At 63.3% G+C, this 55,341-nt stretch carries 53 protein-coding genes, 2 pseudogenes and 1 riboswitch; of the genes and pseudogenes, 30 read left to right on the top strand and 25 right to left on the bottom strand.

Annotation, left to right across the window (positions count from 1 at the left end; translation table 11 throughout):
- Positions 1 to 10 precede the first annotated feature (10 nt).
- The 3 genes from AC1DXM_RS18990 to AC1DXM_RS18980 all read left to right on the top strand — a co-directional run bounded on the left by AC1DXM_RS18990 (position 11) and on the right by AC1DXM_RS18980 (position 1,965).
- Positions 11 to 760, top strand: a complete 750-nt coding sequence (locus AC1DXM_RS18990; protein ID WP_477235139.1) for a YebC/PmpR family DNA-binding transcriptional regulator — start codon at positions 11 to 13, stop codon at positions 758 to 760.
- A gap of 93 nt (positions 761 to 853) precedes the next feature.
- A complete protein-coding gene (locus AC1DXM_RS18985; RefSeq protein ID WP_477235137.1) occupies positions 854 to 1,642 on the top strand; it encodes an RDD family protein in 789 nt (262 codons plus the stop codon).
- Entirely contained in the window at positions 1,639 to 1,965 is a 327-nt protein-coding gene (locus AC1DXM_RS18980; RefSeq protein WP_477235135.1) for an Rdx family protein, read from the top strand. The genes AC1DXM_RS18985 and AC1DXM_RS18980 overlap by 4 nt, the downstream gene beginning before the upstream one ends.
- Positions 1,966 to 1,997: 32 nt before the next feature.
- On the opposite strand, the gene AC1DXM_RS18975 is transcribed toward AC1DXM_RS18980, so the two are convergent.
- Together AC1DXM_RS18975 and AC1DXM_RS18970 are read right to left on the bottom strand one after the other, a co-directional pair.
- Positions 1,998 to 2,474: an anthrone oxygenase family protein gene (locus AC1DXM_RS18975; RefSeq protein ID WP_192258733.1), complete on the bottom strand. Its 477-nt coding sequence runs from the start codon at positions 2,472 to 2,474 to the stop codon at positions 1,998 to 2,000.
- A 1-nt stretch (position 2,475) separates the two neighbouring features.
- Complete coding sequence (locus AC1DXM_RS18970; RefSeq protein ID WP_477235133.1) at positions 2,476 to 3,303, bottom strand: NAD(P)H-binding protein; 828 nt, start codon at positions 3,301 to 3,303, stop codon at positions 2,476 to 2,478.
- Positions 3,304 to 3,421: 118 nt separating this feature from the next.
- Between AC1DXM_RS18970 and AC1DXM_RS18965 the strand changes: the two genes are divergently transcribed.
- On the top strand, positions 3,422 to 4,063 hold the full coding sequence (locus AC1DXM_RS18965; RefSeq protein WP_477235131.1) for a TetR/AcrR family transcriptional regulator: 642 nt from the start codon (positions 3,422 to 3,424) through the stop codon (positions 4,061 to 4,063).
- Between the two features lie 330 nt (positions 4,064 to 4,393).
- On the opposite strand, the gene rpmE is transcribed toward AC1DXM_RS18965, so the two are convergent.
- Positions 4,394 to 4,615 (bottom strand): 50S ribosomal protein L31, encoded by a 222-nt coding sequence (gene rpmE, locus AC1DXM_RS18960; RefSeq protein ID WP_112559687.1) that lies wholly within the window; start codon positions 4,613 to 4,615, stop codon positions 4,394 to 4,396.
- A 205-nt stretch (positions 4,616 to 4,820) separates the two neighbouring features.
- Between rpmE and AC1DXM_RS18955 the strand changes: the two genes are divergently transcribed.
- A complete protein-coding gene (locus tag AC1DXM_RS18955; RefSeq protein WP_477235129.1) occupies positions 4,821 to 6,623 on the top strand; it encodes an ABC transporter transmembrane domain-containing protein in 1,803 nt (600 codons plus the stop codon).
- Positions 6,624 to 6,644: 21 nt separating this feature from the next.
- On the opposite strand, the gene AC1DXM_RS18950 is transcribed toward AC1DXM_RS18955, so the two are convergent.
- Together AC1DXM_RS18950 and AC1DXM_RS18945 are read right to left on the bottom strand one after the other, a co-directional pair.
- Positions 6,645 to 8,762: a DUF3857 domain-containing protein gene (locus AC1DXM_RS18950; RefSeq protein WP_477235127.1), complete on the bottom strand. Its 2,118-nt coding sequence runs from the start codon at positions 8,760 to 8,762 to the stop codon at positions 6,645 to 6,647.
- Between the two features lie 103 nt (positions 8,763 to 8,865).
- Positions 8,866 to 10,350 carry a carboxypeptidase M32 gene (locus AC1DXM_RS18945; protein ID WP_477235125.1) on the bottom strand — a complete coding sequence of 495 codons (1,485 nt, stop codon included), beginning with the start codon at positions 10,348 to 10,350 and terminating at the stop codon, positions 8,866 to 8,868.
- A 162-nt stretch (positions 10,351 to 10,512) separates the two neighbouring features.
- On the opposite strand from AC1DXM_RS18945, the gene AC1DXM_RS18940 reads away from it, so the two are divergent.
- Positions 10,513 to 10,866 (top strand): DUF1304 domain-containing protein, encoded by a 354-nt coding sequence (locus tag AC1DXM_RS18940; protein ID WP_477235123.1) that lies wholly within the window; start codon positions 10,513 to 10,515, stop codon positions 10,864 to 10,866.
- Positions 10,867 to 10,950: 84 nt separating this feature from the next.
- On the opposite strand, the gene AC1DXM_RS18935 is transcribed toward AC1DXM_RS18940, so the two are convergent.
- From AC1DXM_RS18935 to AC1DXM_RS18895, 9 genes are all read right to left on the bottom strand, one after another.
- Positions 10,951 to 11,376, bottom strand: coding sequence for a hypothetical protein (locus AC1DXM_RS18935; RefSeq protein WP_477235121.1), 426 nt, complete (start codon positions 11,374 to 11,376; stop codon positions 10,951 to 10,953).
- Positions 11,377 to 11,615: 239 nt separating this feature from the next.
- Positions 11,616 to 12,647 (bottom strand): peptidoglycan -binding protein, encoded by a 1,032-nt coding sequence (locus AC1DXM_RS18930; protein WP_477235119.1) that lies wholly within the window; start codon positions 12,645 to 12,647, stop codon positions 11,616 to 11,618.
- Position 12,648: 1 nt separating this feature from the next.
- On the bottom strand, positions 12,649 to 13,674 hold the full coding sequence (locus tag AC1DXM_RS18925; protein WP_477235117.1) for a MotA/TolQ/ExbB proton channel family protein: 1,026 nt from the start codon (positions 13,672 to 13,674) through the stop codon (positions 12,649 to 12,651).
- Between the two features lie 182 nt (positions 13,675 to 13,856).
- Positions 13,857 to 14,552, bottom strand: coding sequence for a PAQR family membrane homeostasis protein TrhA (gene trhA, locus AC1DXM_RS18920; protein WP_477235115.1), 696 nt, complete (start codon positions 14,550 to 14,552; stop codon positions 13,857 to 13,859).
- An 84-nt stretch (positions 14,553 to 14,636) separates the two neighbouring features.
- Complete coding sequence (locus AC1DXM_RS18915; protein ID WP_477235113.1) at positions 14,637 to 15,437, bottom strand: inositol monophosphatase family protein; 801 nt, start codon at positions 15,435 to 15,437, stop codon at positions 14,637 to 14,639.
- Positions 15,438 to 15,468: 31 nt separating this feature from the next.
- A complete protein-coding gene (gene efp, locus AC1DXM_RS18910) occupies positions 15,469 to 16,035 on the bottom strand; it encodes an elongation factor P (RefSeq protein WP_112559678.1) in 567 nt (188 codons plus the stop codon).
- 106 nt (positions 16,036 to 16,141) lie between these two features.
- The gene (locus AC1DXM_RS18905) at positions 16,142 to 17,206 is read right to left on the bottom strand and encodes a tetratricopeptide repeat protein (RefSeq protein WP_477235111.1); all 1,065 of its coding nucleotides are present in this window, start codon (positions 17,204 to 17,206) and stop codon (positions 16,142 to 16,144) included.
- A gap of 61 nt (positions 17,207 to 17,267) precedes the next feature.
- On the bottom strand, positions 17,268 to 17,915 hold the full coding sequence (locus tag AC1DXM_RS18900; protein WP_477235109.1) for a thiamine phosphate synthase: 648 nt from the start codon (positions 17,913 to 17,915) through the stop codon (positions 17,268 to 17,270).
- A gap of 142 nt (positions 17,916 to 18,057) precedes the next feature.
- Positions 18,058 to 18,969, bottom strand: a complete 912-nt coding sequence (locus AC1DXM_RS18895) for a DMT family transporter (RefSeq protein ID WP_477235107.1) — start codon at positions 18,967 to 18,969, stop codon at positions 18,058 to 18,060.
- A 135-nt stretch (positions 18,970 to 19,104) separates the two neighbouring features.
- On the opposite strand from AC1DXM_RS18895, the gene AC1DXM_RS18890 reads away from it, so the two are divergent.
- Complete coding sequence (locus AC1DXM_RS18890) at positions 19,105 to 19,542, top strand: Lrp/AsnC family transcriptional regulator (protein WP_477235105.1); 438 nt, start codon at positions 19,105 to 19,107, stop codon at positions 19,540 to 19,542.
- A gap of 12 nt (positions 19,543 to 19,554) precedes the next feature.
- Here the strand turns inward: AC1DXM_RS18890 and AC1DXM_RS18885 are convergent, their stop codons facing one another.
- Positions 19,555 to 20,013 (bottom strand): N-acetyltransferase family protein, encoded by a 459-nt coding sequence (locus tag AC1DXM_RS18885; protein ID WP_477235103.1) that lies wholly within the window; start codon positions 20,011 to 20,013, stop codon positions 19,555 to 19,557.
- Between the two features lie 173 nt (positions 20,014 to 20,186).
- On the opposite strand from AC1DXM_RS18885, the gene AC1DXM_RS18880 reads away from it, so the two are divergent.
- A complete protein-coding gene (locus AC1DXM_RS18880) occupies positions 20,187 to 20,957 on the top strand; it encodes a sulfite exporter TauE/SafE family protein (protein ID WP_477235100.1) in 771 nt (256 codons plus the stop codon).
- Between the two features lie 43 nt (positions 20,958 to 21,000).
- On the opposite strand, the gene AC1DXM_RS18875 is transcribed toward AC1DXM_RS18880, so the two are convergent.
- Entirely contained in the window at positions 21,001 to 21,552 is a 552-nt protein-coding gene (locus tag AC1DXM_RS18875) for a DUF2269 family protein (protein WP_477235098.1), read from the bottom strand.
- A 657-nt stretch (positions 21,553 to 22,209) separates the two neighbouring features.
- Between AC1DXM_RS18875 and rcdA the strand changes: the two genes are divergently transcribed.
- From rcdA to AC1DXM_RS18850, 5 genes and pseudogenes are all read left to right on the top strand, one after another.
- On the top strand, positions 22,210 to 22,740 hold the full coding sequence (rcdA, locus tag AC1DXM_RS18870; RefSeq protein WP_181062223.1) for a protease adaptor protein RcdA: 531 nt from the start codon (positions 22,210 to 22,212) through the stop codon (positions 22,738 to 22,740).
- A 68-nt stretch (positions 22,741 to 22,808) separates the two neighbouring features.
- Positions 22,809 to 23,321, top strand: a complete 513-nt coding sequence (ruvC, locus tag AC1DXM_RS18865; protein ID WP_112559670.1) for a crossover junction endodeoxyribonuclease RuvC — start codon at positions 22,809 to 22,811, stop codon at positions 23,319 to 23,321.
- Between the two features lie 13 nt (positions 23,322 to 23,334).
- Positions 23,335 to 23,955 carry a Holliday junction branch migration protein RuvA gene (gene ruvA, locus AC1DXM_RS18860; protein ID WP_477235095.1) on the top strand — a complete coding sequence of 207 codons (621 nt, stop codon included), beginning with the start codon at positions 23,335 to 23,337 and terminating at the stop codon, positions 23,953 to 23,955.
- Positions 23,956 to 23,998: 43 nt separating this feature from the next.
- Positions 23,999 to 25,036 (top strand): Holliday junction branch migration DNA helicase RuvB, encoded by a 1,038-nt coding sequence (gene ruvB, locus AC1DXM_RS18855; protein ID WP_477235093.1) that lies wholly within the window; start codon positions 23,999 to 24,001, stop codon positions 25,034 to 25,036.
- Between the two features lie 136 nt (positions 25,037 to 25,172).
- Positions 25,173 to 26,080: pseudogene (locus AC1DXM_RS18850) on the top strand (metallophosphoesterase).
- On the opposite strand, the gene AC1DXM_RS18845 reads toward AC1DXM_RS18850, so the two are convergent.
- Positions 26,077 to 27,327, bottom strand: a complete 1,251-nt coding sequence (locus AC1DXM_RS18845) for a glycoside hydrolase family 5 protein (RefSeq protein ID WP_477235091.1) — start codon at positions 27,325 to 27,327, stop codon at positions 26,077 to 26,079. The pseudogene AC1DXM_RS18850 and the gene AC1DXM_RS18845 overlap by 4 nt on opposite strands.
- 65 nt (positions 27,328 to 27,392) lie before the next feature.
- On the opposite strand from AC1DXM_RS18845, the gene ybgC reads away from it, so the two are divergent.
- The 9 genes from ybgC to ftsH all read left to right on the top strand — a co-directional run bounded on the left by ybgC (position 27,393) and on the right by ftsH (position 37,406).
- Positions 27,393 to 27,863, top strand: a complete 471-nt coding sequence (ybgC, locus tag AC1DXM_RS18840) for a tol-pal system-associated acyl-CoA thioesterase (RefSeq protein WP_192258711.1) — start codon at positions 27,393 to 27,395, stop codon at positions 27,861 to 27,863.
- Positions 27,864 to 28,176: 313 nt separating this feature from the next.
- Positions 28,177 to 28,887, top strand: a complete 711-nt coding sequence (gene tolQ, locus AC1DXM_RS18835; protein WP_454572991.1) for a protein TolQ — start codon at positions 28,177 to 28,179, stop codon at positions 28,885 to 28,887.
- Between the two features lie 11 nt (positions 28,888 to 28,898).
- The gene (tolR, locus tag AC1DXM_RS18830) at positions 28,899 to 29,351 is read left to right on the top strand and encodes a protein TolR (protein ID WP_192258710.1); all 453 of its coding nucleotides are present in this window, start codon (positions 28,899 to 28,901) and stop codon (positions 29,349 to 29,351) included.
- A gap of 7 nt (positions 29,352 to 29,358) precedes the next feature.
- On the top strand, positions 29,359 to 30,516 hold the full coding sequence (locus AC1DXM_RS18825) for an energy transducer TonB family protein (RefSeq protein WP_192258709.1): 1,158 nt from the start codon (positions 29,359 to 29,361) through the stop codon (positions 30,514 to 30,516).
- A gap of 40 nt (positions 30,517 to 30,556) precedes the next feature.
- On the top strand, positions 30,557 to 31,861 hold the full coding sequence (gene tolB / locus AC1DXM_RS18820; RefSeq protein WP_112559662.1) for a Tol-Pal system beta propeller repeat protein TolB: 1,305 nt from the start codon (positions 30,557 to 30,559) through the stop codon (positions 31,859 to 31,861).
- 262 nt (positions 31,862 to 32,123) lie between these two features.
- Positions 32,124 to 32,630 carry a peptidoglycan-associated lipoprotein Pal gene (gene pal / locus AC1DXM_RS18815; RefSeq protein WP_112559660.1) on the top strand — a complete coding sequence of 169 codons (507 nt, stop codon included), beginning with the start codon at positions 32,124 to 32,126 and terminating at the stop codon, positions 32,628 to 32,630.
- A 211-nt stretch (positions 32,631 to 32,841) separates the two neighbouring features.
- Positions 32,842 to 33,924 carry a tol-pal system protein YbgF gene (gene ybgF, locus AC1DXM_RS18810; protein ID WP_477235086.1) on the top strand — a complete coding sequence of 361 codons (1,083 nt, stop codon included), beginning with the start codon at positions 32,842 to 32,844 and terminating at the stop codon, positions 33,922 to 33,924.
- Positions 33,925 to 33,976: 52 nt separating this feature from the next.
- On the top strand, positions 33,977 to 35,359 hold the full coding sequence (tilS, locus tag AC1DXM_RS18805; RefSeq protein WP_477235084.1) for a tRNA lysidine(34) synthetase TilS: 1,383 nt from the start codon (positions 33,977 to 33,979) through the stop codon (positions 35,357 to 35,359).
- Between the two features lie 121 nt (positions 35,360 to 35,480).
- On the top strand, positions 35,481 to 37,406 hold the full coding sequence (gene ftsH, locus AC1DXM_RS18800; protein ID WP_477235081.1) for an ATP-dependent zinc metalloprotease FtsH: 1,926 nt from the start codon (positions 35,481 to 35,483) through the stop codon (positions 37,404 to 37,406).
- A 67-nt stretch (positions 37,407 to 37,473) separates the two neighbouring features.
- Here ftsH and AC1DXM_RS18795 read toward each other — a convergent pair whose 3' ends face one another.
- The 3 genes from AC1DXM_RS18795 to AC1DXM_RS18785 all read right to left on the bottom strand — a co-directional run bounded on the left by AC1DXM_RS18795 (position 37,474) and on the right by AC1DXM_RS18785 (position 39,393).
- Positions 37,474 to 37,860 (bottom strand): winged helix-turn-helix transcriptional regulator, encoded by a 387-nt coding sequence (locus tag AC1DXM_RS18795; RefSeq protein ID WP_477235079.1) that lies wholly within the window; start codon positions 37,858 to 37,860, stop codon positions 37,474 to 37,476.
- Positions 37,861 to 37,977: 117 nt separating this feature from the next.
- Complete coding sequence (locus AC1DXM_RS18790; protein WP_477235077.1) at positions 37,978 to 38,430, bottom strand: hypothetical protein; 453 nt, start codon at positions 38,428 to 38,430, stop codon at positions 37,978 to 37,980.
- Positions 38,431 to 38,673: 243 nt separating this feature from the next.
- A complete protein-coding gene (locus AC1DXM_RS18785; RefSeq protein WP_477235615.1) occupies positions 38,674 to 39,393 on the bottom strand; it encodes a hypothetical protein in 720 nt (239 codons plus the stop codon).
- Between the two features lie 652 nt (positions 39,394 to 40,045).
- Here AC1DXM_RS18785 and glmM point away from each other — a divergent pair.
- The 5 genes from glmM to serA all read left to right on the top strand — a co-directional run bounded on the left by glmM (position 40,046) and on the right by serA (position 46,529).
- Positions 40,046 to 41,398 carry a phosphoglucosamine mutase gene (gene glmM, locus AC1DXM_RS18780; RefSeq protein ID WP_477235075.1) on the top strand — a complete coding sequence of 451 codons (1,353 nt, stop codon included), beginning with the start codon at positions 40,046 to 40,048 and terminating at the stop codon, positions 41,396 to 41,398.
- Between the two features lie 251 nt (positions 41,399 to 41,649).
- Positions 41,650 to 42,483 carry an outer membrane protein gene (locus AC1DXM_RS18775; RefSeq protein WP_477235073.1) on the top strand — a complete coding sequence of 278 codons (834 nt, stop codon included), beginning with the start codon at positions 41,650 to 41,652 and terminating at the stop codon, positions 42,481 to 42,483.
- Positions 42,484 to 42,710: 227 nt separating this feature from the next.
- Positions 42,711 to 43,484: an outer membrane protein gene (locus AC1DXM_RS18770; protein ID WP_477235071.1), complete on the top strand. Its 774-nt coding sequence runs from the start codon at positions 42,711 to 42,713 to the stop codon at positions 43,482 to 43,484.
- 201 nt (positions 43,485 to 43,685) lie between these two features.
- Positions 43,686 to 44,861 carry a phosphoserine transaminase gene (locus tag AC1DXM_RS18765; RefSeq protein WP_477235069.1) on the top strand — a complete coding sequence of 392 codons (1,176 nt, stop codon included), beginning with the start codon at positions 43,686 to 43,688 and terminating at the stop codon, positions 44,859 to 44,861.
- A gap of 66 nt (positions 44,862 to 44,927) precedes the next feature.
- Complete coding sequence (gene serA / locus AC1DXM_RS18760; RefSeq protein ID WP_477235067.1) at positions 44,928 to 46,529, top strand: phosphoglycerate dehydrogenase; 1,602 nt, start codon at positions 44,928 to 44,930, stop codon at positions 46,527 to 46,529.
- 111 nt (positions 46,530 to 46,640) lie between these two features.
- Here serA and AC1DXM_RS18755 read toward each other — a convergent pair whose 3' ends face one another.
- A complete protein-coding gene (locus tag AC1DXM_RS18755) occupies positions 46,641 to 47,564 on the bottom strand; it encodes a DMT family transporter (protein ID WP_477235065.1) in 924 nt (307 codons plus the stop codon).
- Positions 47,565 to 47,775: 211 nt separating this feature from the next.
- On the opposite strand from AC1DXM_RS18755, the gene AC1DXM_RS18750 reads away from it, so the two are divergent.
- The gene (locus AC1DXM_RS18750; protein WP_436261789.1) at positions 47,776 to 49,074 is read left to right on the top strand and encodes an adenylosuccinate synthase; all 1,299 of its coding nucleotides are present in this window, start codon (positions 47,776 to 47,778) and stop codon (positions 49,072 to 49,074) included.
- Between the two features lie 76 nt (positions 49,075 to 49,150).
- The gene (locus AC1DXM_RS18745) at positions 49,151 to 50,830 is read left to right on the top strand and encodes a hypothetical protein (RefSeq protein WP_477235062.1); all 1,680 of its coding nucleotides are present in this window, start codon (positions 49,151 to 49,153) and stop codon (positions 50,828 to 50,830) included.
- Positions 50,831 to 50,883: 53 nt separating this feature from the next.
- On the opposite strand, the gene AC1DXM_RS18740 is transcribed toward AC1DXM_RS18745, so the two are convergent.
- The 3 genes from AC1DXM_RS18740 to AC1DXM_RS18730 form a co-directional block, all read right to left on the bottom strand.
- A complete protein-coding gene (locus AC1DXM_RS18740) occupies positions 50,884 to 51,120 on the bottom strand; it encodes a type II toxin-antitoxin system CcdA family antitoxin (protein WP_477235060.1) in 237 nt (78 codons plus the stop codon).
- 64 nt (positions 51,121 to 51,184) lie between these two features.
- Positions 51,185 to 53,005, bottom strand: a complete 1,821-nt coding sequence (locus tag AC1DXM_RS18735) for an ABC-F family ATP-binding cassette domain-containing protein (RefSeq protein ID WP_477235058.1) — start codon at positions 53,003 to 53,005, stop codon at positions 51,185 to 51,187.
- 1 nt (position 53,006) lies between these two features.
- Complete coding sequence (locus AC1DXM_RS18730; protein WP_477235056.1) at positions 53,007 to 53,663, bottom strand: thiamine diphosphokinase; 657 nt, start codon at positions 53,661 to 53,663, stop codon at positions 53,007 to 53,009.
- A 164-nt stretch (positions 53,664 to 53,827) separates the two neighbouring features.
- A riboswitch (TPP riboswitch) is annotated at positions 53,828 to 53,942 on the top strand.
- A gap of 43 nt (positions 53,943 to 53,985) precedes the next feature.
- Between AC1DXM_RS18730 and thiB the strand changes: the two genes are divergently transcribed.
- Positions 53,986 to 54,993 carry a thiamine ABC transporter substrate binding subunit gene (gene thiB / locus AC1DXM_RS18725; RefSeq protein WP_477235054.1) on the top strand — a complete coding sequence of 336 codons (1,008 nt, stop codon included), beginning with the start codon at positions 53,986 to 53,988 and terminating at the stop codon, positions 54,991 to 54,993.
- Between the two features lie 98 nt (positions 54,994 to 55,091).
- Here the strand turns inward: thiB and AC1DXM_RS18720 are convergent.
- Positions 55,092 to 55,316, bottom strand: a pseudogene (locus AC1DXM_RS18720) (thiamine/thiamine pyrophosphate ABC transporter permease ThiP); the annotation flags it as partial.
- Between the last annotated feature and the right edge of the window lie 25 nt (positions 55,317 to 55,341).

Genomic DNA, 55,341 nt, shown 5'->3' with positions numbered 1-55,341 from the left:
CAGGGGTGCCATGGCTGGCCATTCACAGTTCAAGAACATCATGCACCGCAAGGGCCGCCAGGACGCGGTGCGGTCGAAAATGTTTTCCAAGCTGGCGCGCGAAATCACCGTCGCCGCCAAGAGCGGGACGCCGGATCCGTCGATGAATCCGCGCCTGCGCCTGGCGATCCAAAACGCCAAGGCGGTGTCTATGCCGAAGGACAACATCCAGCGCGCCATCAACAAGGCGTCGATGGGCGATGCCGAGAATTACGAAGCGGTGCGCTATGAAGGCTACGGCCCGGGTGGCGTGGCGCTGATCGTCGAGGCGCTGACCGACAACCGCAACCGTTCGGCCTCGAATGTGCGCGCCGCCTTCACCAAGGCCGGCGGGGCACTCGGCGAAACCGGCTCGGTGTCGTTCATGTGGAACCGCGCCGGCGAGATCTACTATCCGGCCTCCGCCGGCAGCGCCGACAAGGTCATGGACGCGGCGATCGAGGCCGGCGCCGATGACGTGGAATCGGACGAGGAAGGCCACACCATCTATTGCGCCTTCGAGAGCATGGGCGAAGTGTCGAAGGCGCTGGAAGCCGCGCTCGGCGAGGCCGAATCGGTGAAGCCGATCTGGCAGCCGCAGAACAATGTTCCGGTCGACGAAGAACGCGCCCAGTCGCTGATGAAGCTGGTGGCGACGCTCGAAGACGATGACGACGTGCAGAGCGTCTACGCCAATTTCGAGGTCGACGACGAGACGATGGCCAAGCTCAGCGCGGCATAGGCCCGTGTGCAATACAGGCGCATGCGAATATTGCTGTCGGTAGGTGGCCTGCCTACGCTATAGGCTAGTCATTTATCACGGGGGGGCGCGCCGATGGCCGACTATGAGGAGGCACGTTTTGTGGAGCCGGTGGCCTGGCCTCGCCGGCCTGGCCTATGGCGCCGGCTTCTCGCGGCACTCATCGACTATCTTGTCGTCCTGATCGCTCTGTACTTGCTCGTAGGGACTCTGTTTCTGCTGACCAACGGTGGCGTAAAAGGCAGCTTTTGGCTGAACTGGAAACTATGCCAAGAGGGTACGATTCATGGTGCGCCGGCACTTGCCCGTTATGACTGGCAGGTGTGCAGAACATCAGTACTCGGTTTGCCGGTCGCCATATGGAGCGTGGGTACGGCACCGGGCTCAAAGCCTGGAGAAACCTCCTCCATCTCGATCGATCTGGATACGCAAGGGAATTTCAGGCCTGCAGCGTTGGACCTGGGTTTCCTCGAGCTGATCGCTCTCGCATCGTACCTTCTGATTATGGAGTTGAAGTCCGGCCGACCAATCGGCAAGCGGCTGGCGGAGCTCATTGTGCATGATGAGGCCGACAAACACAGGATCGGCCTGCCGGTGAGAAAAGCTGTTCGGCGGCAATTTATGAAGTTTCTCGGTGCATTGCCGATCGTCCTGACGGGAGCTTGGTATGCTTTTCAGACTTGGGGCACCGCTCCCGGTGGCGTGCAAGACTACTCCAGCCTGGAAATAGTGGTTGCATCCGCCGCTCTCGTTTTGGTGTTGATCTGGCCGATCTGGATCGCGATATCCATGGCGCTGGGCGACGACCCGATACACGATCGATTTGCAACGACCACAGTACGCGTACAGGAGACCCAGACATGAGCGTGTCGGAGAGGCCTCGCGTGGTCATCACCTATTGCACGCAGTGCCAGTGGCTGTTGCGCGCCGGCTGGATGGCGCAGGAACTGCTCTCGACCTTCGGCACGGATCTGGGCGAAGTGACGCTGGTGCCGGGCACCGGCGGCATCTTCACCATTTCCTGCAACGATCAGATGGTCTGGGATCGCAAGCGCGACGGGGGTTTCCCGGAAGCAGCAAAACTCAAGCAACTGGTTCGCGATGTGATCGATCCGGACCGCGATCTCGGCCACTCCGATCGCAAGGGTCACACCTCAAAGGACCCCACGCAAAAAGACCCCGCCTGAGCGAGGTCTTTTGCATTTGCGAAATGCCATCTTCATAGCAACGCGAAGATGAAGCAGGCCATCGATACTATGGCGGTGATGGTGCGGACGTGGTTCCACATCACCCATTGGTTCAGATGGTTCGCCCACACGGCGGCGCCATTGGCGCTGGCTGGGTCGACGGCGGCGAGCGCATCGTTGAGCGGCACATTGAAGACCATGGTCACGATCGGGTTGCCGATCAGATAGATCACCGCGCCGGCAAGCAACCAGTACGAGCCGGACTGGCTCCAGCCCATGATTGCGGCGGCGATAAGCACCAGGCAGAGCAGGCCGGTGCCGAACAGCGCCGTCATGAAGGTCGGGGTGATCACCGTGATGTTGATCGAATTCATCGCCGCAATGCCTTGAGGGACGGGCAGCCGGGCAAGCGCGGCCATGACGAAGTTGGAAAAGGCGAAGAACACGCCGCCGACGACGCCCGAACCGATTGCGGCAATAATGGTGAGGGTGGGAAGAAGCTTGATCATCTCAGTTGCTCCAGATGCCGGTTGCGGCGGTTTCATGTGCGTAGGCGGAAAAGTCTTTCGGCGCGCGGCCGAGCACACGCTGGACGCCATCGGTCAGCGTCTCGTTACGGCCGTCGAGCACTTCGGTGAACAGCTCGTTGAGCAGCCAGGCGATTTCAGGCGGCAGTTCATATGCGGCCATCGCGGTGGTGAATTCGTCATGCGAGACCTTGAGATAGCGGATGTCGCGGCCGGCCGCCTTGGCAATCTCGGCGACGGCGTCGGCGAAGCTCAGCAGACGCGGCCCGGTCAGCTCATAGAGCTGCCCGACATGGCCTGGCTCTGTCAGTGCGACGAAGGCTGCGTCGGCAATGTCGTCGGCATCGATGAAGGGCTCGCCGACAGTGCCGACCGGCAAGGCAACTTCGCCTTCGAGCAAGGACTCGATGAGAAAGCCTTCGCTGAAGTTCTGCGAAAACCAGGCACAGCGCAGGATCGTCCAGTCGGCGCCCGATGCTTTGACCATCTCTTCGGCGCGCTGGGCTTCCGTCTCGCCGCGCCCGGAGAGCAGCACCAGCCGGGTGACGCCATTGGCGACTGCAAGCCTGGCGAAGGCCTCGATGGTGTCGGCCGCGCCCGGCACGGCGATGTCGGGATAGTAGCTGATGTAGACGGCACGCACGCCTTGCAGGGCCGGCCCCCAGGTCGCCGGAACCTCCCAGTCGAAGCGTGGGCTGCCGGAGCGCGAGCCGATGCGCACGAGAACGCCCTGTGCGGTCAGCCGCTCGGCGAGGCGACGGCCGGTCTTGCCGGTGCCGCCGAGGATCAGGATTGGTTTGGTGTCGGTCATTGTGGTTTTTCCTCTGTTTGAAAAATATGAGTAATCCTCACATTTGCAAAACGTGATAAACCCTCGTATTTTGCGAGTCAAGCCGTTGTTGGCGATTTTCTCGAGACCGGAGACAGCCATGGAAGACACAGCAGCGCCCGCATCTGCCCAGGAGCAGGTCGCATCGCCGCGGCGGGCGCCGACGCAGCAACGCAGCCGCGAGCGGGTCGAACGGATGCTGGCCGCAGCCTCTGCGTTGATTGCCCAACAAGGCAGCGACGCCATGCGCATGGGCGAGGTGGCAGAACGGGCCGGGGTGTCGATCGGTTCGCTCTACCAGTTCTTTCCCGACAAGCGGGCGGTCGTCTGGGCGCTGGCCGAGCGTTACACCGCCGAAAGCCAGGCCTGCATCTCCTCGGCACTCAAGGATGTCACCGACGCCGAAGGCCTGCGGCAGGCGTTTTCGGAGCTGGTCGATATCTACTACCGGCTGTTCCTGGCCGAGCCGGTGATGCGCGACATATGGTCGGGCACCCAGGCCGACAAGGCGCTGCGCCAGCTCGAACTCGCCGACAGCCGCGCCAATGCCGAATTTCTGACCGCGGTCCTCAAGCGCCTGCAACCCGGCGCTGATCCGGTAGCGCTGGAGACGACGGCGTTTCTGGTCTGGCAGATGGGCGAGGCCGCGGTGCGGCTGGCGATCTCGGTCGACCGGCAGGAGGGCGACAGGCTGGTGGCCGCCTACAAGCGCATGGCGCTGCGGGAGTTATTGGAAGGGTAGTGACGACCCGAGCTTGGGCTTGTACGGCAGCGCTGGCGGTTGGAAACCATGGGCGAGAGCGGCCCTCTCCCCGTCACTATACGGGGAGAGGATGCCGGCAGGCAGGTGAGGGGCAGCACCGGCCTATGACATTTGACGTCGCTTCGTCGCAAACCGTCACCGAATTTCTCAGGCCGGCTATTTTGCTGATGATCAACCTTGCCAATGCTGGCGCTGCCCCTCATCCGCCTGCCGGCACCTTCTCCCCGTATAGTGACGGGGAGAAGGGGCTGTGGCCAACAAAAAACCCACCACAAGGGCGGGTTCTTGATTCTGCGATGCAGATAAAACTTAGAGGCCGAAACCTTCGAAGCGCTTCTTGAACTTCGACAGGCGACCGCCGCGGTCGAGCAGGGTCTGCTGGCCGCCGGTCCAGGCCGGGTGCGTGGTCGGATCGATATCGAGGTTCATCGTATCGCCTTCCTTGCCCCAGGTCGAACGGGTCATGTATTCGGTGCCATCGGTCATGACGACCTTGATGGTGTGGTAGTCGGGATGGATGTCGGCCTTCATTGTCGTGCTTCCTGGCTTGTGGCGCTGCCGACGGGCCCGTGGCCTGCGTCGATGCGCCCCTTTTTAAAACTCGAAGCCGCAGCTATTGAAAAGCCACGGCTTCTAAAACGGTCGGCGAGCCTATACATCAGCCGGAATTGAATCACAAGGCCGTGGCGGGCGCATATTGAAAGCGCCCACCGGGAAGCGGCCAGAGGAAACGGTCATGGCGGACATCAGCGGCGAGCAAGACGGGCGCAGACGCTCGCTCGGACCGCTCAGGCGCCTCTCTCCCTACATCGCCCGCTACCGCAAACTGGTCATCGGCGCCGTCATCTCGCTGGCCATCGCGGCGGCAACGACACTGGCGCTGCCGCTCGCCGTGCGGCGCATGATCGACCACGGTTTCAGCGCGCCCGGCACCTCCTTCATCGCCGAGTATTTCGCCGCTTTGGTGGCGATGGCAGCCATTCTGGCGGCGGCATCGGCCGGCCGCTATTATTTCGTCATCACGCTCGGCGAGCGGGTTGTTGCCGACATCCGCAGCGATGTGTTTTCGCATGTCACGACGCTGTCGCCGTCCTTCTTCGACACCGCCCAGTCGGGTGAGATCGTCTCGCGGCTCGCGGCGGATACGACGCAGGTGAAATCCGCCGTCGGCGCCACGGCCTCGGTGGCGCTGCGCAATGTCATCCTCGGCCTCGGCGCGGTGGCGATGATGGTCGTCACCAGCCCGAAACTGTCCGGCCTGGTCATCGCGGCCATTCCGGTGATCGTGCTGCCGCTGGTCGCCTTCGGCCGCTCGGTCCGGCGCCGGTCGCGGCAGGCGCAGGACACGCTGGCGCAAGCGACCGCCTATGCCAGCGAGCAGATCGGCGCGGTGCGTACGCTGCAGGCCTTCACCAACGAGGCGCTGGTCACCGGGCGGTTCTCGGCCGCGGTGGAAGCCGCCTTCCAGGCAGCGCGCTCGTCGATTTTCGCCCGCTCTTTCCTCACTTTCTTTGCCATTTTCATGATCTTTTCCTCGGTCGTGGCGGTGCTGTGGTTCGGTTCGCGCGACGTACTTGCCGGCACGATGTCGCCGGGCACGCTCGGCCAGTTCCTGCTCTATTCGGTGTTTGCCGCCGGCGCGCTCGGCGCGCTGTCGGAAGTGTGGGGCGAGCTCTCCCAGGCGGCAGGTGCGGCCGAACGGCTGACCGAGATCCTCGACGAGACGCCGGCGATCCTGGCGCCTGCGAAGCCGCTGCAGCTGCCGGCCAAGGCGAAGGGCGCGATCAGCTTCGACGATGTCTCCTTCTCCTATCCGGCAAGGCCCGACCGCGCCGCCGTCCATGGCCTGAGCTTCCAGGTGAAGCCGGGCGAGACGGTGGCGATCGTCGGGCCCTCGGGCGCCGGAAAAAGCACGGTCTTTTCGCTGATCCTGCGCTTCTACGATCCCGAGACCGGCCGCATCGCCATCGACGGCGTCGACGTGCGCGAGGCCGATCCGGCCGATGTCCGGGAGCGCATCGCCATCGTGCCGCAGGATGTCACCATTTTTGCGGCGAGCGCGCGCGACAATATCGGCTTCGGTCGGCCGGGCGCCACGAATGCCGAGATCGAGACGGCCGCCAGGGACGCGCTGGCCGACGAATTCATCCTCAAACTCGACAAGGGCTATGACAGCCAGGTTGGCGAGCGCGGCGTGACCTTGTCCGGCGGCCAGCGCCAGCGCGTGGCGATCGCCCGGGCCATCCTGCGCGACGCGCCGATCCTGTTGCTCGACGAGGCGACCTCGGCGCTCGATGCCGAAAGCGAAACACTGGTGCAGACGGCTCTGGAACGGTTGATGCAGGGCCGCACCACCATCGTCATCGCCCACCGTCTTGCAACGGTGCTGAAGGCCGACCGCATCCTGGTCATGGATGGCGGCCGCATCGTGGAGGAAGGCACGCATCAGAGCCTGGTCGCCAAGGGCGGTATCTACGCGCGGCTGGCCAAGCTGCAGTTCGAAACCGGAGCCAGCGCGTTCAGGGGTGCCGCGGAGTAGGTGCTGCTGCGCAGATAGAGTTCAGCCGCGGGCAGGCTGGCGCCGGCCGCGCCGGACAGCGATGAATACCGGGACACCGACGAACAAGGTCAACAGGAACATGCTGGCGATGATTTGTCGCTGCTCCGTGTCCGGATCGCTGACCTTCATTTCGACTGGTGGCGGATCGACGTAGGTGAAATCGTACTCCCACTGGACGTCCTTTGAGATGTCCTCGACGGATTTGAGGTAATCCGCAATCGCTGTGGCAGGAACTTCCGTCGCCAGTGTCTGCAAATTCCATTCCACCCGGAATTCGGTTGCCGTGTTGCTCCACGACGTCTTCAGCGACACATAAGGTGTCACGATGTTCTTTATTTCCTCGCCGGAAAACCTCGCCTTGAGGTTGCGTAGCGTCACGCTGTGGCGACGGTAATACGGAGTGCCGAGCGATATCGGGCCGCGACGGCCGACGATGGTCGGGGCCGGGAGATAGTTGCCGAGATCCGCCGCCTGGACAGGGAAATTCTTGGCAAGGTCGTTGGCCGCCAGCGCCTGCGCCGGCAATGAATAGCTTTCTTTAACGCTGACGACGTTGCCGTCGCGTTGATCCAGGATTTCCAGCTTTGCGGCGCTTTGAATGCCCGGATACTGCTTGCTGTAATATTTCAGATAGTTGTCCGACAGCTCGGTCAGCGACTGGCCAGCCAGCCTGTTGCGCATCGAGTCGGCGTCGGCGCCTTCGTACATGGAAAAGACCGTCAGCGACAAAGGATCGCCCGGCTTCTCGGGAAAGTCGAATTCCTCGGCGACCTGGATCGACGGGCTGGTCAGTTCCGGGGTCGGCATCTTCTCCAATCCGCCGGTGCTGGAAAGCGGCAGCGCGAACCCATAATCGGCCTGCGCAAGGTTGTATGCCTTGCCGCCCTGAAGGTCGTTGGTGGCATCGAGCCAGTATGTCTGGCTTCCGATCTTCGCCTTGACGATGGCGTGGTCGAAATCGCGCAGCGCCGGCAGGTGTTGGTCGAGAGCCCGCCCATGGTCGAGATCGGCCAGGGCGACTTCGGCAGAAATGCCAAGTCGCACAAGCGACGAGGCAAGCAGCAGTGCCTTGTCCTTGCAATCGCCAAACCCGCTTTGCAGGACAGTCGCCGGATCGCGTGGAATGTAGGACCCTGCACCGATCGACAGGCTGACATAACGGATCTGGTCCTGCACCAGCCGTGTCGCCTGGATCATCCGGTCTTCGGCCACAGGATGCTTGACGGCGATGTCGTCGAGCTTGGCTGCGAAGTCGGCGGGAAAATCGGTCACCGGCCTGTAGTGGGGCGCAATGGCGTCGACGACACTGTGCCAGTCTGCGGTCGAGGCCACGTCGACAGAGCCCCAGGCCGGATATTGCACCGGCAGGTTGTCCTCGACCTTGACCGGCTTCGGATTGCGGATCTCCCACAAATAGACCGTGTCCGATCCCGACGACGAGATTCCCGGCTTGAATTCCGTTCCTCTTGCCTTGATCTGAAGCGGCTGACTGGCGGGCCAGGTGATGTTTGCGCGGATCAGCGCCACCGGCTCTTCCCACTCGGTCGCAAAGCTGAAGAAGAAAAGATCCTTGCCGACAAGCGGCGTGATTTCGTAGGTCGTTGCATAGTCGACAATGTCACCGACACGCACATCTTCGACGTTGACGTGGGCCGTCAGCCAGCCGTCGTACAGGCCTTTCTCAGCGTCCTTTTCCTGCCTGAAAATATCGAATTTCGTGCTTGCCAGCCGGTCGATCACGGCGCCATCGCGGATGATGCGCAGATGGTTCAAGGTGACTTTGTGCCGCGACGGATCGAATTGCAGATTGATCCCGGCGCCCTGCTCGAGGCCTGGCCGGTCGACGATCTTGTAGACCGTGCGGGAGTACTGATCGTAACCGCCGGTGCGGCGAGCGATCTGGTCGTCCGAGAGCAGCCACGAGATGCCGTTCCTGATCTGGTCGGATCGGGTGGCGTCAGCCGAGGGAACATCGATCAGCCTCGTCCAGGCCGGCGCTGGTCCGACAAGGACGACGTCGTCGGATAGGGCGGGAGAACTCAAGCTGACCAGAAACAGGGCGAAAGCAATGAGCCGCCAGTAAGATTTGATCACATGAAAATCAATACAGACCGACATTCCAGTTTCGCCAGCGCCCCAAAGAGCCCCTTTTGTCAAAGGCTTTCCGGCAGAAGTAAAGACCATGCCCTATGTTTTTGGATGCGGTGCCAGCCGAAATGGCTCACGCCCCGTATCGCTGTTGCAGGTGACGGGTGAAATGCGCGGCATTCAGTTTTTCGCCGGTGGCGCGTTCGAGCAGTTCGGGCGTCGACCAGCGTGAGCCCTGCGACCAGATCTTGTCGCGGCGCCAGCCGTTGATGGCCTCGAAGTTTCCCTTTGCAAGGTCGTCGCCGGCGGAAGGATGCTTGCGGGTCAGCGCCGCCCACTGCTGCGCCGCCATCATGGCGCCCAGCGTATAGGACGGGAAATAGCCGAAGGCCGCACCTGGCCAATGCACGTCCTGCATCGGCCCGTCGGCCGGGTTGTCAATGGTCGACAGGCCAAGATACTCCCGCATCTTGGCGTCCCACGCCTCGGGCAAGTCGGCAGCCTGCAATCGCCCCGAGACAAGCTCCTGCTCCAACTCGTAGCGCAGGATGACATGCAGCGGGTAGGTCACCTCGTCGGCGTCGACGCGGATCAGGCCGCGCTCGACCCGGTGTACATGGGGCAGGATGTCGTCGAGCGACCAGGCTTCGCCGAGATGCTTTTCGACCACGGGCAGCGCCCAGCGCCAGAATTCGGGGTTGCGGCCGATCTGCTTTTCGACGAACAGGCTCTGGCTTTCATGCACCGCCATGCCGCGCGCCTTGCCCAGCGGCCAGTGCGCCCAGGCCTTCGGCAGGTTCTGTTCGTAGAGCGCGTGGCCGGTCTCGTGCAGCACGCCCATCAGCGCCGACAGGAAATCCGAGGTCTTGTAGCGGGTGGTGATGCGCACGTCGCTCGGCACGCCGCCGCAGAAAGGATGATGCGACACCGACAGCGAGCCATGGGTGAGGTCGAAGCCGACCGCCGCCATCATGGCGAGGCCAAGCTCGCGCTGCCGGTCTATCGCATAGCTGCCCGAGAGCGGCTTCAGCGGGTGGCTGGCCAGCCGCGCCTCCTGCACGGCCAGCGCCTCAGGCACGAAGGACTTCAGGAACGTCTTCAACTCAGTGAAGACCGGCGTGATGTCGGCGGCGCGGTTGCCAGGATCGTATTGCTCCATCAGCGCGTCGTAGGGATCAAGGCCGAGCGCGTCAGCGCGCAGTGCGGCCTCCTCGCGGACCAGCGCGATGACACCTTCGAGTGCCGGCAGGAAGCCGGCCCAGTCGTTCTTGGCGCGAAGGTCACGCCAGAGCTGCTCGGAGCGCATGCGAGCCACCGTCTGGCGCTCGACGAACTCGACCGGCAGGCAGGTCAGGTTGGTGTATTGCCGGCGCAATTCCCGGACCGCCGCCTGCTGCTCCTCGTTCAGCACCTCTTGTTCGGCGGCGGCTAGCCAGTCGGCGATTTCCGGCGCCGTTGCCCTGATATGCAGCATGCCGGCAAGCGAAGACATGGCTTCGGCGCGCTTCTCACCGCCGCCGACGGCCATGTGGGTCGCCTCATCGGCGCCGAGGATGGCGAGCGCATGTTCCAGCGCTTCGAGCTTGTGGCCGAGATCATCGAGTTTCTGAAAGGACATGGCAGGTTCCGCGTTTTGGACGGCGGGAAAAGATACCAATGCGCCAGGCTTGGCAACCCTGCACGAGTGTCGGTTCATAGGCGCAAGGCGGCGCGAGCTTGCACGCCGCGACGCGCGTGCTCAATATGGACCGACGGCGTGCTGCCACCTGGGGGAGAAGACATGATCGCCAACATACTGGTCGGGCTGGTGGCGCTGATCCACTGCTACATCGTCTATCTGGAGATGGTGGCGTGGGACACGCCGCGTGGCCACAAGGCGTTCAACCTCAAGCCGGACTTCGCCAGCGCATCGAAGGTGCTGGCCGCCAATCAGGGGCTTTACAACGGCTTCCTTGCCGCCGGGCTGATCTGGGGCCTCTATCTCGGCGCGGCTGGATTCCAGATCAAGGTGTTCTTCCTGCTTTGCGTCGCCATCGCCGGGCTCTATGGCGCGGCGACCGCCAGCAGGAAGATCCTGTATATCCAGACCGTGCCGGCGGTGGTTGCGCTCGTCGCGCTCTGGCTCGGCTGGTAAAATGACGCCCTCGGACCAGATCCCGCGGGCGTCAGACTGTCCCTTTCTCATTCTTTGGATATCCGAGGATATCGCAGCGGGTTCTCAGCCGTTCGGATAATTGCCGCCGTCGGAACCGTCACCGATCATGAAGCCACTACCGGTGTCGGACATCAGGGCCTGGTCGACGTTGTCGAGGCGGCGCAGCAGGTCGTGGTATTGCGCGGCCGGGATCCGGCCATGATCCGAGCCAGCGACCCGTTCGGCGGCCTGGCTGATATGCGCCGCGCGCAGATGCAGCCGATGCGCTTCGGCCGACGTGATCGCGTTGGCCTGCCTGGCATCGGTGATGCCCTGGTCGACGCCCTTTATCTGCTCGATCAGGCCGGTCACGCGCGGACCGGTCATGTCGGTCGGGTCGCTGGCGTCGAGGGCGCCCTTGTGATGTCCGGCGGCATAGGCGCCGGCGAGCGGAACGGCGATCAGAAGTGTGGTGAGGGCTGCAGTCCTGAGAGTCTTCAAAGAACGCATGATATGCGTCTCCTCCTGCTTTGGAAAGGGTAAGCGCTTTAACTCCGCCTTCCGGACGCGGGCCGTCGGGTTCCGTCGCGTCGCGATGGGAGGCATCGCCGGCGGTTCTCGGCCCTGCGCGGCAAATTAGGAGCCCAGAAACGTGAAGTGTAATTAAAAAAAGATAATGTTTTCAGGCCTTGCCGAGGCTGCCTTGCGCCCTAGAGTTGAGCCGTCGAACAAATTCGCGTGACTAAAAATCACCGTTCGGTGAGCTTCAGTTCAATGCGGCGGTTCTTGTTGCGGGCGTCTTCGGTGTCGGCGGGATCGAGCGGCTGAAATTCGCCGAAGCCGGCGGCGACCAGCCGGTTAGCGGGCACGCCGTTCTCGATCAGGAACTTGACCACCGAGGTCGAGCGCGCCGTCGACAGCTCCCAATTGTCGCGGTAGCGGCCGGTGCCCGACAGCGGCTTGTTGTCGGTGTGGCCGTCGACGCGCAGCACCCAGTTGATCTCCGGCGGAATTTCCTTTTGCAGTTCGATGATGGCGTCGGCGAGCTTCTTCATCTCGACTTTGCCGGCATCGTTGATCACTTCGGAGCCGGTCGGAAACAGCACCTCCGACTGGAAGACGAAGCGGTCGCCGACGATGCGGATGTTCTCGCGGTCGGCGAGGATTTCGCGCAGGCGGCCGAAGAAGTCTGAGCGGTAGCGGTTCAGTTCCTGCACGCGCTGCGCCAGCGCGACATTCAGCCGACGGCCGAGATCGGCGATCTTGGTGTTGGAATCGCGGTCGCGGGTTTCAGAGACATTGAGGGCGTCCTCGAGCGCGCCGATCTGCTTGCGCAACGCCGCGATCTGCTGGTTGAGGATCTCGACCTGGCTCAGCGCCTGCTGGCTGATCTGGCGCTGGTTGTCGAGTTCGCCGCCCAGTTGAGCCGCACGCTGGTTGGCGGCGTCGCCGGCGCCTGCACCTTGCGCCAGCAATTGCTCCAGCCGGCTCTTCTCGGCTTCCGACGCCGACAGCGAGGCCTGCAGATTGGCGAGCGAATCATCCTTGTCCTGCGCCGTCGAGCGCTCCAGCGCCAGCAACTGCGTCAGTTCGTTGATCTGCGAGTTGAGGCGCGAGAGCACGGTGTCCTTGCCGGAGAGTTCGCGGCCGAGCAGGAACTGCGCCAGTACGAAGACGGTGAGCAGGAACATGATGGCGAGCAACAGCGTCGACAGTGCGTCGACGAAGCCCGGCCAATAATCGATGCGGCGGTCGGTGCGACGGCCCCTGGCGAGCACCATGCTAGTGCACCCCGGGCTTCTTCAGGGCGTCGGCGATCTTTTCCAGCGTGTTGCGCATCGCCTTCTGCTCGTCCGACTGGGCCTCGACCCAGTCGCGCATGATCTGCTGCTCGGAACGCATGTTCTTGACCAGGCCGGAAATGCCGTCGGCGAGATTGGCCATGGCGGTGGCGACGCGCGGATTGGAGCCGCCGCCGTTTTCCTGCATGCTGCGCAGCCGCTCCGACAACAGGCGGATCTCGTCGGAAGGCTCGTTCTTGGCCGGATCGGCAACGACAATGTCGGAGGAGAGATCGGTGACCGAGGACAGCCAGTTTTCAAGCTCGGTGTAGAAGCGGGTCTGGGCGCGGCCGGCCTGCAGGTCGAGGAAGCCGAGCACCAGCGAACCGGAAAGGCCGAACAGCGAGGACGAGAAGGCGGTGCCCATGCCGGCCAGCGGCGCCGACAGGCCCTGTTTCAACGAATCGAGCACGGCGGCGGCGTCGCCGGTGCCGGGATCGAGCGATTCGATGGTCTCGCGGATCGAACCGATGGTGTTGAGCAGACCCCAGAAGGTCCCGAGCAAGCCGAGGAACACCAGCAGCCCGACGAGATAGCGCGAGGTGTCGCGGCTTTCGTCGAGGCGGGTGGCGATCGAATCCAGCATGGTACGCATCGAGGAGGTCGAGAAGGCCACGGTCGAGGAACGGCCGATCATCGCCTTCATCGGCGCCAGCAGCACCGGTTCGGTGGTTTCGGAGCCGGCGCGGAACGAATTGACCCAGCGCACTTCACGAAACAGCCGTCCGACCTGGGCGAAGGCAAGCAGGATGCCGACCGCCAGCACGCCGATGATAAGGCCGTTGAGGCCGGGATTGCTGCCGAAGGCGGTCGAGATCTGGCGGGTGAGGATGGCTGCGATGAAGGCGACGATGACCAGGAAGATGACCATGGTCAGGAGGAAGACCTGCGGGCTCGACAGTTTGTGCGGATCGTACATCAGGACATCAGAACGCCTGCCCACGCCGAAGGATCTGAGAAAAGCCATCCGTGCCCCGTTTCCGATGCTCTTTATTTGCCTTGACGCAATTCCGAACGGGAAACCGCTCACACTTTCCCGGAATTGCTCCAGTGCCGCCGATCACGTAATTCGCGACTCTAAACGCAATTGTGACCAAATTGAATGGCGCTTGGCAATATTGCCCGATGGGTCGGGCGGCACTGCGCCTTTCAGAGGCGGTTGATGACCAGGCAGTCGACCATGGCGGCAAGATGCAGCCCGGCGCCGGTGATGACAAAGCCGTGCCAGACGGCATTGTGGAAACGCAGCCCCTTCCAGGCGAAGAAGATGACGCCGCAGGAATAGACGATGCCGCCGGCGACGATCAGCGCGATCGACGTTGTCGGCAATGTCGCGACCAGCGGCTTGACCAGAACGATGCCGCTCCAGCCGATGGCGAGATAGAAGACTATGGCCAGGCGGTCGAAGCGGCCGGGCAGAAATACTTTTATGGCGATACCGGTCACAGCCGCGGTCCAGACAAGGGCAATCATCGGCAGCGCCAACGGCGAGCCGTCGAGCTGGGCCAGAAAGGGCGTGTAGGTAGCGGCGATCAGTAGGTAGATCGCTGCATGGTCGAAGCGCCGCAAGATCCATTTCGCCGGCGATGTCACCGGCCACAGATTGTAGGTGAGCGACACCGACAGCACGGTCAGCAGCGATACCACGTAGAAAGCGATGGCGATGTATTCGCCCGGACCGGCATGGAAAGCGGCCAGCGCCAGCAAGGTCGAGCCCGCCGCTATCGCCAGCACGATGCCGACCGCATGGACGATGCCGTCGGCGATCATCTCCGCACGCGAATAGTGCCAACGCCCGACAAAGGGGATATCGATTGGCGTTTCTGGCGGGGATTGTGGCGGCATGCGCGAAGGTCCTTCGTCCCCCTTATCTGGGCGGTCGCCGGGCAGTATTTCAAGCTTTGGTTGCGGTTTTGCGACTGCGGCGCTTCAGCGCGCCGAGATCGGCTTCTTCACCGCCTTGAGCAGCGCGCGCTGGATGACCTCGTTGCCAGCAACGACCGAGCCGTTATCCAGCATGTCCTGGCCGCCCTCCATATCGGAGACGAAGCCGCCGGCTTCGCGGACCAGCAGCAGGCCGGCGGCGATGTCCCAGGCCGACAGGCCGGTTTCCCAGAAGCCGTCCATGCGGCCAGCGGCGACATAGGCGAGATCGAGCGCGACCGAACCCAAGCGGCGCACGCCGGAGACCTCGGCCATCACATTGCGCAGCTCGACCAGGAAATTGCCGTGCTGGCCGCGGCCGAGATGCGGGATGCCGCAGCCGATCACGCAGTCGGTGAGCTTGATACGGCCGGCAACGCGCAGCCGGCGATCGTTCATGAAAGCGCCGCCGCCGCGCTCGGCGGTGTAGAGCTCGTCCATCGCCGGATTGTAGATGACGGCGGCGACGAGCTGACCCTGGCGCTCCAGCGCGATCGAGATGGAAAAGATCGGAATGCCATGCAGGAAATTGGTGGTGCCGTCGAGCGGGTCGACGATCCAGCGGTGCTGGTCGTCGTCGCCTTCGACCACACCGCGCTCTTCCATCAGGAAGGCATAGCCCGGCCGCGCCTTCGACAGTTCGGCAAACAGGATGTCCTCGGCCTTGCGGTCGGCCTGGCTGACATAGTCGCCTGGCCCCTTCATCGACACCTGCAGGTTCTGCACCTCGCCGAAGTCGCGCGACAGCGAGCGGCCGGCCTTCATGGCGGCCTGGACCATGACATTGAGAAGTGCTGAGCGTGCCATCGTATTTTCTTCCTGCTGCTGCGCCTTAAGATCAGTCCGCGCGGCGCATGTAGGTGAGCTCGTTGGTGTCGACGACGATGCGTTCGCCGGCGCCGATGAATGGCGGCACCAGCACGCGAATGCCGTTTTCCAGCACCGCCGGCTTATAGGAAGACGCAGCCGTCTGGCCCTTCACCACCGGGTCGGCCTCAGTGATGGTCAGCGTCACCTGGTCGGGCAGCGAAATGCCGATCGGCCTGTCCTCATAAAGCTGGACCGTCACCATCATGCCGTCCTGCAGGAAAGCGGCGCGATCGCCGACGAAATCCTTCGCCAGTTCGAGTTGCTCGTAGCTCTGGGTGTCCATGAACACCAGCGCGTCGTCCTGTGCGTAGAGGAAGGAAAAATCCTTCAGGTCGAGCCGGATCTGCTCGACGGTCTCAGCCGAACGGAAGCGCTCGTTGAGCTTGGTGCCGTTGATCAGGTTCTTCAGCTCGACCTGGTTGTAAGCGCCGCCCTTGCCGGGCTTGACGGTGTTGGTCTTGACCGCCACCCAGAGGCCGCCATCGTGCTCGATGACATAGCCGGGACGGATTTCGTTGCCATTGATCTTGGCCATGATGATGTTGATCCGGGAATGAGATGGTCGCTGGACAAGCGATTTCGGGCTCCCAAGACCACAAATCACCCGAAGAGGCAAGGGAGCGGGGGGATGCAAGGCATGCTCAGGGCAGGCGGTTGGCCTTCTGCAGGGCCTGCTTGGTCTGGTCGTCGGTAAGTCCTTGCAGGAAATCGTCCATCTCCGGATCGATAAGGCCGGCACGGCGGGCGACAACATACCAGGCCCCGGCCAGGATCAGGTCGGGATCGGTGCCGATGCCGCCCATATAGAGCTTTGCCAGACGGTTCTGGGCGGCGACGTTGCCGCCTTCCGCTGCCTGCTTCATCCAGTTGAAGCCGGACTTCAGGTCGCGAGCACCGCCGCGGCCCTCGATCATCCAGGCGGCAAGATCGATCTGCGCGGTGTCATAGTTCTGCCTTGCGGCCTGCGCCAGCAGGCGGCGTGCCTGGGCATCGTCGTGCGGCTTGCCGCCGACGCCATTGGCATAGACCTGCGCCATCGCATACTGGGCGTCGGCAAGGCCGGTCGCCGCGGCCCGCTCATAATAGGGCACGGCCCTGGCGATGCCGGCATCGCCCGGATCCTGCTGTACAAGCAGCTGCGCGAAGTTGAACTGCGCCAGGCGATTGCCGGCTTCAGCGGCGGCCTGCATCAGGGCGTAAGCTCCCTTCTCGTCCTTCTTGACGTAGCGGCCGTCGAGCAGCATCAGCGCATACTGGAACTGCGATTCCGGAATGCCCTGTTCAGCGGCCTGCGCATACCATTTGGCGGCCTCCGCCGGGTTGAGCGGCACGCCCAGCCCGCGCGACAGGATCTCGGCCACCAGCGTTTGCGCTGCCGGGTCGCCATTCTGGGCCCGTACCAACGCCAGATTGTAGGCGGTCTTGTAGAGGCCGCGCTGGAAAGCGCCATAGGCCGGGTCGGCCAGCTTTGCGCCGAAACGCTCGGGATTGATGGCATCGGCCGACGGCAACGGCGCGGTCGTCGCGGGCTGCGGCAGCGGGGTGTCGATCGGCTTGTCGACATGAACGCCGGAACTCATGGCATCGGCCTTGGGGGCACCGGTCTTTGCGGCGCCCGCATCGGGGGCGCCCGCAGCCGGTGCGCTGATGTCGGGTGCGCTGGTATCGGGCCTGGGTTGCGGCAGCGGAATGGGTTCCGCCGCCATCGCCGCCCCGCTCATCAAGGCCGCAACGAAAACCGCGATAGCAAGTCCTGGTCGGCGCACGTCAGTCCTCGAAGCGCGGCGCGGTTTCGTCGAGCAGCGCATTGGCGGCAGCAATCGCCGCCTTCGGATCGGCGCCGTCGGCGAAGACAGCGCTGGACAACGCCACGAATTCGGCGCCGGTGTCCGCCACTGCCTCGACCGACGCCAGTTCCGACCCGGCCATGACGATGCAAGGGATCTGGATCATGTCGGCCCACCAGCGGCCGAGTGACAGATTGCGCGGATGCGGTTCCGGCTTGTTGTCGTAGCCAAAGCGGCCGAAGAAGATGTAATCGGGCCTGGTTTCGCCGAGCTCCAGCGCGTCGTCGCGGGTCTTGGCGCCGCCGGCGCCGACCATCATCTTGCCCTGGAAATGTTCGATGGTCTCGGCGAGCGCGTCCTTGGAGACCTCGACATGAATGCCGTCGGCCTGGACGCGGCCGGCAATGCGGGTGTCGCCAGCGATGATGACGGCGATACCGGCCGCCTGCGCCACAGGCACGATCCGTTCGGCGAAGGCCTGGAAGGCAGCCTCGTCCATACCGTTTTCAGGCAGGATCAGCGAAGCGACGTCGCCGCCCTCGAAGGCCGCGGCAATACGCTCGGCCGGCGCGTCCCTGGGCGCGATCAGCACGATGCGGCAGCGGTTTGGGGGTGTTGCGTCGTTCATTGGCTTTCGATCCGGGAATTCGCCTATGCCGGGCGAAGATGGTTGCATTGCGGCATAGAGCAAAGCGCCCGCCTTGAACAGGCGGGCGAGGATCGATGCGATGGCTTGGTTTACGATCGCCGGCGAGCGGCCGATCTGCGGCTCATTTGACGGCTTGCGGGCTTTCGACCGGCGGTTTGGCTTTCCACAATGTCCAGCCGAGGTTCATGCCGGCTGCCGCTATCAGGATGGCGGCTGCGCCGACGAGCTGGGCCGGATGCAGCCGGTGGCCGAAAGCAATGACATCGATCAGGATCGCCACGACAGGATAGATGAAGGACAGCGATCCCTGCAGGTGTGTCGGCAGTTTCTGGATGGCGCCATACATCAATATGTACACCAGGCCGGTGTGGACGACGCCAAGCGTGACCAGCATGGCCCAGCTCCAGCTGTCGGGGGGCAAATGGGCGAGGTTGGCAAAGGGCGCCAGCATGACGACGCCGACGCAGACCTGGATCAGTGCGATGAGGTGCGGCGGGGTGCCCTTCAGCTTCTTGGTGACGATGGCCGCGACGGCCCAGAAGAAGGCCGCGCCGAGCGCCATGGCGATGCCGATGACATAATCGATGCCGATGGTGCTGGAACCGGCATCAGGCCCTGTCTGCACGATCAACAGCATGCCGGCGAAGGCGATGCCGAGCCAGGTCAGCTTGGTCAGGGTCAGCCGCTCGCCGAAGAACAGCGCGCCGAAACCGACCAGCATGAAGGGCTGGGTGTTGTAGACTGCCGTGGCGATCGAGATCGAGGCGCGGGAGAAGGCGCTGAACAGCAACAGCCAATTGATGACGATGGCCGCGCCGCCGATAGCGGCGATGGCAAGAATGCGCAATGTCAGCCTGCCGCGCAGCAGCCCAAGTGCTGCACAGGTGATGAGCAGCGCCACCGCACCGAAGGCGCAGCGCCAGAACACCACGTCCATGACGGGCTGGCCCGACATGACGACGAACCAGCCGATCGTGCCGATGATTGTCATCGCCGCCGTCATCTCGATCGTGCCGCGCACCGTGTTGTCCATGACAATACCTCTGATATCTGTTTGAGACTGGATAATCTCATGCGATCCTGAGGGTTTATATGATCTATAAAAGGTGATATGTGGACGTGGCCTAATTTAATAAGGCGATCTTCGCCTTTTTGCGAAAGAATGAAAATGCTGGACGATCTGGACAGAAAGCTTCTCGACATCCTGGTCAAGGATTCCCGGACATCATTGAAGGAACTGGCGCAGCAGGTCGGGCTGTCGTCGCCCAGCGTGTCCGAGCGGCTTCGGCGGCTCGAGGAGCGCGGGGTCATCCGCGCCTTCACTGTCGAGATCGACCCGGAGGCGCTGGGCTATCCGCTGCAGGCGATCGTGCGTATCCGGCCATTGCCGGGCAAGCTGCATATCGTGCAGCAGCTGATCGAGGAGATCCCCGAGTTCGGCGAATGCGACAAGGTCACCGGCGACGATTGTTTCGTGGCGCGGCTTTATGTGCGTTCGATGGGCGAGCTCGACAAGCTGCTCGACCGAATCGCCGACAAGGCCGAAACCAGCACCGCCATCATCAAGGCGCAGCCGATCCGACGCCGTCCGCCGCCACTCGGGTAAGCGTCGTTTTAGCTAGAGCTCCAGCTTGTAGCCGATGTGGCTGGCCTTGAAGCCGAGCCGGTCATAGAAGCGGTGGGCGTCGTGGCGGCTCTTGTTGGTGGTTAGCTGGACAATTTTGCAGCCGCGTGCGCGGCATTGTTCGACCGCCCATTCCAGCAGGCGCTGCCCCAGCCGTTCGCCGCGCCGGTCGGCGGCGACGCGGACAGCCTCGATCTGGCCGCGCCAGGCGCCCTGCAGCGACAGGCCGGCAAGATAGCTGATCTGCAGCGTGCCGATGACGCGGCCGCCGTCCGTCATCACGGCCAGAAACTGGTTGGGGTCGGCATTCACAGCCGCAAAAGCGTCGCGATAGGCTTTGGCCAGCGGTTCGCTTGCGTCTTCGCGGCTGCGACCGAGCGGATCGTCCGCAAGCATGGCGATGATGGCGGGGAGGTCGATTTCCTCGGCGCGGCGGATCTGGACTTCGCTCATTCTGGAAAACCTCATGCGGGGGACGGTGCCTTATGCATCGACGGCAATCGTGCCGCAAATCCGACGCCGGTGCCTTACGCACAATTGATCGCCACAGCCGGCATTTTCATGGTCGCGGTGCACGGGTTTCTGGGCTATTGCAGGGCCAGTCTCCCTCCAGCCTCCCTCACTTCATGTCAGGTCTGCTCGCCGATCCGTGGTTCTATGCCGCCGCCATTCCGGCGGTGATCCTTGTCGGCCTGTCGAAAGGCGGCTTCGGCGGCGCTGTCGGCTTTGTCGGCGTGCCTTTGATGGCGCTGGCCATGCCGCCGGTGCAGGCGGCCGCCATCCTGTTGCCGATCCTGTGCCTAATGGACATCGTTTCGGTGTGGACGTGGTGGGGCGTCTATGACCGCAAGATGCTGGTCGACATGATGCCGGGTGCAGTGATCGGCATAGGGCTGGGCTGGCTGACGGCAGCGCTCGTCACCGAAGAGATGGTGCGGCTGATCGTCGGTGCCGTCGCGCTCATCTTCGTGCTGCGCTGGCTCTATCTGCAGTTTCGCCACGGTTCCGACCATGCGGCGGCGCCAAACCGCATCGCCGCCGCCTTCTGGGGCACCGTCGCCGGCTTCACCAGCTTCGTCGCCCATGTCGGCGGCCCGCCCTTCCAGGTCTATGCGCTGCCGATCCGGCTCGATCCGAAAGTGCTGTCGGGGACATCGGCGATTTTCTTTGCCGCCACGAACGCGCTGAAGCTGATCCCCTATTTCGCGCTCGGCCAATTCGACACCGCCAATCTGACGGCGTCCGCCGTGCTGATGCCGCTGGCACCGCTGGCCACCATTGCCGGCGCCTGGCTGGTACGGCGCATGCGGCCGGAGATCTTCTATCCCTTCACCTACGCGACCGTGGCCGTGGTCGCGGTCAAGCTGCTGTGGGACGGGATCTCCGGCCTGCTGTAAAGCAGCGCGAGGCGGCCGTACGGTCGCCTGCATATTCTCGGTGTTAGACAGCGCTCGGCACGAGACGGCGACTGCCGCCAAAGGCCAGTGCGGCGCCGGCGATGACGACCAAAATCATGCCGGCGAGAATGCCGATGTCGTGCTCGGTCGGTTTGAGCACCATGTCCGCGACCACGACCAGCATCACTGCATAGTCGAAGCGTGCCACGCTCATCATGCGCTGGCCCATGGCAAGGACAGCAGGTGACATTCCCTCCTTAGCGATCACCGCTCCCATGCGCTCGCCGATTGGTTTGAAGACGAACATGCCGATCGAAAAGGTCGTGGCATAGCCGACGAGACCGATGACAATCCACAAATCTGCGGATCCCACCCAGAAGCTGCACATGATCAGGCCGAAGATCAGCGTCAGCATCGACATCGGTGCGAAAAACCTGCCGCCCAGTTGTCCGCTGGCACGGATCGCCTGCAGCTTTTCCTCGATGTTGCCGGCGCGCTCGGCAAGCATGCCGAGCAGGAACAGCACGAACCCACCTCCGACCCACAAGGTGGCCGTAGCGATGTGGAAGAATTTGATGATCGAATACCAGTCCATAGGGTGCTCCTGAAGCAATTCTAGTGGGCCGCGGCGGCACAGATTTGCGCGCGACGTCGTGCGGAGCGGGCGTTTAACGCAATGCGTGTTTCGGAACGATGTCGCATAGGCGCGCCAGTCTGTTACCGCGGTTTGATCATTCATTTTGGTCGCAAGCCGCGGCGACGGGCGGCTGTCATGGCAAAAGAGGACAGGCTCTGCGGCATGATCCTGAAACGTCGCGAGATTAAGCCGCTCTGGCCATCCAGAGATCGAGCCGGTACTGGCCTCTTCCTCGATCGATTGGGTTCCGCGGGCCGTTGTGCTGATACGACACAGAAGGGCAGCGGTTGATCAAGAAATATCCGCTCCGTTAAGGGTTCATTAAGCTTTACAGGTGTTTACTATGTCCATCCAGTTATCTGGATTCTTACCGAGTGGTTGGAGCCACTTCGTTTGACGCCTCCCTGTTAAACTCCTGAGAGCCGCCTTATCCGCGGCTCTTTTTTTGTCCGCATTTTGGGCTGCCTCGCGCCCATCCGCCGGCGTTAACCGTTTGTTAAACATGTGCTTGCCTTCAACGGCGGCGAAGCGCATTTTCAAGCTTCAGTCATCTAGGGTGCCGGCGTGACGGCGAAGAAGCCGAATCAGCCGACGGGGTAGTGCAGGGGCGTATCGATGAACGAGCCTTCGAAGGGCATCGCGAAAACCATCAAACTGGCGGAACGCCGGGTTTTCTCCCAATCCTTCAAACCGCTTTACCAGGAAGGCATGGGCCTGGTTGAGCAAGCAGCCGAATATCTCGACGGCAAGGGCCGGGCCGAGGCCAAAAAGTTGTCCAGGCTGGCGGCGACGCTCTATGCGGCCGAATCGATGCGGCTGACGACAAGGCTGATGCAGGTCGCCTCCTGGCTGCTTTTGCAGCGGGCGGCAAACTCAGGCGAGATGACCCGCGACCAGGTTGCTTCGGAAAAATCCAAGGTTCGCCTCGACACCGCGTCGGCGCATGACGAGGCGGTCGGCTGGAACGAACTGCCGAAGGATTTCCTCGATCTCGTGACACGCTCGCTGCGCCTCCAGGCTCTGGTGCGCCGCATGGACGAGGAGATCTATGGCGGCGCGTTTACCGAGACGCCGTCCGCCGTCCGCCGCGTCAATCCGGTTTCCGACCAGATCACGCTGCTCAACACGGCTTTCGCCCGGGGTTAAAACGCCTCCCGTTTCCGGTTTGTTCACATTTCGCTGGCATCGCTGTCCGCCGGAGGTAAACTTGGCGGATGGGGGAAGCGATTCGCATCATCGGTATCGACCCGGGGCTGAGGCGCACCGGCTGGGGCATCGTCGAAAGCCTCGGCAATTCGCTGCGCTTCGTCGGCTCCGGCACCGTGCGCTCCGACGACAAGGCGGCGCTTGCGACACGGCTTTGTCAGTTGCATGACGGGCTGGCCGAGATCCTGCACGCTGCCATGCCGCAGGAGGCGGCCGTCGAGCAAACCTTCGTCAACAAGGATGCAGTGGCGACGCTGAAGCTCGGTCAGGCGCGCGGCATCGCCATGCTGGTGCCGGCGCGCGCCGGCCTTGTCGTCGCCGAATATGCCCCCAATGCCGTCAAGAAAGCGGTGATCGGCGTTGGCCATGGCGACAAGAAGCAGATCCACATGATGGTCAAGGTGCTGTTGCCGAAAGCCACTTTCGACACCGAACATGCCGCCGACGCGCTGGCCATCGCCATCTGCCATGCGCATCACCGGCAGAGCGTCGCCTACCGGATGGCGGCGTTGGCATCATGAAAGGCTATTGAGCATGATAGGCAAGCTCAAGGGCACACTCGATGAGATCGACGAGGATTTCTGCCTCGTTGACGTGCATGGCGTCGGCTATGTCGCCTATTGCTCGGCGCGCACTCTGGCCTCGCTGCCGTCGCCCGGCGAAGCGGTGGTGCTGTTTATCGAGACCTATGTGCGCGAGGACATGATCCGGCTTTACGGCTTTCAGTCGGTGCTGGAGCGCGAATGGTTCCGGCTCTTGATGACCAATGTGCAGGGCGTCGGCGCCAAGGTGGCGCTGGCCATCCTTTCGACACTGGCGCCGGCCGACCTCGCCAACGCGATCGCACTGCGCGACATCGCCATGGTCAGCCGCGCGCCAGGCGTCGGCAAGAAGGTGGCAGAGCGCATCGTCACCGAATTGAAGAACAAGGCGCCGGCCTATGCCGGAACCGCCTCCGGCACGATCGGCCTGAAGCAGGAACTCGGCGAGGGTGTCGCGCCGGCACCGATCATCGACGCCGTGTCGGCGCTGGTCAATCTCGGCTATTCCCGCGACACCGCGGCCAATGCAGTGGCGGCGGCGCTGAAGACGGCGGGCGAGGATGCGGATGCCTCGAAGCTCATACGTTTCGGGTTGAAGGAACTGGCGCGGTGAGCGGTTGCTTGCCCCCTCCTTTACCCTGTGCGAGGAAGGCGGCATGAGCCTTTCCCCTCGCCTCATTGCCCCGGAAAAGCGCGGCGAGGATGCCGAGCAGACTTTGCGGCCGCAGACGCTCGCCGATTTCGTCGGCCAGGCGGCGGTCAGGGCTAATCTCAAGGTCTTCATCGAAGCCGCCAAGGGCCGCAGCGAGGCGCTCGACCATGTGCTGTTCGTTGGCCCGCCTGGGCTTGGCAAGACGACGCTGGCGCAGATCATGGCGCGCGAGCTCGGCGTCAATTTCCGTTCGACCTCGGGCCCGGTCATCGCCAAGGCCGGCGATCTCGCCGCGCTCTTGACCAATCTCGAAGACCGCGACGTGCTGTTCATCGACGAGATCCACCGGCTCAATCCGGCGGTGGAGGAAATCCTCTATCCGGCGATGGAGGATTTCCAGCTCGACCTGATCATCGGCGAGGGCCCGGCGGCGCGCTCGGTCAAGATCGACCTCGCCCGCTTCACCCTGGTCGCCGCCACCACGCGGCTCGGCCTTTTGACCAATCCGCTGCGCGACCGTTTCGGCATTCCGGTGCGGCTCAATTTCTATTCGGTCGAGGAGCTGGAGCAGATCGTGCGCCGCGGCGCCCGCATCCTGCAAATGCCGCTCGGCGACGACGGTGCGCTGGAGATCGCGCGCCGCGCCCGCGGCACGCCGCGCATCGCCGGCCGGCTGCTGCGCCGGGTGCGCGATTTCGCCTCCTTTGCCGGTGACGGCCATGTCGACAGGCAGATTGCCGACGAAGCCTTGACGCGGCTAGAGGTCGACGCGCTCGGCCTCGACGCGCTCGATCGCCGCTATCTCTCCATGATTGCCCGCAATTTCGGCGGTGGGCCGGTCGGCATCGAGACCATCGCCGCCGGCCTGTCGGAGCCGCGCGATGCCATCGAGGACATCATCGAGCCCTATCTGATCCAGCAGGGTTTCATCCAGCGCACACCGCGCGGCCGCGTGCTGACCGCCAATGCCTGGCGCCATCTCGGCCTCGACGCGCCGAAGGACCTGGCGCAGCAGCAGATCAACCTGTTCCAGGAAGAGTAACGGAGATTTGTTCTTCGGAACGGTTTGTCTGCGCAGAATCTCCTCAAGCCTGCCAGCGTGAAGGCGCATTCCTGGATTTTATCGTGCGTCTTAATGTCGGCGCGGAACCGCTCCGATCAGGGTCGGAGCCGGGAAAGTGATCACCAGACGCGGGTTCCTGAAATTCGTCGGGAGTTCGTTCCTCTCGCTGGCTTCGCTCAGTGCCTATGCGGTCGGCATCGAGCCGATGCTGTTGACGCGTGTGAAGCGCTATCAGCTGACGCCGCCGCATTGGCCGGCGGGATTGAAGCTGCGCATCGCGGTGCTTTCCGACATCCATGCCTGCCGCCCCTGGATGACGCCGGAGCGGATCGCGTCGCTCGCCGTCGAGGCGAATGCCCTCAATCCGGATGTGATCCTCATGCTGGGCGACTATCCGGCTGGCACTCGAATGGTGACGGGTTGGGTGGATGCGTCGGAATGGGCGCCGGCACTTTCCGGCCTCAAGGCGCCACTGGGCGTCTGGTCGACCTCGGCAACCATGACTGGTGGGAAGACCGTACCGCCCAAAGGGTTGGCGCCGGACCGACGATTTCACGCAAGGCGCTGGAGGCCGTCGGCATTGCGGTGCTGGAAAACGATGTTGTGCGCCTGGAAAAGCACGGGCATGGCTTCTGGCTCGCCGGTCTTGCCGATCAGTTGGCGTTGCTCCCCGGCCGGGCCTGGGGCCGCAGTCACTTCAAGGGCCTGGACGATCTCGACGGCACGCTGGCGAAGGTCAGCGACCAGGCGCCGATCATCTTGCTCGCCCACGAGCCGGACATTTTCCCGAAAGTGCCGTGGCGGGTTTCGCTGACGCTGTCGGGCCACACACATGGCGGACAGGTCAGGCTGTTCGGCTATTCGCCCGTGGTGCCGTCCCGATTCGGCAATCGTTTCGCCTATGGCCATGTCATCGAGAATGACCGCAACCTGATCGTATCTGGCGGGCTTGGCTTCAGTATCGCGCCAATACGCTTCGGCATGCGGCCGGAGATCCTGCAGATCGATCTGGGTTCGGCCTAAGGCAGCGAGCGGATCGCATCCATCACGGCAGGTTCGGCCTTCTCGCCGTTGAAGGCGTCGACGATGCCAAAGGCGCCGCCAAAACTCCACACCGACCATGAGAAACCGTGCGCCTCGGCGCGCGCAATCATGTCCTTGACGTAAGCCGCGCGATACTGCGGCGGCATCACATAGGGATTGCCGTATTCCTGGCGGATCATGCCGAACTCGCCCAGTGTGATGTTTTCCGGCTTGATGCCGTTGGTTTTCGCCCACGCGTCGACTTTTTCGAACGGCGCATCCATGACGCCGAGCAGCTTTTCGTCCGTGTCCATGCTGGCCACCTGCTCGTCGAGATAGGCGAGCAGGCCGCTCCGCCTGGTCCACGGCGCCTCAGCCTTCATCTTGGCGCGGATCGCATCCAGCGTCGCATCGAGTTTGGCGCGCGGCACCGCGGTCAGCGGGTAGGGCAGGCCGGTGACATAGGGAATGAAATCGCCGGCCCAGGTCGCGCCCTGATGGGTCAGCAGGAACGGGTCGTAGGAGTGGAACGTCCAGATGATGTTGTCGTCAGGGATCGTCTTCGGGTCGATCCTGACCAGCGAGGCCGCGTTGGAATAGCATGCGCCGGTGAGGATAAGCGTCAGCCTGGTGGCAGAGGCGCGCGCGGCGGCGAACAGCTTTCGCTGACGCTCCGGCCACAGGCTGGTGCCGTCGCTGTCGCAGTCGACGATCGGCTCGTTCATCGGCTCGAAAGCGACCTGCGTCGGGTCCTCGGTGGCAAGCGTGCGCGCCATCTTGCGGATGACCTCGACATAGGCGTCGAAAATGGCGGGCTCGTCCATCACCTGGCCCATGCCGATCTCGCGGCCGCCACCGGCGGGGATCAGGTGCATGTCGACGATCACTTTCAGGCCGGCGCGGTTGATCATACGAGCCGAGTCCCGCACGCTGGCATAAAGGTCGTCGCGCAGCGCCAGCGTCTGGTCCGACATGAACGGCGAGGGATCGACCGGCATGCGCAGGAAGTCGAAGCCGGCGGCCTTCAGCGCCTTGAGGTCGTCCCCGTTGAGGAACTTGCGCCATTCCGGATAGGGCAAGATGGCTTGTCGGTCATTCCATTTGTCTTCCCCGACCCAGGTCGTCCATTGGTCGAGGTTAAGGCCGCGCTTCATCGAAAAGCTCGCGGCGTGGCCGGGCAGCGCAGACGCCGCCAGCACCAGTAGCGCCGCCATCAAGGTCTTGATCATCGCCGTCAACAGTGCCATCCGGTTTGCTGCGCTGGTGATTTTGGCAGGACAGGTGCCCCGCTTGGGGTAAAAAGGAAAGCGCGATGGACGATCATGGTGAATCGGCGGCACTCACTGCCGGGCTTTCCGGTACGCTGACGGAATTCGGCCATCGGCTGATGGTGCGGGTCTATTATGCCGACACCGATTTCTCCGGCGTCGTCTATCATGCGCGCTATCTCGAATTCTTCGAGCGCGGCCGCTCGGACTATCTAAGGCTCGCCGGCGTCCATCACACCGAACTTCACCAAGGCAAGCATGGCGAACGCATCGTCTGGGTGGTGCGGCGCATGGAGATCGATTTTCGTTCGCCCGCCCGCATGGACGATATCCTGACCATCGACACTCGCACCGAAGACATTTCCGGCGCCCGCATCGTCATGGCACAGCAATTGAAGCGCCGCGCCGAGGTGCTGGTCGAGGCCAAGGTCCAGGCGGCGATCATCGGTGAGAACGGCCGGCCGAAACGCTTTCCCAAGGAATGGATCGCGGCCTTCATACCGAGAGCAAGCTGATATCCAGGCATTCCGGCCTGCAATGAGCGGGCTGATCGGCAGCGCATTCGACTGTGATGGGCGGGCTGCCGTCGTCCCGGGGCGCGGCAATGCGCCGCGCCATATTTCCTAACCCATCCTTAACCATAACGGTTCATGAAGAGACTGGTGAAGATTGGAAGAATCCGTGCGCCTTCCTTTCACCAATATTTGCCCTGAAAAGGCCGCTAACGGTGCATTTTGGGGTAATCCGCAAGCCTAGCGCGAACGGACCACAAGGGATGCCCATGGGCCAGCCGCCAGCGATGCCCGGAAAATCTTAAGGACTTGAACGATGGAAAATATCGCACTCGCCGACCCGGCAGCGCATTTGTCGATTTGGGCGCTGTTCATGCAGGCCGGCTGGGTGGTCAAGCTGGTGATGATCGGGCTGCTCTGCGCTTCGATCTGGACCTGGGCGATCATCGTCGACAAGCTGGTCAGCTATGCCCGCATGCGGCTGGCGCTCAATCGCTTCGAACAGGTGTTCTGGTCGGGGCAGTCGCTGGAGGAGCTCTACCGCACGCTCGCGGACCGCAAGACCACCGGCATGGGCGCGATCTTCGTCGCCGCCATGCGCGAATGGAAAAAGAGTTTCGAGAAGGGCGCCAAATCGCCGCTCGGCCTGCAGACCCGCATCGACAAGGCGATGGACCTGGCGCTGACGCGCGAGATGGAACGGCTGGAGGGACGGCTCGGCTTCCTCGCCACCACCGGTTCGGCGGCACCCTTCATCGGCCTGTTCGGCACCGTCATCGGCATCATGACCTCGTTCCAGGCCATTGCCGCGTCCAAGAACACCAGCCTTTCGGTGGTGGCGCCCGGCATCGCCGAGGCGCTGCTGGCAACGGCCATCGGCCTGCTCGCTGCCATCCCGGCTGTTATCGCCTACAACAAGCTGTCATCGGACGCGAACAAGATCGCGGTGCGCATGGAAGGGTTCTCGGACGAGTTCTCCGCCATACTCTCGCGCCAAATCGATGAAAAAGTCGCACCGAAGGCCTGAGGAGCAGCAAGATGGGTATGTCGGTAGGCATCTCGGGACGCGGCGGACGCGGCCACAGGCGGCGCGGCCGCCATCACGCGCTGATATCGGAAATCAACGTCACGCCGATGGTCGACGTGATGCTGGTGCTGTTGATCATCTTCATGGTCGCGGCACCCTTGCTGACGGTCGGCGTTCCGATCGATCTGCCGGATACGCAGGCCAAGGCGATGAACGTCGATACCCAGCCGATCACCGTCTCGATCGACCCGGCCGGCAAGATCTTCCTGCAGGAGACCGAAATTCCGATCGACGAGCTGGTCGCGAAGCTGCAGGCAATTTCCAAGACCGGCTATGACGAACGCATCTTCATCCGCGGCGACAAGTCGACCGACTATGGCACCGCCATGAAGGTGATGGCCCGCATTTCGGCCGCTGGTTACAAGAACATCGGCCTGGTTTCATTGCAGGAACAGGAACAGTAGCGCCAAGATGCGGACCGGCCTCACCACATCGGTGATCTTGCACACGGTAGCGTTGGCTTTCGGGCTGTTCACGCTGTCGTCGCCGCCTGCCATGCCGGCGTCCGATGCTGAATCGGTCTCGGTCGCTATCGTGCCGGTAGAGGCCGTCGCGCAGACGCTGCAGGGCGACAAGAAGGCAGTGATGCGCGAAAAGCCGGCGCCGACCCCGACCAAGCGACCCGATATCGTGCCAGCGGCACAGAAGATTGGCGAGAACAGCGTCGATACCGACAAGCCGGTGACGGACGAGGCCAAGCCGAAGCCGGTCGAGAAAACAGCGACGGCTGCCCTGGCGCCGACGCCGACCGAAAAGCCGAAGACCGAGGACGCGCCGAAGCCTAAGGAAGAGCCGAAGCCGACACCGGCAACGGAAGTGGCGCCGGTTCCGCAGCCGAAGGAAGAGGTCAAGCCCGAGCCGGTCAAGCAGGCCGAACCGAAGCCGACCCCGGCGAAGGAGCCGGCGCCAGCGCCGCAACCGGAGACGACCGCCGCTATCGAGCCGAAGCCAGAGGTCAAGCCCGATGCGGTCGCCGAGGCCATAACGGAACAGCAGCCTCCGGAGGAGGCGCAGCTGCCGAATTTCGCGCCCGCGCCCGAAGCGCGACCGAAGCCGCAGCCGGCGCAGGCTGAAAGCGCCAAAGCGCCGGACCGCAAGGATGCCGACAAGCCGGTCAAGGAAGCCTCGTCCAAGCCGAAGTCCGAGGACAAGCAGTTCAACGCTGATGAGATTTCAGCTCTCCTCGACAAGCAGAAGCCATCCGGCGGCGGCGCCAAGCGCTCGACGCAGCAGGCGTCGCTCGGCGCCGACAAGACCCAGGGCCAGAAGCTGTCGCAAAGCGAAATGGGCGCTTTGTCGGATCAGCTCGGCGGTTGCTGGACCCTTCCCGTGGGGCTCGAGGGTTCGGAAAACTTCGTCGCCGTGGTCCTGTTCAACCTCGACGCCTCCGGCAAGCTCGATGGCCGGCCGACCGTCGAGAAATCGAGCGGAAACCAGCAGTTCGACGAGAGTGCGGTGCGTGCCGTCCAGAAATGCAACATGGCCGGCCTGCAGGTTCCTGCCGGCAAGCAGGATATCTGGGCCCAGGTTCGGGTCACTTTCGATCCCAGAGAGATGCTTGGGCTTTAAGTCTGGCGTCCACAAAATCAGTTAAGAGAAGCGAGACGACATGAAATCCATCCTCAAGCCGCTCCTGACGATTGCAGCCATGGCGCTGGGCATGACTGCCGTTGCCACCTTGCCGGCGCGAGCACTCGTCGAGATCAACGTCAACAAGGGCAATGTCGAGCCGTTGCCGATCGCGATCACCGATTTTCAAGGTGAGATTGGCGCCCAGATCTCCGATATCGTCAGCGCCGATCTGAAACGCTCCGGTCTGTTCGCACCGATAGACAAGAGCGCCTTCATCGAGAAGATCGCCAATCCGGATGCGCAGCCGCGCTTCGACGACTGGAAGGTGATCAACGCGCAGGCGCTGGTAACCGGCAGCGTCGGCAAGGAGGCGGACGGCCGCATCCGCGCCCAGTACCGGTTGTGGGACACTTTTGCCGGCCAGCAGATGTCCGGCGAGCAGTTCTTCGCCAACGACGCCAACACCAGGCGCGTCGCCCACATCATCGCCGACGCGATCTATGAGAGGCTGACCGGAGAGAAAGGCTATTTCGATACCCGCGTCGTCTTCATCGACGAATCCGGCGCCAAGAATGCGCGCAAGAAGCGGCTTGCCATCATGGACCAGGACGGCGCCAACGTCCGCTATCTCTCGGACGGCAAGTCGATCGTGCTGACGCCGCGTTTCTCGCCGAACCGGCAGGAAATCACCTATATGTCGTACGAAAGCGGCCAGCCGCGGGTCTATCTGCTGCAGATCGAGACCGGGCAGCGCGAGCTGGTCGGCAACTTTCCCGGCATGACCTTTGCGCCGCGCTTTTCGCCCGACGGCCAGAAGGTGATCATGAGCCTGCTGCGCGATGACGGCAATTCCAACATCTTCGCCATGGATCTGCGCAGCCGCTCGACGACCAGGCTGACCAACTCAACGGCCATCGACACCTCGCCGTCTTATTCGCCCGACGGCAGCAAGGTGGTCTTCACTTCCGACCGCGGCGGCCGCGCGCAGATTTATGTGATGGGCGCCGACGGTTCGGGCCAGACCCGCATCTCGTTCGGCGACGGCGTCTATTCGACGCCGGTGTGGTCGCCACGCGGCGATCTCGTCGCCTTCACCAAGCAGACGGGCGGCGAATTCCAGATCGGCGTCATGAAGACCGACGGCTCTGGCGAGCGCATCCTGTCGTCCGGCTTCCAGCAGGAAGGGCCGACCTGGGCGCCCAACGGCCGCGTGCTGATGTTCTTCCGTGACTCCGCCGGTGGCCCAAAACTGGTTTCCGTCGATCTCACCGGCCGCAACGAACAGTCGATCCCGACGGCGAACTTCGCTTCCGATCCGGCGTGGTCCCCGCTGCTGGAGTAACCACGTTTCAGCCGAGCCCCTGCTCGCTTCGTTGCAACTTGGCAACAGTGCCCTAAAAGCCCCGTTTTGGGGCTTTTTTCACGCCGAAGTCGCCTTTTGGCCGCATTTCCGCCTACGGTCCGCGACCATTGTGGCATCAGGTCCTTTCTGCTGCGGACGGGCGGCTGAAACCAAATTTTAACCGTGTTTCTTGAATGCCGGTTAACCCAAACGTGGTTACTGGGTGATCAACGAAATCACTCGAATACGAAGGAGAGGCGGCATGGGCCGTATCGCAGCACTTACCAGAAACCCGGCGATGATTGCGCTGATCGCGATGCTCGCCATCACCGGTTGCGCCTCGAAGAAGACCCCGAACAGCGCCGCCGACCTCGGTCTCAATGGCGCGGGTGCCGCAACGCCCGGCTCGGCGCAGGACTTCACGGTCAACATTGGCGACCGCATCTTCTTCGATACGGACTCGTCCTCGATCCGCGCCGATGCGCAGACGACGCTGTCGCGCCAGGCGCAGTGGCTCAACCAGTACAAGCAGTATGCCATCGTCGTCGAAGGCCACGCCGACGAGCGCGGCACGCGTGAATACAATCTGGCGCTTGGCGCCCGCCGCGCCGCCGCCACCCGCGACTTCCTGGTCGCCAGGGGTGTTTCGGCAAGCCGCCTGAAGACGATTTCCTACGGCAAGGAACGTCCGGTCGCGGTTTGCGACGACATCTCCTGCTGGTCGCAGAATCGCCGCGCCGTCACCACGCTCTCCGGTGCCGGTTCCTGATCAGCAAGACTGCGGCGCTTTAGTCGCAAAATTGCAACACCTGCATGCGAAAGGCGGCCATTGGCCGCCTTTTTCAGTTCCGGTCCCGGAAACAAAATCCGGAAACAAAATTTGGCCGAAGTCTCGCCTCCTGCTAAGAGCCGAGGGCGTCTGGCTGGTTCCTGTGATTGGAAGGCGCGAACAGGCTCACGAATTAAACGGCGAGAGGCACATGCATTTCAGATCGGTCTTGAGCGGCACGCTTGCGCTGCTGCTCGTATCAGGCTTCGCGGCTACTGCGAGCGGCACCGGACAACCCGCGGATAGCGGCTTTTCCTTCCATCTGCCGACGCTCGGCATTTTCGGCAAGAAGGAGAAGCCGGAGCAGCAACAGATCGCGCAGCAGCAGGACGGCACCACCGCTGCCAGCCTCGAAGAACAGCTGCGGCAGATGAACGGGAAGATCGAGGAACTCAATTTCCAGGTCCTGCAGATGCAGGAGCAGATGCGCAAGCAGCAGGAAGACAACGAATTCCGCTTCCAGCAGCTGGAAGGCGGCTCCAGCGGGCAGCCGCCGGCGCAGAAGAAATCGGAGGCGGCGCCGCAGGATGGCGATACCGGCAACAGCGTCGCCGAGGCCCCGGGAAGCCAAGCGCCGGCCGATTCGGGAGCACAATCGGATGGCGGCCAGAGCGTCGGCGAAGTCATCGTCGAATCGCAGACCGGCGATCCCGGCAAGGTGATCACCGGCACTCCGCCGAAGACGTTCGGCACCATCACTGTCGACAAGAACGGCAATGTGGTCGATGCCGGCGGCAACACGCAGGCGACCGCGCCGGCGGAAGGTGCGGCTCCCGCCGCCGAGGCGCCGGCGACCGGTCCCAAGGCCGGCAAGTCCGACGGAACGGTGGTGGCGGCGCTGCCTTCCACCAACGATCCGGAAGAGATCTACCGCAATTCCTACCAGTTCATCCTGTCAGGCGACTACAGCACCGCGGAGCAGGGTTTTCGCGACCACATCGCCCGTTTCCCCAAGGACGCCAAGGCGGCGGACGCGCACTACTGGCTGGGCGAGTCCCTGCTTGGCCAGCAGAAGTATCATGACGCGGCCGAGGTTTTCCTCTCCGCCAGCAAGGACTATCCGAAGGCCAAGAAGGCGCCCGACATGCTGTTGAAGCTCGGCGTGTCGCTGGTCGGTCTCAAGCAGAAGGATGTCGCCTGCGCCACCTTCGGCGAGATCGGCAAGCGTTATCCCGATATCTCGGCCGCGCTCAAGGAACGCGTCAAACAGGAAAGGGCGCTCGCGGCGTGCTAGTCTTCCCCTTGCATGTCGGCGTCCGGGGACCAGTTTTGGGCGACATGCATTGATGCTCGATACCGAGCCTGACCTTTCGGATTTTTCAACGATCGACTTTTCCAACGGCGCTGTTGCGGCCGTGTCCGGCGGCAGCGACTCGACCGCCCTCCTTCTTCTCCTCAAAGCTCACCTCGACCGCAATGCCCCGACAGCCAGGCTGGTGGCGGTAACGATCGACCACGGCCTGCGTCCGGAAGCGGCGGCTGAAGCACGCGCCGTTGCCAAGCTCTGTGCCGAGCGCGGTATCGCGCACCGCATACTTAGCTGGTCCGGCGACAAGCCGTCGACCGGCCTGCCGGCCGCGGCGCGCGAGGCACGCTACCGGCTGCTGGCCGAGGCCGCGCAGGCGCAGGGCATCGGTGTGATCGTGACCGGCCACACAGCGGACGACCAGGCCGAGACCGTGCTGATGCGAGCCGCGCGGAATGATGGCCACGAGCTTGGCGAAACGGCAGGCCGCGGGCTCGCCGGCATGGCGCCGGCCACCCTCTATGACTGGCGGATCTGGATCACGCGGCCGCTGCTCGGCGTACGGCGCGCGGCATTGCGGGCCTTCCTGCGGCGCGAAAATGTCGGCTGGACGGAGGACCCGACCAACACGGATGCGCATTTCGAACGGCCGCGCATTCGCGCCGTGCTCGGCGAAGACCGGAGCGGGCAGCGTTTTGCCGAGGCGATCGGCCTGGCCAGGCGTGCCGCCGCCGAGCGCGAGCAACTCGGCCGTCGCGCCGCCGCGCTGATCTGGGAATTTGCCGGCCAGCCGGCACCGGGTCTCATCCACCTCGAACCCGGTTTCGCCAACGCAGACGACACGCAAGCCGCGGTCTATGGGCTGCGTGTCCTGCTGGCGACGACGGGCGGCGTCGCCTTGTTACCGGACCAGGCGCGTAGTGAAGCGCTGTTCCAGCAAATGCAGGCCGGGCCGCTTTGCGCCACATTGTCGCGGACGGTCGTCGATAACAGGCGCACCGGCATCTTCATGTACCGTGAATCGCGCGACCTGCCGCCTGCCGCACCATTGGCGGCCGGACTCTGGGACGGTCGCAGGCGGGTCACCGAAGCAGAGGCGATCACATTGAGCGACAGTTCTGGTGCATTGTTGATCGCGCCGCTCGGCGCGGCTGCCGCGGCCAAACGGAGTGCCGGGAATGGCGCGCCAGCAAGCCTTGTCCGCGCCGCTTTGGCAGCGGAACCGGCGCTGTGGCGCGGCGGCGAATGCCTTGGCTTTGCAGGGGATGTAACGACGGCGCCGGCAATCGCCCTCAGCCCGACCGTTGCGCCTTTTGCACGCTTCCTGCCCAGCTTCGATCTGGCGCTGGCCAGGGCCGTCGCCGAACTGACCGGCGCGCCGCCGGTCCCGGCCTTGCCTTCCAGCCGCCACAGTGACCGTTGATGGTGGCGCGAAAGCTTAACCCAGACGTGCTGTTATGCTTGGCAAGGGGAGGCGCTCTCCCTATGTTAGACCCAAGTTTCCTCTCATACGCGTGCCCCACAGGGTACCAACGGGACAATTGATGAATCCGAATTATCGCAACCTCGCGCTCTGGGCGATCATAGCGGTCCTGCTCATCGCTCTCTTCAATCTGTTCCAGACGCCGCAGACGCGCGGAGCCTCGCAAGACGTTCCCTACTCGCAGTTCCTGCAAGAGGTTGCGGCCGGCCGGGTCAAGACGGTGACCATCGCCGGCGACCGCATCATGGGCACCTACACCGACAACGCGAATGGCTTTCAGACCTATTCGCCCGGCGATCCGCAGCTGGTCTCGCGGCTTCAGGACAAGAACGTCGTCATCAATGCGCGCCCTGAATCGGACGGTTCCACCTCGCTGTTCAGCTATCTCATTTCCTACCTGCCGATGATCCTGATCCTCGGCGTGTGGATATTCTTCATGCGCCAGATGCAGTCCGGTTCCGGGCGCGCCATGGGCTTCGGCAAGTCGAAGGCCAAGCTTCTGACCGAGGCGCATGGCCGTGTCACCTTCCAGGATGTCGCCGGCGTCGACGAGGCCAAGGAAGATCTGGAAGAGATCGTTGAATTCCTGCGAGATCCGCAGAAGTTCCAGCGCCTGGGCGGCAAGATTCCGCGCGGCGTGCTGCTCGTCGGCCCTCCCGGCACCGGCAAGACGCTGCTCGCCCGGTCGGTTGCCGGTGAAGCCAATGTGCCCTTCTTCACCATTTCGGGTTCGGACTTCGTCGAGATGTTCGTCGGCGTCGGCGCGAGCCGCGTGCGCGACATGTTCGACCAGGCCAAGAAGAACGCGCCCTGCATCATCTTCATCGACGAAATCGACGCCGTCGGCCGCCATCGCGGCGCCGGCCTCGGCGGCGGCAATGACGAGCGCGAGCAGACGCTGAACCAGCTGCTGGTCGAGATGGACGGTTTCGAGTCCAACGAGAGCATCATCCTGATCGCCGCCACCAACAGGCCCGACGTGCTCGATCCGGCGCTGTTGCGCCCGGGCCGTTTCGACCGCCAGGTGGTGGTGCCGAACCCCGACATCGTCGGCCGCGAGAAGATCCTCAAGGTGCATGTGCGCAACGTGCCGCTGGCGCCCAATGTCGACCTCAAGGTGGTCGCGCGTGGCACGCCGGGCTTCTCCGGCGCCGATCTGATGAACCTGGTCAACGAATCCGCTCTGATGGCGGCGCGGCGCAACAAGCGCCTCGTCACCATGGCCGAATTCGAGGACGCCAAGGACAAGATCATGATGGGCGCCGAGCGCCGCTCGTCGGCCATGACCCAGGCCGAGAAGGAGCTCACCGCCTACCACGAGGCCGGCCACGCCATCCTGGCGCTCAACGTGCCGTCCGCCGATCCGCTGCACAAGGCGACCATCATCCCGCGCGGCCGTGCGCTCGGCATGGTCATGCAGCTGCCGGAAGGCGACCGCTATTCGATGAGCTACAAGTACATGGTCTCGCGGCTTGCCATTATGATGGGTGGCCGCGTCGCCGAGGAGTTCAAGTTCGGCAAGGAGAACATCACTTCGGGCGCTTCCTCCGACATCGAGCAGGCGACCAAGCTGGCGCGCGCCATGGTTACGCGCTGGGGCTTCTCGGACAAGCTCGGCCATGTCGCCTATGGCGACAACCAGGAAGAGGTTTTCCTCGGCCATTCGGTGGCGCGCACCCAGAACATCTCGGAAGAGACCGCGCAGATCATCGACGCCGAAGTGCGCCGGCTGATCGACGAGGCCTATGTCTCGGCCAAGTCCATCCTGACCAAGAAGAAGAAGGAATGGATTGCGCTGGCGCAAGGGCTGCTCGAATACGAGACGCTTTCGGGCGAGGAGATCAAGCAGCTGATCGCCGGGCACAAGCCCGCACGCGACCTCGGCGACGACACACCGCCAAGCCGTGGTTCAGCGGTGCCGAAGTCCGGCCGCCGCAAGAAGGGCCCGGAGCCCGAAGGCGGCATGGAGCCTCAGCCGTCGAGTTGAGCTGAAATCGCTCGATTCAAGAAGACGCCGCGGCTTCAATCCGCGGCGTTTTGCTATTCAGGGTTGATCAAAGAGCGTGTGGTGCGATTGCACTGGCTCTGCCGGGGCGCACACCGTCAGACCGGCCAGCATGTTGCTTGCCCCATCTGGCCAGCGGGATCAGGGCATTGTCCAGCTCGATGCCGAATTCGGTGATCGAGTATTCGACCCGGGGCGGCACTTCGGGGAAGACTTCGCGGTGAACGATGCCGTCAGCCTCCATCTCGCGCAGCTGTTGGATCAGCATCTTTTCGCTGATGTCAGGCACCAGCCGCTTCAGCTCACCGAATCGGGCCGGCGCCTTGTGAATCTGCCAGAGCAGTAACGCCTTCCATTTGCCGCTGATGACCTCCCCATGGTCGGCGTATCGATGAAACCGGGACTGGCGACATTCACCCGGATGCCGATCTTTCAAGCCTGGTCGCGCTCCTGCGGCTCTCGAAACAAGGCGCTTGAGGCTGGCAAGACCTCAACAAAAGCCCGCCAACCATGAGGTTGGCGGGCTTTTCGATCTTCAAACGCTGCTGGCCGATCAGCTCTTCAGCTTGGCATTGCAGAGGCTGTAATAGCCGCCGCCCTTCTGGATCCAGCGAAGGCCGTTCAACGTACCTGCGTCCTTGTTGCCGTGGTAACCCTGCAGGCAGGTCTTCATTCGCGCCTTCGCGGGCTTTTCGGTCTTGAACTCGGCGGCGAGGGTGGTCGGGAATGTCACGCCCGCCGGCGCTACAGCGGGGGCGACCGCCGCGCTGGTTTCCTTCTTCGGCTGCGGCTCGGTTTTGACCGTATCCGCGCTGGCACTCTCCGCAGCTGACGTCGCGCACTTCTCCGTGCGGAAAGCGGTCCAATCCATGCCGTTCAGAGTGCCGCCTTCCTTGGCTGTGCGATAGGCCTCGCCGCATTCCTTCATCGTCAGTGCGCTTGCAGGGGCGACGCTCCAAGCAACCCATGCCGTCACAGCCAATGCCGCCAATTTCAATCTGGACATAAGACCCTCCTGGTTGACAAAAAAGTTCGATGTCCTTTTGTATACTGTTTGTTCCGGATATGTTCAATTGGAATCTTTGCGTACCACCGATAAGTCTGGCGGTGGGCAGTGTGGGCGAATAGATGATGCCGACAGCTTCCGCGATATGTGGACGCGAGCAAAGCCGGGCGTCTTCGAGCGAAACAAAAAGGCCCGCGCATGCTGCGATGCGCGGGCCTTTGTCTGGAGAATATGGCTACGCGATCAGCTCTTCAGCTTGGCGTTGCAGAGACTGTAGAAGCCGCCGCCCTTCTGGATCCACCTCAGGCCATTGAGCGTGTTGGCGTCCTTGTTGGCATAGTAGAGCTCGAGGCAGGTGTGCATGCGGCCCTTGGCCGGGGTCTCGCTGGCGTACTTCTTCGAGATCGCCGTCGGGAACTTCACGCCCTTGGGGGCGGTGACCGAGGGCTTCTCGGGCTCGCTGGTGTAGGTCGCCTCGCTCGGAGCCGGCACGGTGTCGTCGTCATCGGCGCCGGCGCCGCATTCGGCCTTGCGGAAGTCGTTCCACTTCTTGCCGCCCAGCGTGTTGGCAGACTTGGCCGCCTGATACTTGGCGCTGCAATCGGCCATGCTCAGGCTCTTGCCGCTGCTGTCGGCAGCTGCCTTGGTCGTGGCCTTGGCCGGTTGTACCGCCGCGGATGCGCCGGCGGCGCATTCGGTCTTGCGGAAGTCGTTCCACTTCGCGCCGTTGAGCGTGCCGGCAGCTTTGGCGGCCTGGTACTTGGCGCTGCATTCCTTGGCCGTCAGGCCCTTGGCGCCATCGTCGGCTGCGGCTGCTGCCTTGGTCGTGGCCTTGGCGGGTTCTGCCGCTGCGGATGCGCCGGCGGCGCATTCGGTCTTGCGGAAGTCGTTCCACTTCGCGCCGTTGAGCGTGCCGGCGGCCTTCGCAGCCTGGTATTTGGCGCTGCATTCCTTGGCCGTCAGGCCCTTGGCGCCGTCGTCGGCGGCAGCGGCGGCCTTCGTCGTGTCCGCCTTGGCCGCTGCAGCTTTCTTGGCAGGCTTGGCGGTCTCGGTGGTGGCGGCCGCGTCGGTGCCGCATTCGGCTTTACGGAACTGGTTCCAGGTCTGTCCGTTCAGCGTGCCGCCGTCTTTGGCGGCATTATACTTGGTACTGCACTCGGCCATGGTAAGCGCGTTGGCGGGGGCCGCTATGAACAAGGTTGCGACGGCAAGACCCGTCAAAGTTGCAAGTCGATGGATGAGCATGGCGTTTCTCCCGTTGCTGCGCCGATGGCGTCCCTTTGGTGAATCAATAGCTTTCAACGCTAGGCTGCGCCAGATGCTAACTCGCGCCGATACCCTCGCAAAGCGCGTCCTCCCGACAAGGTGATGAAATCATTGCGATCTGCGGCCTCGAAAAGAAGGGTTTACCGGACAACCTGCGCCGAGCGGCTTAGTGTGACTGCTATATTGCGGCAAGACCGTGTCATCCTGTTAGGCTGTGGAAACACTTGAACAGATCGCTACAATGATTTTCTAAGGATTGGTAACATACGATCATACATTGTGATGATTTGTGGTGCCCAAATTTGTGGCATTACGGGCAACTGAAGAACCGACGGGGATTCTGGGTAGCATGGCAGGGCACTATTTCGGCACCGACGGCATTCGCGGGCGCGCCAACAAATTTCCGATGACGGCTGAGATCGCGATGCGGGTAGGCATGGCCGCCGGCCTGTCGTTCCAGCGCGGCAGCCACCGCCACCGCGTCGTGCTCGGCAAGGACACGCGGCTGTCCGGCTACATGATCGAGAACGCGATGGTGGCCGGCCTTTGCGCCGCCGGCATGGATGTGTTCCTGCTCGGCCCGATTCCGACGCCGGCGGTGGCCATGCTGGTGCGCTCGCTGCGCGCCGACATCGGCGTCATGATCTCGGCCTCGCACAATCCTTATTTCGATAACGGCATCAAGCTGTTTGGGCCTGATGGCTACAAGCTCTCCGACGAGATCGAGGAGCGCATCGAGAGCATGCTCGACAAGGACATCGAACTGGCCCTCGCCGATTCCGACGGGCTTGGGCGCGCCAAGCGTGTCGACGGCGTGCATGACCGCTACATCGAATTCGCCAAGCGCACGCTGCCGCGTTCGATGTCGCTGTCGGGTCTCAGGATCGTCGTCGACTGCGCCAATGGCGCCGCCTACAAGGTGGCCCCAGCTGCCCTTTGGGAACTGGGCGCTGAGGTCATTGCCATCAATGTCGAGCCGAACGGCTTCAACATCAACAAGGAATGCGGCTCGACCCATCCGGCCGGCCTGCAGAAGAAGGTGCATGAAGTGCGCGCCGACATCGGCATCGCGCTCGACGGCGATGCCGACCGCGTGGTCATTGTCGACGAGAACGGCACGATCGTCGACGGCGACCAGATCATGGCGCTTATTGCCGAGTCCTGGCATCAGAGCGGGCGGCTCGCCGGCGGCGGCGTCGTCTCGACGGTTATGTCCAATCTCGGCCTCGAACGCTTCCTCGGCGACATGAAGCTGCAGCTGCACCGCACCAAGGTCGGCGACCGCTATGTCGTCGAACATATGCGCGCGCATGGGTTGAATGTCGGCGGCGAGCAATCGGGCCACATCGTGCTGTCCGATTTCTCTACCACCGGCGACGGGCTCGTCTCGGCGCTACAGGTTCTCGCCTGCATCAAGCGGCAGAACCGCCCGGTGAGCGAATTGTCGAAGAAGTTCGAGCCGGTGCCGCAGCTGTTGAAGAATGTCCGCATCGCCGGCGGCAAGCCGCTTGAGGAAGCCCCGGTCAAGGCGGCGATCGAAGATGCGCGCAACCGTCTCGGCAAGGCCGGGCGACTGGTCATCCGGCCCTCCGGCACCGAGCCGCTGATCCGCGTCATGGCCGAGGGCGACGACCCGCAGCTGGTCGAAGCCGTGGTCAACGGCATTGTCGACATCATCTCGGAAACGCGCAGCGCCGCCTGATCGCGCCGCCTCCAGCGGCAGGCGCGAACTGCCGGCTCGAAGACCTCAAGGCCCGCCTCCTGGCGGGCTTTTTGTTTCCGCCAGGCAGTCCCGGCATCAGGCCGGCAGAGACTGTTTGCTAAAATATCGAGAATTCGTGGTTAATCGACAGGGTTAAACGCGTTTTAACTTTTGCAATTCATTATCCACAACTGAGGTCAATCATATTCAGGCGGGTTGGATTTTCCCGACGGTTCTCAGGGGTGACAAGCATGTTCAATACAGCAAAAATGGCTCTCCTTGCCACGCTGTTCGCAGGCGTGGCCGGGCCGGTTTTCGCCGCCGATCTGGCGGAACCGCCGGTGGTCGAGGAAGCGCCGCCGCCGGTTGCCTATGAGCAGCCGGCCGAGGTCGGCGGCTGGTACATCCGCGGCGATATCGACTATCACAAGTCGGATCTACGCGGCGTCAACTATACGACTTATACCATCGATCCCGTTACCAACCTTATCACGCCTGGCGAAAGAAGTTTTGATTCCGCCAAGCTCAAGGCCGGTTTCTCGCTCGGTGCCGGCGTCGGTTACAAGATCAACGAACACTTCCGTACCGATCTGACGGCCGACTACTGGTTCAAGTCGAAATTCAACGGCTCAACCTCGGATATCAGCGGGACTTCGGTCGAGGTGTCGAAGATGAGCGCCTTGCTGCTGCTCGCCAACGCCTATGTCGATATCGGCACTTGGCACGGCGTGACGCCCTATGTCGGCGCCGGTATCGGTGGCGCGCACATCAAGTGGGATACGGTCCACGATCCGAATACCACCGAGACCAATCCCGGCTCGTCCAACTGGCGCTTCGCCTATGCGCTCATGGCCGGCGCTTCATATTGCCTTACCGACAAAATCATCCTCGATGCGGGCTATCGCTTCTCCCATATCCAGGGCGGCCGCATGTTCGAATGGGATGCAAGCAGTTCCGGCCCAGGCCACGATCGTGGCTTCAATACGCACGAAGTGCGCGGTGGCTTGCGCTACCAGTTCGGCGGCAACAATGGGTGCGCCGCGCCCGTGGTGGCCTATCAGCCCGAGCCGATCTACACCAAGTAGTCGCTTCGAAATCCTGGAATTTGCGAACCGCCCGGCCATGCCGGGCGGTTTTCGTTTGCCGATTGCGGTGCATTTTCAATCGGTCGCGTGCGCTGAAGAAAGCCTACCGAAATCAATTCGGTAACGCCGCGTTATCCTTAACCCGCACTTAACCACTATGGTTAACAATGCCTGCTGAAACGGTGCTTGCAATCAAATGACGCGCCAATTTCAGGAGCCGGGGACCCATGAATTTCAAATCGCTGACAGTGCCGGCGCTCGCCGCACTCGTGCTTGCTCCGCTGACGCCGGCGCAGGCCGCCGACTACGATCCGCCGGTCTATGTCGATCAGGCGCCGGACTATCAACCGGTCGAGGTCGGCTCGGGCTGGTATCTGCGCGGCGACGTCTCCTATCTCGCGCAGAAGAGCTACCAGGATCAGGATTTCACCTTCGCGCCGGCGAGCTTCAGCGAAAAGCAGGATCCCGCCTTTGTCAGCATCGGCTTCGGTTATCATTTCAACGACTATCTGCGCGCCGATATCAATCTCGGCTATCTGCCGGGCAACAAGGTTGGCATCCACTACGACGACACCGCGACGGTGATACCGCCGGCCACGGCAACGGTGGCGTCGGCGTCCCTGGAGAATTATTCCCTGTCGGGGATGGTCAATGGCTATGTCGATCTTGGCACTTATGTCGGGATCACACCCTATCTGGGTGCCGGCATCGGGCTGGTCCGGAGCAAATACAAGCTGTCGGCGAGCTACTTCACCGACAATCTCGACCCTACGGATGATTTCGTCCGCAGCGACAACAAGACCCAGTATGCCTTGGCCTATACTCTGGATGCGGGCCTGGCCTATCAGGTGACCAAGAATGTTTCCGTCGATCTCGGCTATCAGTATTTTTCGGCGCCGGATGCCGAATATGTCACAGCCGCGAGCCTGACCTCCTATCCGATCCGCAAGGGCATCAGCAATCATCAGGTCAAACTCGGGCTGCGCTACGACCTCTGGTAAGCTGGCTATAGACACGAAGCCTGACGGCGGATCTTTTCGATCCGCCGTTTGCGTTTGGGCTCACGACATCCTGATCGCGGATTGCTTGTATCTTGTCCGCGACAAAAACTTTCCTCTTGACGCCTGATGGCTGAACGCATATCGCCGTCCGTGGGCCACCCCTCCCCAACGAGGGGCCACTATCTGGAAGGATAGACCACGATGACGACGCATACGAAGCCCGGACTCCGTCCGGCAAACCCCAATTTCTCCTCAGGTCCCTGCGCAAAACGCCCCGGCTGGTCGGTCGAGGCGCTGACGAACGCTGCGCTCGGCCGTTCCCACCGCGCCAAGATCGGCAAGACCAAGCTCGAACAGGCGATCGAGCTGACGCGGGAAATTCTCCAGGTCCCGGCGGACTACCGCATCGGCATCGTGCCGGCGTCGGACACCGGTGCCGTCGAGATGGCGCTGTGGTCGCTGCTTGGCGAGCGCGGCGTCGACATGGTCGCCTGGGAAAGCTTTGGCTCCGGCTGGGTGACCGATGTCGTCAAGCAGCTGAAGCTCGCCGATACCAGAAAGATCGAAGCGGGTTATGGCGAGCTGCCTGATCTGGCGAAGATCGATTTCGACCGCGACGTGGTCTTCACCTGGAACGGCACGACCTCAGGCGTTCGGGTGCCGAACGGCGATTTCATTCCGGCCGACCGCAAGGGGCTGACGATCTGCGACGCGACCTCGGCCGCCTTCGCCCAGAGGCTCGATTTCGAGAAGCTGGATGTCGTCACCTTCTCCTGGCAGAAAGTGCTGGGCGGCGAGGGCGCGCACGGTATGCTGATTCTCAGCCCGCGCGCGGTCGAGCGGCTGGAAACCTACAAGCCGGCATGGCCGCTGCCAAAGATCTTCCGCCTGACGTCGGGCGGCAAGCTGATCGAAGGCATCTTCAAAGGCGAGACCATCAACACGCCGTCTATGCTGTGCGTCGAGGATTATCTCGACGCGCTCAATTGGGCGAAGTCGATCGGCGGTCTCGACGCGTTGATTGCCAGAGCGGATGCCAACGCCGCTGTGCTCGACGGCTTTGTCGACAGATCCTCATGGCTCGGCCATCTCGCAGTCGATGCGGCGACAAGGTCCAACACTTCCGTGTGTCTGTCTTTCACCGACGCTCAAGTCGCGGCGCTCGATGCCGACGGGCAGGCGGCTTTTGCGAAGGCGATCGTCTCTGTGCTTGACAAGGAAGGCGTCGCCTACGACATCGGCTCCTATCGTGACGCCCCGCCCGGCCTGCGCATCTGGTGCGGCGCGACGGTCGAGACAGCCGACCTCGAAGCGCTGCTGCCCTGGCTCGACTGGGCCTTTGCCGCGCAGAAGGCGTCGCTGAAAGCGGCGGCCTGAGATTTCTTGCGGCGGCCTTCGGGCCGCCCATTCCCACGGATCAAATTCCATTTGAAGGAGGTCGCCATGGCGCCCCGCGTTCTCGTCTCAGACAAACTCTCCACCACCGCCGTGCAGATCTTCAAAGACCGCGGCATCGAGGTCGACTATTTGCCCGATCTCGGCAAGGACAAGGAAAAACTGCTTGAAGTCATCGACCAGTATGACGGCCTTGCCATCCGTTCGGCGACCAAGGTCACCGAAAAGCTGATCAACGCCGCCACCAGGCTGAAGGTCGTGGGCCGTGCCGGCATCGGCGTCGACAATGTCGACATCCCGGCGGCGAGCCGCAAGGGCATCATCGTGATGAACACGCCCTTCGGCAATTCGATCACCACCGCCGAGCATGCGGTGGCGATGATCTTCGCGCTGGCCCGCCAGATTCCGGAGGCCAACGCCTCCACCCATGCCGGCAAATGGGAAAAGAACCGCTTCATGGGCATCGAGATCACCGGCAAGACGCTGGGTATCATCGGCTGCGGTAACATCGGGTCGATCGTCGCCACGCGCGGCGTCGGGCTGAAGATGCATGTCATTGCCTTCGACCCGTTCCTGTCGGACAGCCGCGCCGAGGAGCTCGGCGTCGAAAAAGTAGAGCTCGACGAGCTGTTCGCCCGTGCCGACTTCATCACCTTGCATACGCCGCTGACCGACAAGACGCGCAACATTATCGACGCCGCCGCGATCGCCAAGATGAAGACCGGCGTGCGCATCATCAATTGTGCGCGTGGCGGGCTGATCGTCGAGGCCGATCTGGTCGCGGCGCTGAAGAGCGGCAAGGTTGCAGGCGCCGGAATCGACGTGTTCGAGATCGAACCGGCGGAGAACCACGAATTGTTCGGTATGGAGAATGTCGTGGCAACGCCGCATCTCGGCGCTTCGACCACCGAAGCGCAGGAGAATGTCGCGCTGCATGTCGCCGAGCAGATGTCGGACTACCTGATCAAGGGTGCCATTTCCAACGCCATCAACATGCCGTCGATCACCGCCGAGGAAGCGCCGCGGCTGAAGCCGTTCGTCAAGCTGGCCGAAGTGCTCGGCGCCTTTGTCGGTCAGGTCACCGAGGATCCGATCAAGGAGGTCGAGATCCTGTTCGACGGCTCGACCGCGACGATGAACACACGCGCGCTGATCAGCGCCACGCTTGCCGGCCTGATCCGGCCGCAGGTCTCCGACGTCAACATGGTGTCGGCGCCGATCATGGTGAAGGAGCGCGGCATCATCGTTGCCGAGGTCAAGCGCGACAAGTCGGGCGTGTTCGACGGCTACATCAAGCTGACGGTCAAGACCGAGCACATGACGCGCTCGATCGCCGGCACCTGCTTCTCCGACGGCAAACCGCGGTTCATCCAGATCAAGGGCATCAATCTCGACGCCGAGGTCGGCCAGCACATGCTCTACACAACCAATGCCGATGCGCCCGGCATTATCGGCCTGCTGGGCACGGTGTGCGGCGAGAACGGCGTCAACATCGCCAATTTCCAGCTCGGCCGCAACCGGCCAGGCGGCGACGCGATTGCGCTGCTCTATCTCGATGCGCCGTTCCCGGAGAATGTGCTGGAACAGGTCAAGGCGCACAAGTCGATCGACTCGGCCAAACGGCTGCAGTTCGACGTCAACGCGATGTGATCCTGACATAGCGACGGAATCGAAGGCGCGGGCTTTGTTGGGCGCAATCCCAAGGGAAAGCGCTGCGCGCTTTTCCCGGGAAAACCGGTTCCCACTTTTCCCGGGATTGCTCTAGTCCGCGCCTTCTTCGTTTAAGACCAGCGGCAGGTTCGTCATCTTGCGCCCGCTATATTCGGCGAGCGAGATGCCGCCCAGCACCAGGACGAGCGCCAGCGCCTGGTAGAGCTGGAATGTCTCGCCGACGATCAGCACCGACAGCAGCGTGCCGAAGATCGGCACCAGGTTGATGAACAGGCCGGCCCGGTTGGCGCCGATCAGTTCGTTGCCCCTGATGTAGAGGATCTGCGAAATGACCGAGGCGCCGACCGCGGTGTAGACAATGATCAGCCAGCCGCTGATATCGGGGAGGATGACCTTGCCGGCCGCGGCTTCCCACAGGACAAAAGGCAGCGAGGTGATCAGCGCTGCGATCGACAGCGCCAGCATCAGGCTTTGCCAGCGCATCTCCGGTTTCAGCCGCAGCCCGACCGAGTAGCCGCTGTAGAGTATGACGGCGATCAGCATGATGGCGTCGCCGAAATTGAGTTCCAGCGTCAGCAGCCGGCGCGGGTCGCCGTGGCAGGCGGTCAGCACCACGCCCGCAATGGTCAGCACGACGCCGGCGATCTGCGTCCAGTTCACCCGCAAGCGGAAAAAGATGAAATTGGCGACGATGATCAGGATCGGCATCGCCGCCTGTTCGATCGAGACGTTGATCGCGGTCGTATAGTTGAGCGCGGTGTAGAAGATGGTGTTGAACAAAGTGAAGCCGCAGGCGCCAAGCACGCCGAGCAGCAGCCAGTGTTTGCGCACCACCGGCCAGTCTTCACGGATCGTGCGCCAGCCGATCGGCAACATGATCGCCACCGCCAGAACCCAGCGCAGGAAGACCAGCATCATCGGCGAGACATGGTCGACCGCCAGCTTGCCGGCGACGGAATTGCCGCCCCACAGCAAGGTGGTAACCAGCAGGAACAGGTAGGCGCGTCGATGCATGGCAGGATTCCGGCAGCCGCAGAAGCTGCGGTGTTGCCGGCCTAAGGCCCCCGCCAGCCCAAGTAAATGATGTCAAAGCCGAAAATTGTTGTGCCTCAGGCCATTTTCGGCGGCAAAGAAAGGTCGCGCTTGCGAGGTCTTGACGCTATAGAGGCCTGTCGTTTCGAACCATATCCAGGCCGCCAGGGCGGCATCTCAAGGGAAAAGAAACATGGCCAATGTGGTGGTCGTCGGCTCGCAATGGGGCGACGAAGGCAAGGGCAAGATCGTCGACTGGTTGTCGGAGCGCGCCGACGTGGTCGTGCGCTTCCAGGGTGGCCACAATGCCGGCCACACGCTGGTCGTCGACGGCAAGGTCTACAAACTTTCGCTGCTGCCGTCGGGCGTGGTGCGGCAAGGCAAGCTGTCGATCATCGGCAACGGCGTCGTCTTCGACCCGCACGCCTTTGTCGCTGAAGTGGCAAAACTCAAGGCGCAAGGCGTCGACGTGACGCCGGACCGCCTGAAAATAGCCGAAAACACCGCGCTTATCCTGTCGCTGCACCGGGAGCTGGACGGATTCCGCGAGGACGCCGCTTCCAATTCCGGCACGAAAATTGGCACGACCCGTCGTGGCATCGGCCCCGCCTATGAGGACAAGGTGGGCCGGCGCGCGGTTCGGGTGATGGATCTGGCGGATTTGGAAACGCTGCCCCTCAAGGTCGACAGGCTGCTGACGCATCACAATGCGCTGCGTCGCGGGCTTGGCCATGGCGAAGTCACCCATGAGGCGATCATGACCGAGCTGACCTCGGTCGCCGATGAGATCCTGCCCTATATGGACCGCGTCTGGAAAATCCTCGACGACAAGCGCCGCGCCGGCGAGCGCATCCTGTTCGAGGGCGCGCAAGGCACGCTGCTCGATATCGACCACGGCACCTATCCGTTCGTCACCTCGTCCAACACCGTCGCCGGCCAGGCTGCTGCCGGCTCGGGCGTCGGCCCTGGCGCCATCGGCTATGTGCTGGGCATCACCAAGGCCTATACGACGCGTGTCGGCGAAGGCCCGTTCCCGACCGAGCAGAAGAATGAGATCGGCGAATTCCTCGGCACGCGCGGCCACGAATTCGGCGTCGTCACCGGGCGCAAGCGCCGCTGCGGCTGGTTCGATGCCGTGCTGGTGCGCCAGGCCGTCGCCGTCAACGGCATCAAGGGCATCGCGCTGACCAAGCTCGACGTGCTCGATGGGCTGGATGAGATCAAGGTCTGCACCGGTTACCGGCTCGACGGTGAAATGATCGACTATCTCCCGGCCAGTCAGGGCGCGCAGGCGCGCGTCGAACCGGTCTATGAGACGCTCGAGGGTTGGAAAGGCACCACCGCCGGAGCGCGCAGCTGGAACGACCTTCCGGCGCAGGCGGTCAAATATGTCCGCTACATCGAGGAGCTCATCGGCGCACCCGTCGCGCTCCTTTCCACCAGCCCGGAACGGGATGACACAATACTTGTGACCGATCCGTTTCAAGACTAGTTTTCTGAAGCCTTTCCGGGCATCGCGGCTGATTTGCGGGGGCCGGCGCGGAAACAAACTACAGGTCGACTGAAGCATGGCAGATTTCGTTGCTGTTCTGAAAAAGGCGCTCGACAAATATGGCGAGCCGGCGCTCGACGTGCGCACAAGGACCTACGACGGCGCCCGTGCCGCGCTGGTCAAGAAGCTTGCGGATTTTTCGCCGCCGCTGTCCGCCGACGTGATCGCCAAGCAGAAACGCTCCCTGGAAGACGCCATCTCAAGTGTCGAGAGGGACTATGCCAAGGCGGCGCCGGCGTCTGATCCGCTGGCCGAGCTTGAGCACATCTTCTCCTCGATCGACCGCAACAAGAACCAGTCCAGTCATGTCAAGCCGCCAGTCACGCCTGCACCCGCGCCGGCATGGCAGCCGGCGAAACCCGTGCAGCCGGCGCCGGTTGCTCGGACGGAGCCGAGCTGGCAGAGGCCCGCACCGACACCGCCGCCTGCCGCGCGTGCAGAAACCGTCAACGAGCAAGCCGCGGAGCTGGACGCCGACGACGATAGCGCCGATGTGTTTGCCAATGACGAGCAGCCGGCCGCGGATACGTTCCAGCGGCTGCGCCCGGCCGAGCGCAAGCGCAGCTATGGCGGGCTTATCGCCGCTGTCGTCGCGCTGCTGGTGGTCGCCGGCGGCGGCTATGGCATCTGGCTGAACAAGGATGCGTTTGGCTCGATGTTCGGTCTCGGCGACACCAAGACGGTTTCGACCGAACCGCTGGTCAAGCCGGCGCCGGTCAAGCCTGCGGCCGAAGCGCCCGCACCGGCTGCTGCCGGCGAAGGAACGAAATTCACGCAACGGCTGACGCCCGAAGGCGGCGAGACCGACCCCGGTCCCGCGGCCGGTCAAAGCGGCATTGGCGAGGGCGAATCCGTCGCTGCGCTGACCACGCCACCGCCTCCGGCTCCGGCCCCTGCGGCGGTGCCAGCGCCTGCGACCCCGGCGCCCGGCGATACCGCTCCCACGACGGCGCCTGCCACACCGGCGCCCGCGACGCCGGCGCCTGACGCTTCCGCCACGCCACCGGCAACGCCGCCAGCCGATGGCGCCGCTCCGCCGGCCAATGAGGCAGCACCGGCTGATGCCGCTGCCACGCCGCCGGCGCCCGCAACCGGCACGCCGCCGGCGGCACCGACGGCCGCAACTCCCGAGCCGACCGTTGCGGTCGGCCAGAAGGCGATCTTCTATGAGGAACGCACCTCGACCGCGCAGGGCTCGGCCGAACCCGGCAGCATCGTCTGGTCGCTGGTGCAGGAATCGCCCGGCGGCGACCTGCCGCCCGAGCCGGCGATCCGCGCCGAGGCGACCATTCCCGGCAAGGACATCCAGCTGCGCATGACCATCCGCCGCAACACCGACCAGACGCTGCCGGCCAGCCACATCATCGAGATGATCTTCCTGACGCCCGAGGGCTTCGACGGCGGCGGCGTCGACAACATCCTGCGCGTTGCCATGAAGAGCTCCGAGCAGGATGCTGGCAGCCCGCTGATCGGCATCCCGGCCAAGATCGCCGACGGCTTCTTCCTGGTGGCGCTCAACGACACCAAGGCCGACGAGGACGCCAATCTGACGTTGCTCAGGGGCCAGGACTGGATCGACGTGCCGGTGGTCTACAAGACCGGACGCCGCGCGCTGCTGACCATGGAAAAGGGCATCCCCGGCGAGAAGGTCTTCGACGAAGCGCTGAAGGCCTGGCAGGCGAAGACGGCGGGCTGATAGGCAGCGTTAAAGCTGTCCTGCTCTTTCCCCGGGCGGCGAGCGGGGCCAGGTCAAAACGGACGATGCTTGGCCAGCGGCAGCCCGTTTCGCCTGACGTAGTCGTTCCAGCTTTCGATGGCATCCTTGTTTTCTTCTTGCCATCGACGCGTCTTTTCCGCAGCGATCGCCTTCGCAAGGCCCGTCTCGGCGGCGCGAGCGATGTCGATCTCCAAGGCCTTCGCTTCCTCGATCAATCGGAGGTCAATGGAAAGTTTGAGCGATTTTCGCGAAGACTGAGCATCAGCCATTTGAACGGCCCCATCCGTGTACCTACGGGCAAGAGCATGGCAGCGCGCTTGTAAGGCTGCAAGCCTAGCCTTCCATCTCCTCGCGCAGCATTTCCAGTTCCAGCCACTCTTCCTCGAGCGCCGCCAGCGTGGCGCGTTCCTTGTCGAGGGCGGTTATCGTCTTCTGGAACGAGGCCGGGTCGCGCTCGTAATAGGCGGGGTCGGCGATGTTGTTCTCCAGCCGCGAGATCGAGGCCGTCACCGCTTCGATCTTCTTGGGCAGCGATTCCAGTGCGAATTTCTGTTTGAACGACAGTTTCTTCGCCGGTCCTTTCGGTGCTGCCGCCTCGCTTTTGAGCGCTACCAGCGTGTCGCCGGCCTCAGCCTTGGCGCGAGCCTTGCGGTCGTCCAGCCTGGTGCCGCCACGCTGCGCCAGCATGTCGGAATAGCCGCCGGCATATTCGATCCAGCGGCCGCCACAGTCCGGCGCGATGATGCTGGTGACAGTACGGTCGAGGAAATCGCGGTCGTGGCTGACCAGGATGACGGTGCCGGCAAAACCGGCGACCAGTTCCTGCAGCAGTTCCAGCGTTTCCATGTCGAGATCGTTGGTCGGCTCATCGAGCACCAGAAGGTTCGCCGGCCGCGCCAGCACCCGGGCCAAAATCAGCCGCGCCCGTTCGCCGCCGGACAGCTCGCGCACCGGCGTGCGTGCCTGCTCCGGCTTGAACAGGAAATCCTTCATGTAGGAGACGACATGGCGCTGCTCGCCATTGATGACGAGGTTTTCGCCGCGCCCGTCGGTGAGGTATTGCGCCAGCGTCTCGGCTGGGTCGACCGACTCGCGCTTCTGGTCGAGCGTGGCGATTTCCAGATTGGTACCGAGCCGCACCGAACCCACATCCGGCTTCATCTCGCCGGTCAGCATCTTCAACAGCGTCGTCTTGCCGGCGCCGTTCGGTCCGACCAGCCCGACGCGGTCGCCGCGCTGGATCCGGGTCGAGAAGCCTTTGACCACGGTGAGGTCGCCAAAGCTCTTCTCGATGTTCTTGGCCTCGATTACCAGCTTGCCGGATTCGGCGGCGTCGCTGGCCACCATGTTGGCCGAGCCTTCGGCGCCGCGATGGCCGCGAAAGCGCTGGCGCATGGTCTGCAATTCGCCGAGCCGGCGCATGTTGCGCTTGCGCCGCGCCGTCACGCCATAGCGCAGCCAGTGCTCCTCGCGCACGATCTGCCGACCGAGCTTGTGCTGTTCGCGCTCTTCCTCTTCCAACACCTGGTCGCGCCATTCCTCGAAATGGCCAAAGCCCTTGTCGAGACGGCGGGTCTGGCCGCGGTCGAGCCAGACGGTGGCGCGCGATACGCGTTCGAGGAAGCGGCGGTCGTGCGAGATGACGATCAGCGCCGACGAGGTGCGGACGAGTTCCTCTTCCAGCCATTCGATGACCAACAAATCGAGATGGTTCGTCGGCTCATCAAGCAGCAGAATATCGGGCTCAGGCGCCATCACACGTGCAAGGGCGGCACGGCGCGCTTCGCCGCCCGAGAGGTCGTTGGGGTTCTCGGTTCCGATGAGGCCGAGATGCTCCATCAGATAGGTGGCGCGGTAGGGATCGTCGGCAGGCCCGAGCCCGGCCTCGACATAGGCGCGCACATTGGCAAAGCCCTCCATGTCGGGCATTTGCGGGAGATAGCGCACCGTCGCCGAAGGCTGGCGGAACACCTCGCCGTCCTGCGGCTCGATCAGCCCGGCGGCGATCTTGAGCAGCGTCGACTTGCCGGAGCCGTTGCGGCCGACCAACGCGATCTTGTCGCCGGCGGAGGCGGTGAGTTCGGCGCCGTCGAGCAGCGGCGTGCCGCCGAAGGTCAGCTTTATCCCGTCGAGGTTGAGAAGTGGCGGGGCCATGTCAGCTTTCAGGCAAGGGGTAGGGATGAGCGAGCAGCAGGGCGCGGCCATGGCCGAGCGCGATTTCGAGGCCGCCCCCGGTCTTGGACTTGACCTCGTTGGAGATGGTCAACGACGAGCCGAAGGCGACCTCGACATGGTCGAGCGGCCACTTGGCGCCGGAAACGGTCAGGCCCGAAAGATCGGCAAAGCCAAGCACCGAAAACAGCGTGCCGTCGGCATAGTCGAAGCCGGCCTTGCCGGGCAGCAAGGGCACCCCCTCCTGCGCGCCGCTGGTCAACAACACTTTCGTGCCGGCCTCGGCCAGCCGCAGGCTGAGCGCCAGATGCAGGTGCGCATGGTCGGCGCGTTTGCCGCCGAAAGCGCCGACCAGTACAAGGCTGGTGGCGCCGCGTTCCAGTGCGGCGGCGATGGCCAGCTCGCCGTCGGTCTTGTCTTTCTCCGGCGGAAATACCTGGCGTGGCACGGCGGCGAGATCGGCGGGCAGGTCCGCCGGCACGGAATCGAAGTCGCCCACCCATAGCTCCGGCATCAGGCCGAGCATCCGGGCATGGCCGATTCCGGCGTCGGCGGCGATGATGCGCGAGCCCTCGACCTGGCGGTCGAGCCGCGGCGTGCGGATGAGATCGCCGCCAAGCAGGATGGTGAATGTGCTCATATCCGGTGGCCCTTACCAGCCCCGACCGCGAAACGGAAGGCCGGGCCTCGCCTCCGCTCTTTGTTGGAGCATGATCTTTTTCCGGAAACCGGTTCCCACTTTTTCGGGATCATGCTCTGGCAAACTTCCGCTTGCGTGGCACCTTGGCCGGGCCTATTTGTCGAAATGCTCTAACGGGGTGCCGGACGCGATCTTCGCGGACCGGCTGAGAGGCAGTCTCGCCAACCCGCTGAACCTGATCCGGCTTGTACCGGCGGAGGGATTAGACGCTTCGGACAGCCCGACGCCTCAATTCCTTTCAACACGAATGAAGGAGGCGCCGATGCGCATGATTTTGTCCCATCTTGTCCCAGCCCTGGGTCTTGCTGTTTCGCTTTTGGCAAGCCCTGCGTCCGCGCAGGACAAACTCACCGTCTACACCTACGAGAGCTTCACCGCCGACTGGGGCCCGGGTCCTGCGGTGAAGAAGGAATTCGAGGCCGAATGCGGCTGCAGCGTCGACTTCGTCTCGGTCGCCGACGGCGTTGCGCTGCTCAATCGCGTCAAGCTGGAAGGCGCGTCGACCAAGGCCGATATCGTGCTCGGCCTCGACACCAATCTGACCGCCGAGGCCAAGGCCTCCGGCCTGTTTGTCCCGCATGGTGCGGTGGCCGAAAACAGCGTGCCGGGCGGCTGGAGTGACGATACCTTCGTCCCCTTCGACTACGGTTATTTCGCCGTCGTCTACGACACCGAAAAGCTGAAGAACCCGCCCAAGAGTCTGAAGGACCTGGTCGAAGGCGATGCCGCCGACAAGATCGTCATCCAGGACCCGCGCACCTCGACACCGGGTCTCGGCCTGCTGCTCTGGGTCAAGTCGGTCTATGGCGACAAGGCGCCGGAAGCCTGGGCTAAGCTCAAGCCGAAGGTGCTGACGGTGACGCCGGGCTGGAGCGAGGCCTATGGCCTGTTCACCAAGGGCGAGGCGCCGATGGTGCTGTCCTACACGACGTCGCCGGCCTACCACATGGTTGCCGAAAACACCGAGCGCTACCAGGCGGCGTCTTTCGAGGAAGGCGAGTATCTGCAGATCGAGGTCGCCGGCATCACCACCACCGGTGCGAAAAACCCGCTGGCGGCAAAGTTTCTGGCCTTCATGACCGGGCCGAAATTCCAGAATGTCATTCCCGAGACCAACTGGATGTTCCCGGCAGGGAAAACCGACAAGCCGCTCAACCCGGCCTTCGACAAACTGGTCAAGCCGGCGAAGACGCTGCTGTTCAGCCCGGAAGAGGTTGCGGCCAACCGCAAGGCCTGGGTGGATGAGTGGCTGGCGGTGATGAGCAAGTGACGGCGGTCTTCACCCTCCCCCTTGTGGGGAGGGTCGATCCGCGAAGCGGAGCGGGGTGGGGGTTGCAACGTTGACTACCGCCTCACCCCCACCCCGGTTCGCGGATGCCGCGACAGGGCGCGGGCGACGAACAGCGCCGGTACGACGGAAAGCAGCGTCGAGAGTGCCGCCTGCCACAGGGTGAAGCGGGTGACGCGCAGGAGATAGAGATCGAAGGCGGACGCAGCACCGCGGAGGTCGTGCGCGCCTTCGAGGATGAGGCCCGCGAAGGCGCCGCCGATCAGCAGCGCGATTGCCGCAAGCGCAATGATGCCGGCGGTGATGCGGGGGTCAGAAGGTGCGCGCTTT

The sequence above is a fragment of the Mesorhizobium sp. P3_A2 genome, assembly GCF_056403115.1.
This window is presented reverse-complemented; position numbering and strand designations above follow the sequence as displayed.

Bases quoted from the DNA above. Each gene is read 5' to 3' on its own strand.
- rpmE (WP_112559687.1), bottom strand. From the start codon at position 4,615: ATGAAGGCCGACATCCATCCCGACTACCACACCATCAAGGTCGTCATG.
- ybgC (WP_192258711.1), top strand. From the start codon at position 27,393: ATGGACGATCATGGTGAATCGGCGGCACTCACTGCCGGGCTTTCCGGT.
- AC1DXM_RS18755 (WP_477235065.1), bottom strand. From the start codon at position 47,564: ATGCATCGACGCGCCTACCTGTTCCTGCTGGTTACCACCTTGCTGTGG.
- AC1DXM_RS18770 (WP_477235071.1), top strand. From the start codon at position 42,711: ATGAATTTCAAATCGCTGACAGTGCCGGCGCTCGCCGCACTCGTGCTT.
- AC1DXM_RS18980 (WP_477235135.1), top strand. From the start codon at position 1,639: ATGAGCGTGTCGGAGAGGCCTCGCGTGGTCATCACCTATTGCACGCAG.
- rcdA (WP_181062223.1), top strand. From the start codon at position 22,210: ATGAACGAGCCTTCGAAGGGCATCGCGAAAACCATCAAACTGGCGGAA.
- AC1DXM_RS18735 (WP_477235058.1), bottom strand. From the start codon at position 53,005: ATGGCCCCGCCACTTCTCAACCTCGACGGGATAAAGCTGACCTTCGGC.
- tilS (WP_477235084.1), top strand. From the start codon at position 33,977: ATGCTCGATACCGAGCCTGACCTTTCGGATTTTTCAACGATCGACTTT.
- AC1DXM_RS18985 (WP_477235137.1), top strand. From the start codon at position 854: ATGGCCGACTATGAGGAGGCACGTTTTGTGGAGCCGGTGGCCTGGCCT.
- AC1DXM_RS18930 (WP_477235119.1), bottom strand. From the start codon at position 12,647: ATGGTGCTCGCCAGGGGCCGTCGCACCGACCGCCGCATCGATTATTGG.
- AC1DXM_RS18935 (WP_477235121.1), bottom strand. From the start codon at position 11,376: ATGCGTTCTTTGAAGACTCTCAGGACTGCAGCCCTCACCACACTTCTG.
- AC1DXM_RS18965 (WP_477235131.1), top strand. From the start codon at position 3,422: ATGGAAGACACAGCAGCGCCCGCATCTGCCCAGGAGCAGGTCGCATCG.
- AC1DXM_RS18890 (WP_477235105.1), top strand. From the start codon at position 19,105: ATGCTGGACGATCTGGACAGAAAGCTTCTCGACATCCTGGTCAAGGAT.
- AC1DXM_RS18905 (WP_477235111.1), bottom strand. From the start codon at position 17,206: ATGGCGGCGGAACCCATTCCGCTGCCGCAACCCAGGCCCGATACCAGC.
- ruvC (WP_112559670.1), top strand. From the start codon at position 22,809: ATGGGGGAAGCGATTCGCATCATCGGTATCGACCCGGGGCTGAGGCGC.
- AC1DXM_RS18885 (WP_477235103.1), bottom strand. From the start codon at position 20,013: ATGAGCGAAGTCCAGATCCGCCGCGCCGAGGAAATCGACCTCCCCGCC.
- tolQ (WP_454572991.1), top strand. From the start codon at position 28,177: ATGGAAAATATCGCACTCGCCGACCCGGCAGCGCATTTGTCGATTTGG.
- AC1DXM_RS18975 (WP_192258733.1), bottom strand. From the start codon at position 2,474: ATGATCAAGCTTCTTCCCACCCTCACCATTATTGCCGCAATCGGTTCG.
- AC1DXM_RS18790 (WP_477235077.1), bottom strand. From the start codon at position 38,430: ATGTCCAGATTGAAATTGGCGGCATTGGCTGTGACGGCATGGGTTGCT.
- AC1DXM_RS18875 (WP_477235098.1), bottom strand. From the start codon at position 21,552: ATGGACTGGTATTCGATCATCAAATTCTTCCACATCGCTACGGCCACC.
- AC1DXM_RS18970 (WP_477235133.1), bottom strand. From the start codon at position 3,303: ATGACCGACACCAAACCAATCCTGATCCTCGGCGGCACCGGCAAGACC.
- AC1DXM_RS18895 (WP_477235107.1), bottom strand. From the start codon at position 18,969: ATGGACAACACGGTGCGCGGCACGATCGAGATGACGGCGGCGATGACA.
- glmM (WP_477235075.1), top strand. From the start codon at position 40,046: ATGGCAGGGCACTATTTCGGCACCGACGGCATTCGCGGGCGCGCCAAC.
- AC1DXM_RS18915 (WP_477235113.1), bottom strand. From the start codon at position 15,437: ATGGCACGCTCAGCACTTCTCAATGTCATGGTCCAGGCCGCCATGAAG.
- trhA (WP_477235115.1), bottom strand. From the start codon at position 14,552: ATGCCGCCACAATCCCCGCCAGAAACGCCAATCGATATCCCCTTTGTC.
- pal (WP_112559660.1), top strand. From the start codon at position 32,124: ATGGGCCGTATCGCAGCACTTACCAGAAACCCGGCGATGATTGCGCTG.
- tolR (WP_192258710.1), top strand. From the start codon at position 28,899: ATGGGTATGTCGGTAGGCATCTCGGGACGCGGCGGACGCGGCCACAGG.
- serA (WP_477235067.1), top strand. From the start codon at position 44,928: ATGGCGCCCCGCGTTCTCGTCTCAGACAAACTCTCCACCACCGCCGTG.
- AC1DXM_RS18825 (WP_192258709.1), top strand. From the start codon at position 29,359: ATGCGGACCGGCCTCACCACATCGGTGATCTTGCACACGGTAGCGTTG.
- AC1DXM_RS18740 (WP_477235060.1), bottom strand. From the start codon at position 51,120: ATGGCTGATGCTCAGTCTTCGCGAAAATCGCTCAAACTTTCCATTGAC.
- AC1DXM_RS18950 (WP_477235127.1), bottom strand. From the start codon at position 8,762: ATGTCGGTCTGTATTGATTTTCATGTGATCAAATCTTACTGGCGGCTC.
- ybgF (WP_477235086.1), top strand. From the start codon at position 32,842: ATGCATTTCAGATCGGTCTTGAGCGGCACGCTTGCGCTGCTGCTCGTA.
- AC1DXM_RS18925 (WP_477235117.1), bottom strand. From the start codon at position 13,674: ATGGCTTTTCTCAGATCCTTCGGCGTGGGCAGGCGTTCTGATGTCCTG.
- AC1DXM_RS18745 (WP_477235062.1), top strand. From the start codon at position 49,151: ATGGCAGATTTCGTTGCTGTTCTGAAAAAGGCGCTCGACAAATATGGC.
- AC1DXM_RS18900 (WP_477235109.1), bottom strand. From the start codon at position 17,915: ATGAACGACGCAACACCCCCAAACCGCTGCCGCATCGTGCTGATCGCG.
- efp (WP_112559678.1), bottom strand. From the start codon at position 16,035: ATGGCCAAGATCAATGGCAACGAAATCCGTCCCGGCTATGTCATCGAG.
- AC1DXM_RS18775 (WP_477235073.1), top strand. From the start codon at position 41,650: ATGTTCAATACAGCAAAAATGGCTCTCCTTGCCACGCTGTTCGCAGGC.
- ftsH (WP_477235081.1), top strand. From the start codon at position 35,481: ATGAATCCGAATTATCGCAACCTCGCGCTCTGGGCGATCATAGCGGTC.
- thiB (WP_477235054.1), top strand. From the start codon at position 53,986: ATGCGCATGATTTTGTCCCATCTTGTCCCAGCCCTGGGTCTTGCTGTT.
- AC1DXM_RS18945 (WP_477235125.1), bottom strand. From the start codon at position 10,350: ATGTCCTTTCAGAAACTCGATGATCTCGGCCACAAGCTCGAAGCGCTG.
- AC1DXM_RS18730 (WP_477235056.1), bottom strand. From the start codon at position 53,663: ATGAGCACATTCACCATCCTGCTTGGCGGCGATCTCATCCGCACGCCG.
- AC1DXM_RS18880 (WP_477235100.1), top strand. From the start codon at position 20,187: ATGTCAGGTCTGCTCGCCGATCCGTGGTTCTATGCCGCCGCCATTCCG.
- ruvB (WP_477235093.1), top strand. From the start codon at position 23,999: ATGAGCCTTTCCCCTCGCCTCATTGCCCCGGAAAAGCGCGGCGAGGAT.
- AC1DXM_RS18845 (WP_477235091.1), bottom strand. From the start codon at position 27,327: ATGGCACTGTTGACGGCGATGATCAAGACCTTGATGGCGGCGCTACTG.
- AC1DXM_RS18765 (WP_477235069.1), top strand. From the start codon at position 43,686: ATGACGACGCATACGAAGCCCGGACTCCGTCCGGCAAACCCCAATTTC.
- AC1DXM_RS18750 (WP_436261789.1), top strand. From the start codon at position 47,776: ATGGCCAATGTGGTGGTCGTCGGCTCGCAATGGGGCGACGAAGGCAAG.
- AC1DXM_RS18940 (WP_477235123.1), top strand. From the start codon at position 10,513: ATGATCGCCAACATACTGGTCGGGCTGGTGGCGCTGATCCACTGCTAC.
- ruvA (WP_477235095.1), top strand. From the start codon at position 23,335: ATGATAGGCAAGCTCAAGGGCACACTCGATGAGATCGACGAGGATTTC.
- AC1DXM_RS18955 (WP_477235129.1), top strand. From the start codon at position 4,821: ATGGCGGACATCAGCGGCGAGCAAGACGGGCGCAGACGCTCGCTCGGA.
- tolB (WP_112559662.1), top strand. From the start codon at position 30,557: ATGAAATCCATCCTCAAGCCGCTCCTGACGATTGCAGCCATGGCGCTG.
- AC1DXM_RS18990 (WP_477235139.1), top strand. From the start codon at position 11: ATGGCTGGCCATTCACAGTTCAAGAACATCATGCACCGCAAGGGCCGC.